Source organism: Candidatus Bathyarchaeota archaeon (assembly GCA_026014685.1).
GTDB lineage: Archaea > Thermoproteota > Bathyarchaeia > Bathyarchaeales > Bathycorpusculaceae > Bathycorpusculum.
Window position 1 is genome coordinate 115,344 of sequence record JAOZHW010000022.1, and the last position, 48,441, is coordinate 163,784.

45 protein-coding genes and 2 tRNA genes are annotated in these 48,441 nt (G+C 45.7%); 17 read left to right on the forward strand and 30 right to left on the reverse strand.

The window, feature by feature from the left end; all coding sequences use genetic code 11:
- The first annotated feature begins 81 nt into the window (after nucleotides 1-81).
- From NWE96_11750 to cca, 3 genes are all read left to right on the forward strand, one after another.
- Nucleotides 82-1,326: a tyrosine-type recombinase/integrase gene (locus NWE96_11750; protein MCW3984643.1), complete on the forward strand. Its 1,245-nt coding sequence runs from the start codon at nucleotides 82-84 to the stop codon at nucleotides 1,324-1,326.
- 1,739 nt (nucleotides 1,327-3,065) lie between these two features.
- Entirely contained in the window at nucleotides 3,066-3,629 is a 564-nt protein-coding gene (gene thpR / locus NWE96_11755) for an RNA 2',3'-cyclic phosphodiesterase (protein MCW3984644.1), read from the forward strand.
- Between the two features lie 12 nt (nucleotides 3,630-3,641).
- The gene (gene cca / locus NWE96_11760) at nucleotides 3,642-5,057 is read left to right on the forward strand and encodes a CCA tRNA nucleotidyltransferase (GenBank protein MCW3984645.1); all 1,416 of its coding nucleotides are present in this window, start codon (nucleotides 3,642-3,644) and stop codon (nucleotides 5,055-5,057) included.
- Here cca and NWE96_11765 read toward each other — a convergent pair.
- Both NWE96_11765 and NWE96_11770 read right to left on the reverse strand, forming a co-directional pair.
- The gene (locus tag NWE96_11765; GenBank protein ID MCW3984646.1) at nucleotides 5,046-5,837 is read right to left on the reverse strand and encodes an undecaprenyl-diphosphate phosphatase; all 792 of its coding nucleotides are present in this window, start codon (nucleotides 5,835-5,837) and stop codon (nucleotides 5,046-5,048) included. The two genes, cca and NWE96_11765, sit on opposite strands and share 12 nt — an antisense overlap.
- A 46-nt stretch (nucleotides 5,838-5,883) precedes the next feature.
- On the reverse strand, nucleotides 5,884-7,038 hold the full coding sequence (locus NWE96_11770; protein MCW3984647.1) for an SIS domain-containing protein: 1,155 nt from the start codon (nucleotides 7,036-7,038) through the stop codon (nucleotides 5,884-5,886).
- 199 nt (nucleotides 7,039-7,237) lie between these two features.
- Here NWE96_11770 and NWE96_11775 point away from each other — a divergent pair, with 199 nt between their 5' ends.
- Nucleotides 7,238-8,428: a glycosyltransferase family 4 protein gene (locus tag NWE96_11775; GenBank protein MCW3984648.1), complete on the forward strand. Its 1,191-nt coding sequence runs from the start codon at nucleotides 7,238-7,240 to the stop codon at nucleotides 8,426-8,428.
- Here the strand turns inward: NWE96_11775 and NWE96_11780 are convergent.
- The 10 genes from NWE96_11780 to NWE96_11825 form a co-directional block, all read right to left on the reverse strand.
- Complete coding sequence (locus NWE96_11780; protein ID MCW3984649.1) at nucleotides 8,425-8,943, reverse strand: hypothetical protein; 519 nt, start codon at nucleotides 8,941-8,943, stop codon at nucleotides 8,425-8,427. The genes NWE96_11775 and NWE96_11780 overlap by 4 nt on opposite strands.
- Before the next feature lie 11 nt (nucleotides 8,944-8,954).
- On the reverse strand, nucleotides 8,955-10,316 hold the full coding sequence (locus NWE96_11785) for a hypothetical protein (protein MCW3984650.1): 1,362 nt from the start codon (nucleotides 10,314-10,316) through the stop codon (nucleotides 8,955-8,957).
- A 3-nt stretch (nucleotides 10,317-10,319) separates the two neighbouring features.
- Nucleotides 10,320-11,186 carry a GNAT family N-acetyltransferase gene (locus tag NWE96_11790; protein MCW3984651.1) on the reverse strand — a complete coding sequence of 289 codons (867 nt, stop codon included), beginning with the start codon at nucleotides 11,184-11,186 and terminating at the stop codon, nucleotides 10,320-10,322.
- Between the two features lie 26 nt (nucleotides 11,187-11,212).
- A complete protein-coding gene (locus NWE96_11795; protein ID MCW3984652.1) occupies nucleotides 11,213-11,734 on the reverse strand; it encodes a hypothetical protein in 522 nt (173 codons plus the stop codon).
- A gap of 132 nt (nucleotides 11,735-11,866) precedes the next feature.
- Complete coding sequence (locus NWE96_11800) at nucleotides 11,867-13,351, reverse strand: methyl-accepting chemotaxis protein (GenBank protein MCW3984653.1); 1,485 nt, start codon at nucleotides 13,349-13,351, stop codon at nucleotides 11,867-11,869.
- A gap of 85 nt (nucleotides 13,352-13,436) precedes the next feature.
- Nucleotides 13,437-14,471 (reverse strand): chemotaxis response regulator protein-glutamate methylesterase, encoded by a 1,035-nt coding sequence (locus NWE96_11805; protein MCW3984654.1) that lies wholly within the window; start codon nucleotides 14,469-14,471, stop codon nucleotides 13,437-13,439.
- Between the two features lie 19 nt (nucleotides 14,472-14,490).
- Complete coding sequence (locus tag NWE96_11810; GenBank protein ID MCW3984655.1) at nucleotides 14,491-15,003, reverse strand: chemotaxis protein CheW; 513 nt, start codon at nucleotides 15,001-15,003, stop codon at nucleotides 14,491-14,493.
- Between the two features lie 106 nt (nucleotides 15,004-15,109).
- Nucleotides 15,110-15,454 (reverse strand): hypothetical protein, encoded by a 345-nt coding sequence (locus NWE96_11815; GenBank protein MCW3984656.1) that lies wholly within the window; start codon nucleotides 15,452-15,454, stop codon nucleotides 15,110-15,112.
- A gap of 123 nt (nucleotides 15,455-15,577) precedes the next feature.
- Nucleotides 15,578-17,638 (reverse strand): chemotaxis protein CheA, encoded by a 2,061-nt coding sequence (locus NWE96_11820; GenBank protein ID MCW3984657.1) that lies wholly within the window; start codon nucleotides 17,636-17,638, stop codon nucleotides 15,578-15,580.
- A gap of 114 nt (nucleotides 17,639-17,752) precedes the next feature.
- On the reverse strand, nucleotides 17,753-18,664 hold the full coding sequence (locus tag NWE96_11825) for a glutaminyl-peptide cyclotransferase (GenBank protein MCW3984658.1): 912 nt from the start codon (nucleotides 18,662-18,664) through the stop codon (nucleotides 17,753-17,755).
- A gap of 130 nt (nucleotides 18,665-18,794) precedes the next feature.
- Here NWE96_11825 and NWE96_11830 point away from each other — a divergent pair, with 130 nt between their 5' ends.
- On the forward strand, nucleotides 18,795-19,343 hold the full coding sequence (locus tag NWE96_11830; protein MCW3984659.1) for an OB-fold nucleic acid binding domain-containing protein: 549 nt from the start codon (nucleotides 18,795-18,797) through the stop codon (nucleotides 19,341-19,343).
- Nucleotides 19,344-19,581: 238 nt separating this feature from the next.
- Nucleotides 19,582-20,877 (forward strand): NADP-dependent malic enzyme, encoded by a 1,296-nt coding sequence (locus tag NWE96_11835; protein ID MCW3984660.1) that lies wholly within the window; start codon nucleotides 19,582-19,584, stop codon nucleotides 20,875-20,877.
- Nucleotides 20,878-20,904: 27 nt separating this feature from the next.
- Here NWE96_11835 and NWE96_11840 read toward each other — a convergent pair whose 3' ends face one another.
- From NWE96_11840 to NWE96_11860, 5 genes are all read right to left on the reverse strand, one after another.
- Nucleotides 20,905-21,174, reverse strand: a complete 270-nt coding sequence (locus NWE96_11840; protein ID MCW3984661.1) for a hypothetical protein — start codon at nucleotides 21,172-21,174, stop codon at nucleotides 20,905-20,907.
- A gap of 87 nt (nucleotides 21,175-21,261) precedes the next feature.
- Nucleotides 21,262-21,708, reverse strand: a complete 447-nt coding sequence (gene rimI, locus NWE96_11845; protein ID MCW3984662.1) for a ribosomal protein S18-alanine N-acetyltransferase — start codon at nucleotides 21,706-21,708, stop codon at nucleotides 21,262-21,264.
- Between the two features lie 36 nt (nucleotides 21,709-21,744).
- Nucleotides 21,745-22,806, reverse strand: a complete 1,062-nt coding sequence (locus NWE96_11850; protein MCW3984663.1) for a flippase-like domain-containing protein — start codon at nucleotides 22,804-22,806, stop codon at nucleotides 21,745-21,747.
- Nucleotides 22,807-22,928: 122 nt separating this feature from the next.
- Entirely contained in the window at nucleotides 22,929-23,585 is a 657-nt protein-coding gene (locus tag NWE96_11855; GenBank protein MCW3984664.1) for a cohesin domain-containing protein, read from the reverse strand.
- Nucleotides 23,585-24,508, reverse strand: coding sequence for a MarR family transcriptional regulator (locus NWE96_11860; protein ID MCW3984665.1), 924 nt, complete (start codon nucleotides 24,506-24,508; stop codon nucleotides 23,585-23,587). The genes NWE96_11855 and NWE96_11860 overlap by 1 nt, the downstream gene beginning before the upstream one ends.
- 283 nt (nucleotides 24,509-24,791) lie before the next feature.
- Between NWE96_11860 and NWE96_11865 the strand changes: the two genes are divergently transcribed.
- From NWE96_11865 to NWE96_11880, 4 genes are all read left to right on the forward strand, one after another.
- Entirely contained in the window at nucleotides 24,792-25,583 is a 792-nt protein-coding gene (locus tag NWE96_11865) for a hypothetical protein (protein MCW3984666.1), read from the forward strand.
- 78 nt (nucleotides 25,584-25,661) lie between these two features.
- On the forward strand, nucleotides 25,662-25,844 hold the full coding sequence (locus NWE96_11870) for a hypothetical protein (protein MCW3984667.1): 183 nt from the start codon (nucleotides 25,662-25,664) through the stop codon (nucleotides 25,842-25,844).
- 134 nt (nucleotides 25,845-25,978) lie between these two features.
- A complete protein-coding gene (gene glmM, locus NWE96_11875) occupies nucleotides 25,979-27,331 on the forward strand; it encodes a phosphoglucosamine mutase (protein MCW3984668.1) in 1,353 nt (450 codons plus the stop codon).
- Entirely contained in the window at nucleotides 27,328-28,605 is a 1,278-nt protein-coding gene (locus tag NWE96_11880) for a sugar phosphate nucleotidyltransferase (protein ID MCW3984669.1), read from the forward strand. Before glmM ends, NWE96_11880 begins: the two co-directional genes overlap by 4 nt.
- 103 nt (nucleotides 28,606-28,708) lie before the next feature.
- Here the strand turns inward: NWE96_11880 and NWE96_11885 are convergent, their stop codons facing one another.
- From NWE96_11885 to NWE96_11895, 3 genes are all read right to left on the reverse strand, one after another.
- A complete protein-coding gene (locus tag NWE96_11885; protein ID MCW3984670.1) occupies nucleotides 28,709-29,482 on the reverse strand; it encodes a hypothetical protein in 774 nt (257 codons plus the stop codon).
- 174 nt (nucleotides 29,483-29,656) lie between these two features.
- Entirely contained in the window at nucleotides 29,657-31,948 is a 2,292-nt protein-coding gene (locus NWE96_11890) for a hypothetical protein (protein MCW3984671.1), read from the reverse strand.
- Nucleotides 31,914-32,201 carry a type IV pilin gene (locus tag NWE96_11895; protein MCW3984672.1) on the reverse strand — a complete coding sequence of 96 codons (288 nt, stop codon included), beginning with the start codon at nucleotides 32,199-32,201 and terminating at the stop codon, nucleotides 31,914-31,916. The genes NWE96_11890 and NWE96_11895 overlap by 35 nt, the downstream gene beginning before the upstream one ends.
- A 274-nt stretch (nucleotides 32,202-32,475) precedes the next feature.
- Here NWE96_11895 and NWE96_11900 point away from each other — a divergent pair, with 274 nt between their 5' ends.
- A complete protein-coding gene (locus NWE96_11900) occupies nucleotides 32,476-32,844 on the forward strand; it encodes a winged helix-turn-helix domain-containing protein (GenBank protein MCW3984673.1) in 369 nt (122 codons plus the stop codon).
- Nucleotides 32,845-32,958: 114 nt separating this feature from the next.
- On the opposite strand, the gene NWE96_11905 is transcribed toward NWE96_11900, so the two are convergent.
- The 4 genes from NWE96_11905 to NWE96_11920 are packed head-to-tail and all read right to left on the reverse strand — an operon-like array spanning nucleotide 32,959 to nucleotide 36,024.
- A complete protein-coding gene (locus NWE96_11905; protein ID MCW3984674.1) occupies nucleotides 32,959-33,930 on the reverse strand; it encodes a thiamine pyrophosphate-dependent enzyme in 972 nt (323 codons plus the stop codon).
- A gap of 13 nt (nucleotides 33,931-33,943) precedes the next feature.
- On the reverse strand, nucleotides 33,944-35,149 hold the full coding sequence (gene porA, locus NWE96_11910; protein MCW3984675.1) for a pyruvate ferredoxin oxidoreductase: 1,206 nt from the start codon (nucleotides 35,147-35,149) through the stop codon (nucleotides 33,944-33,946).
- Nucleotides 35,150-35,179: 30 nt separating this feature from the next.
- The gene (locus NWE96_11915) at nucleotides 35,180-35,473 is read right to left on the reverse strand and encodes a 4Fe-4S binding protein (protein ID MCW3984676.1); all 294 of its coding nucleotides are present in this window, start codon (nucleotides 35,471-35,473) and stop codon (nucleotides 35,180-35,182) included.
- Complete coding sequence (locus NWE96_11920; GenBank protein ID MCW3984677.1) at nucleotides 35,470-36,024, reverse strand: 2-oxoacid:acceptor oxidoreductase family protein; 555 nt, start codon at nucleotides 36,022-36,024, stop codon at nucleotides 35,470-35,472. Before NWE96_11920 ends, NWE96_11915 begins: the two co-directional genes overlap by 4 nt.
- A 304-nt stretch (nucleotides 36,025-36,328) precedes the next feature.
- Here NWE96_11920 and NWE96_11925 point away from each other — a divergent pair, with 304 nt between their 5' ends.
- Nucleotides 36,329-37,807 carry a B12-binding domain-containing radical SAM protein gene (locus tag NWE96_11925; protein ID MCW3984678.1) on the forward strand — a complete coding sequence of 493 codons (1,479 nt, stop codon included), beginning with the start codon at nucleotides 36,329-36,331 and terminating at the stop codon, nucleotides 37,805-37,807.
- 66 nt (nucleotides 37,808-37,873) lie between these two features.
- A tRNA-Asn gene (locus tag NWE96_11930) sits at nucleotides 37,874-37,950 on the forward strand.
- 1,056 nt (nucleotides 37,951-39,006) lie between these two features.
- Here the strand turns inward: NWE96_11930 and NWE96_11935 are convergent.
- From NWE96_11935 to NWE96_11945, 3 genes are all read right to left on the reverse strand, one after another.
- Nucleotides 39,007-39,420 carry a CBS domain-containing protein gene (locus tag NWE96_11935; protein MCW3984679.1) on the reverse strand — a complete coding sequence of 138 codons (414 nt, stop codon included), beginning with the start codon at nucleotides 39,418-39,420 and terminating at the stop codon, nucleotides 39,007-39,009.
- 103 nt (nucleotides 39,421-39,523) lie between these two features.
- Nucleotides 39,524-40,633, reverse strand: a complete 1,110-nt coding sequence (locus NWE96_11940) for a tryptophan--tRNA ligase (protein MCW3984680.1) — start codon at nucleotides 40,631-40,633, stop codon at nucleotides 39,524-39,526.
- A gap of 391 nt (nucleotides 40,634-41,024) precedes the next feature.
- Nucleotides 41,025-42,362, reverse strand: coding sequence for an OFA family MFS transporter (locus NWE96_11945; GenBank protein MCW3984681.1), 1,338 nt, complete (start codon nucleotides 42,360-42,362; stop codon nucleotides 41,025-41,027).
- A 225-nt stretch (nucleotides 42,363-42,587) separates the two neighbouring features.
- Here NWE96_11945 and NWE96_11950 point away from each other — a divergent pair, with 225 nt between their 5' ends.
- Nucleotides 42,588-43,163 (forward strand): acetate uptake transporter, encoded by a 576-nt coding sequence (locus tag NWE96_11950; GenBank protein ID MCW3984682.1) that lies wholly within the window; start codon nucleotides 42,588-42,590, stop codon nucleotides 43,161-43,163.
- A 340-nt stretch (nucleotides 43,164-43,503) separates the two neighbouring features.
- A complete protein-coding gene (acs, locus tag NWE96_11955; GenBank protein ID MCW3984683.1) occupies nucleotides 43,504-45,468 on the forward strand; it encodes an acetate--CoA ligase in 1,965 nt (654 codons plus the stop codon).
- A gap of 111 nt (nucleotides 45,469-45,579) precedes the next feature.
- Here acs and NWE96_11960 read toward each other — a convergent pair.
- Nucleotides 45,580-45,734: transfer RNA gene (locus NWE96_11960), tRNA-Tyr, on the reverse strand.
- 125 nt (nucleotides 45,735-45,859) lie between these two features.
- On the opposite strand from NWE96_11960, the gene NWE96_11965 reads away from it, so the two are divergent.
- Entirely contained in the window at nucleotides 45,860-46,825 is a 966-nt protein-coding gene (locus NWE96_11965; GenBank protein MCW3984684.1) for a 6-phosphofructokinase, read from the forward strand.
- A 48-nt stretch (nucleotides 46,826-46,873) separates the two neighbouring features.
- Nucleotides 46,874-47,155, forward strand: a complete 282-nt coding sequence (locus NWE96_11970) for a hypothetical protein (GenBank protein MCW3984685.1) — start codon at nucleotides 46,874-46,876, stop codon at nucleotides 47,153-47,155.
- Nucleotides 47,156-47,247: 92 nt separating this feature from the next.
- Here NWE96_11970 and NWE96_11975 read toward each other — a convergent pair whose 3' ends face one another.
- Both NWE96_11975 and NWE96_11980 read right to left on the reverse strand, forming a co-directional pair.
- Nucleotides 47,248-47,688: a chemotaxis protein CheW gene (locus NWE96_11975; protein MCW3984686.1), complete on the reverse strand. Its 441-nt coding sequence runs from the start codon at nucleotides 47,686-47,688 to the stop codon at nucleotides 47,248-47,250.
- 9 nt (nucleotides 47,689-47,697) lie between these two features.
- On the reverse strand, nucleotides 47,698-48,441 hold a 744-nt coding region (locus NWE96_11980; GenBank protein ID MCW3984687.1), incomplete at its 5' end, for a methyl-accepting chemotaxis protein.

Here is a 48,441-nt window from a genome sequence, read left to right on the forward strand (position 1 = left end):
AGCGTTATCTCTTTGCGGAGCGGGTTGGCGTTTTAAACGTAAGGCTTTTAGGGGAAAACACAAACCAAAGGATGGAACAATATGAGTAAAGAATCAAAACCCTATACTCAAGACCCCTATTTTAAGCGATGGATGTCAGGTCTTAGTGAGCGCACTAAGCTGAACTATACTGAGAGAATCCAGAACTGGATAACCTTTACAGGCATGGATTTAACCATGCAGGTAAGTAAACGCATGAGGGATTTAACCTCTCAAGACCTCTCAGAGAGACAGTTTTTTGAAGACAAATTCAGAGCCTACAAAGAGTACTTGGAGAAGCGAGGTGACCTAAAGCCTCTTAGTGTGAGGACTGAGTTAACGGCTGTGGCTTCTTTCTTTTCAAGAATCGGCCTACCCTTAGCACTAAAGCGCGGTGACTGGGAAAGTACACAGCAACAAGCAGTAATTCAACGTTTAAAGATAACACGCGATGACGTTAAAGCGATGTATGCACACGCTAACCTAAGAGACAGAGCTTTGTTGCTTGTTTTAGCGCAAAGCGGTTTTTCTGAGGTTGATGTGAGCAATCTTCGGATTGAGGAGCTAAAGGGGCTTTATGAGAATGCTGAGACGGAGCATTATTTTATCGAGAAGCCACGTGAGAAAACAAACGAGGTTCAGGCTACTTGTTTTAGTTATGAGGCTGTGCATGACCTAAAAGCTATGCTCCAAGAGCGAGGCAACCCAACAGAGGGGTTTTTGTTTGTTAGCCAAACCAAAGGCAAAGGAGAACAACTAGAGGTTAGAAGTATTAATGAGGCTATGAAGTCGTTAGCGCAAAAAACGTTTAGCGAAGACAAAGCCAAAGACTTCAAAACAAAAGCGCTTAGGAGCTTTTACAATTCTGCGCTTTTGAGGGCTGGTGTGTCGCCGCAGGAGCTTAAGGATTTGATGTTTGGGCATGGCAGAAAAGGCGCCAGAGGACACTACGACTACGACGAACAAACCATTAAAGAAGCCTATGGTAGGGTGTTTGAGCATGTCTCAATCAACGGTCTGCAAGTCAGAAACGATTTGAAGAAAGTTATGGATGGACTAAACAGTTTGAGCAGTATGAATGAGGTTTTTAGGCGTCAGCTTGAAGCCAAAGACCGTGAACTCCAAGAACTTAGAGGTGAGCTTAAGGCTTTGAGCAGCATGATTAGGCAGGTAGCATGTTCTGAGCAGGTAAAGATAGCAGACGAAGTTCTTGCGCAAGTAGCTGATAGATTACTTGCAGACTCAGAGTTTATGGCTAAATTCAAAGAAAACGCTCAAAAAATAAACCCCAACACCCTCAAAAGATAGGCACCAACCTATCTTTCCTATCCTATCTCATCGCCAGAAATTCTTAGCTTTTTCAGCTTAGTTCTCAGTTGCTGTTCTTTCATTTTTGTCTTGAGCAGTCAGGCTTAGAAGTTATTTGAATCTATTTTATTTTTTCTTAATCTCAAGTTTCGTATCTAACTACGTTAACAAGATAAGGCGCGCCCTTCGGGCGCGCACGACACCGCCCAAACCCTACCGCCAAACGACCTGGCGTCTTCGGCGTGCAACCCCTCCGCAAGCCCTATCGGGTGAGCCGTTTTGCCCCTCAAGGGGGCGCCTGCCCCGCTTTCGTGTCCTCGTCCCCGCTCCATGAGCAGGGACCGCTTCAGGCTAAAACGGCTCACAGAGGGGGCACGCCTAAAATACACGATAAAGAACGGTGGGGGGTGTGTGATTTGGGTTGGTTTGAATTATAGAAAAACCTGAGCAACCACAAGGGTTGCCGCCGACTGTAAAAATTATTTTTCTTTTATTGACAATTCACAGCCATCTCAGAGGAATAATTATAGAATACTGAAACACCTTTTGGTCGTCTAAAGCTTTTTTTAAGAAATCATAGGCGGTACCAAAGTATCGTTGTTTTCACCTAAATCACCACCGTACATGAACCTGCTCTGTCCGCCCCAGTTAGATTCAATCAGTCGCAAAAAAAGCTGGTTCGATTGCGACTCAATCAAGATGTCAAATCTCGGAGGACTACCTATCGAAAAGTATAGGTCAGTGGACCTGCTCTCTTTACTATGCAGAGTGTATGATAATTTGACTGTATGGGCATCCACAAACTCCGTTGGGTAAAAGTCATCCCGTGAAAAGGTTGCGTTTCCCTCTAATTTAACAACGATGCTAAAGGTTGCATCAAATAGACCAGTATTCTGACATTGAACCGTAGTGAATGTTCTGTTAACAAGTTGGCTATTTTTGGGGTAATCAATTACTGTGTACCAATGACCATCGATTTTTTGGTATATACGGGGCTGAAGAAAATAATTAACCGATGACCCAAAAAAATAAAAAACAACTATTAACGCAAATACAAAAACGCCAATCAAAGCTAATGTCAAGCGAATTTTTCTTTTCATAGCCAACACAATCTTATTTGCTTGTTGCTATTATTAATTTTTGTAATATTTTAGGTCAAATGATAAGCTTTTTAGCACTCACATCAGAGTTCTGATGATTAGAGAATTCTTGCAAAAGCTTATAACTAGCCAGTAATAATAGAAATCAGCGACAAACGTCCCTAAAATTTACTTTTCCCTAAGGCAGGTCTTTCCTACAAACTAAGTGCTGATAAAATAGTGATTACGATCTCTAAAGACGCATTAATAGTAAATTGTCAATCAAGTTAGAAGAGGACCAAGCTTTTATAAATAAGTTTAATTATTGTTTAGCTATCCCTAAAGAAATGCATTTAGAACGTAAAAACCTCTTAACCCTCAGGAATGGCTGTTTAGAACTGCTTTTCCATATAAAGAACAAACGCCAGCATTCTTGACGATTGTGAACTGGTTTTGTAAACTGAAAACAAAATGCCGCCTTTAACCAATTTTTATGGATATTGGAATTCGCTTCAAGTGAGGACAACTACCTTTTTTGATTGAAAAAGCCGCCCCGTCAGTAACCGAAAGCTGTGCAGCCAAATCAGCCCTAAAACCTATAGTTGTGCTTCTAAAAGCATTTATGTAGGGTGATGTTTTTTAGAGTACTGAAGATGAAGTATGTCTGAGAAAATTAGGAGTTTCATAGCTTTCGATTTGGAAAACGACAGTGTTGTGAACAGAATCGCTGCAGCGCAGAAGATGATTATGCAGACTAACGCTGACGTTAAACTTGTAGAACCAAAAAACATTCACATCACCGTGCGTTTTCTAGGCGACATCTCGCCAGACATGGTTGAGAAAGTCTATGCGGCAATGAAAAATATCAAATTTACACCGTTTAACATTCAATTAACAGGTTTAGGGGTTTTCCCAACGATCAATTATCCACGGGTTGTTTGGGCGGGTATAACTGACGGCGCACAGCAACTCACCAGCATCTTTGAGCAGTTGGAACCTCAAATCCACGATTTAGGTTTCGCACCTGACCCCAACGGATTCACTCCACACTTAACCATCGCCCGTGTCCGAAGTGGCGCAAACAAGCAGCGATTGGTTGATTTGGTGCAGCGACAAGAGCACTATGACTTTGGTAACATTCGCGCAAGCTGTCTGCGCCTCAAAAGAAGTCAGCTATCACCTAAAGGGCCAGCTTACTCTACACTTAAAGAGTACTGCCCCTAAAAGGCCACAACAATGAGCCATGATGAATTAACCGCACGTATTCTTGAAAAAATTACACCTAAGCCCAAGGAACGCGCAAAGGTTGAGGCGGTAAGCAAAGAATTAGAGAAAAAGATAGCTGCAGCCTGTAAAGAGGAAGGTATAACCGCTACCGTGCGCGTCGAGGGTTCAGTCGCTAAAGACACGTGGCTCTCAGAAAACCCCGACATAGACATATTCATCAGATTACCCACATCCATAGACCGCCAATTTCTAGACGAGATCGGGCTGCGGATAGCAAAAAAAGCAGCGGGTAGCGCTGAACAGCTGGAACGTTACGCGGAGCACCCATACCTTGAAGTTTTCGTCGAGGGATACCGCGTAGACATCGTGCCCTGCTACGACTCCAAACCCGGCGAGTGGCAAAGCGCGACCGACCGCACACCCTACCATACCGACTATATCAAGGGGCATTTGGACAGGAAACTGCTCGGCGAAGTGCGTCTGCTCAAACGGTTCATGCAGGGCATCGGTGTGTACGGTGCAGAAATCAAAGTGGGTGGATTCAGCGGTTACCTCTGTGAACTGCTGATTTTGAAGTACGGTTCATTCGCCGAGACCGTGGCGGCATTTACAGGTTACAGTAAGCGAATCGTTGTTGACATCGAGGGTTTCTATGGCGACCGCGAAAGAGACCTCTGCCTGCTTTTCCCTGAGCCGCTTGTGATTGTTGATCCTGTGGATAAAGGCAGAAATGTTGCTGCGCCTGTGCAGCTCCAGAAGCTCTACGAATTTATCGCCGCTGCAAGAGCCTACCAAAAAGCGCCCAGTGAAGAATTTTTCTATCCTCCACCAATTCATGCCGAACCACCCAACATTATCGAAAGTCACATCAAAAACAAGGGCACCGCACATCTTTACCTAACAATCGGCGAGTTAACTGCAGTTCCAGACGTGTTATGGGGACAACTATACCGCACGAAACGTTCGTTGCGCAAACTTCTTGAAACTTACAGTTTTTGTGTCCTGCGGGATACGGTTTGGAGCAACGAAAAGTCTCTCAGTGTCTTTGTTTTCGAGTTAGAACAGTTAGTTTTGCCGAATGTTAAGCGGCATCTTGGTCCGCAGCTTGAGCGTGCAAGTGACTGCGAAAAATTCCTTTCAAAATACGTTGAAAGTAAAGAGGTAATTTCTGGACCCTACATTGAGGATGCCCGCTGGGTTGTAGAGGTTCCCCGTAAATACACCGACGCCTCAACCCTCTTTAGGGAAAAACTAGCTGACGGCGGCAAAAGCGCTGGAGTCGCGGAAATAGTGCAAAAAGCTATTCAGACGGAATATAGCGTTCTAGTCGATGAGCAAGTGCTTAAGCTCTACATGGAGAACTCGGATTTTGCTGTGTTTTTAACTGAATTTCTCTCAGGAAAACCTTTGTGGCTAAAAGCCTAATGCAGCTAAAACGAACATAACTGCCCCCGCGATGAAGCAGTATATTGAGAACAGGTAGAATTTTTTGGCTGCCAAAGATTTTTCAAGCAGTTTAAGCGCCAAGAAACTAATCGCCACAGTTACAGCAAGGGCCACTGCAAGTTCGAGGTTTCCGATTCCGGCAACTGTAAGCGCGTCGTGTTCTTGGTATAGTGTTAGGCCTAAGGCGCCGATTACTGCAGGGATGGAGAGGAGGAAGGAGAATTTGAAGGCGATTTCTTTTCGTACGCCCAGTAGAAGCAGAGTTGCGATGGTGAAGCCGCTTCGGGAGACGCTTGGGATGATGGATAAACCCTGCATGACGCCAACTAAAAGCGCCATGGGTAAGGTTATTGTGTCTTTGCGTTCCGTGGAGAATTTGGATGCGAACAGGACGCTGCCTGTTATGATGAACCAAACCCCCAGCCAAAGCAAGGTGCTAAAGTAGGAGTCTAGTTGTTCTCCGATTGTAGCGGCCATTAATGCGGTTGGAACTGAACCGACGATTATAGGTAAGATTAATTTGCCGTCTTCAGAGTGGAAGTCTCTGTGCCAAAGCGAAATTAGGACATTTTTGATGGCGACGCGGAAGTAAATCAAAGTAACTAAAAGTGTGCCGAAGTGCAATAGTACATCGAAAAGTAAGGGGACAGTTAAACCGAAAAAGTATTCAGCGATTCTTAGGTGTCCTGTGCTGCTTATGGGGAGCCACTCGGTTGTGCCCTGAATCAGGCCTAAAGTTATGGATTGCAGTATGTCCATGCTACTTCGCTGTTAAGTGGTTGCTTCGGCGGCATTTAAGCTATACTTACTGGGTGACGCTGTGATACCAGCTGATTATGTATTCAGGCAAGTTTAAGCCGCGTTCGCCGAGGCGCTCAGCTAATTTTACAGGTAACGGACTAAGCACGTATGCGGCTCGGGTGTAGAAGCGTCTGGGGAAAGTGGGTTTTGCCTCTTCGGGGAGTATGATTTTTAGGTCAGCTTTTTTGGCAAGCGAGGAATCTTTGTCGCTGGTGATCGCGAAGACTGTGCCTGCAAATTTCTTAAGCACATCCGCCCAAAGGAGGACTGGGCGTGTTTCACCTGAGTAAGAAAGCAGTATTTCTAGGTCACCAGCGCGTGGATGGGGCGTGTTTACGCCGCGGGTGATGTAGACGTTGTCACCTAGGAAGCTTTTGATGTGGAAAAGTCGCACGCCAGTCATTTTGGCTATTTCGTTAGCGGTTCCTCTGCCCCCCAAGAACAGGTTAGTGCGTTGTTCAAGCAGATCAACGAGTTTAACGTAGGTTTCTGAATTGACGTTTGAGTCAATCATATCTCCTAATTTTTCGAACTCTTCAACGCATAACGGTAGAATTTCGTCTGCATCGAAGTTGCGGTAGATGGCTTCGATCATGCTGTTGAGTAATTCAAGGGTACCTAACTCGAAGATGTCGCCCATCATGCCTGTTTCGGAGTATTCAAAGCTTGGTTTGAGTTTGCCGCGTCCTTTTAGTTGAACGACCTGGCCGTATTTTCTGGTTATTTCCGCTAGAGGTGACTCCATGGATGAAGTGAGTAGGCCCATTGAGAAGTTTTTGGATTTCTTTTCCTCTATGTATTTAGCGAGGTCTTGGGCCATGACAAGGGGGTCTTCGCTGTAGCCGCTACCTGAGTTCATGAGCAGAAGTGTTTTTTTGTAGCGACGTGCGAGGTCAGGTGCCGCGTCGTACATGCTTTTACCTGGAAAACCTGGATCGTCGGGTGTTAGGACGACTTTGTTGCGCCAACCTGCTGTCGCCAGTGCAATCTGGCTCATGGCTGCGTTGAGTGAGTAGAGTGAGCGTCCGGAGCCTCCGCAGATCACGCAGTCAGCGGATTTGAGTTCTTCGTAGAGGGGAGCGAGTTCTTTCTTTTTTATGGCAAGGATGTTTTCTTGTATTCTGTTTACGTATCCGAGGCTGCTTACTTTGCTTTTCATAGGGACACGCTTCCAGTTCAAAATCAGTTAGGGATGGCTATATTATCCTTATGCTCGCTAAACTGCCGTTACCTCAAATACACCACAATAATAATTGATTCTAAAAGAACATAAACCAATTACATAATACAATAGCAAGGTACACCTTATATTTTAACTGCACTTAACATACAGCGGCAACCTGTCAAGTGTATCGGTTATGACGAAATTGCGGTTAGCGGTCTTTAACACTCAACCCCCCCACCTCTACTATGGCGGAGTAGAACGACGCATAATAGAAACTGCTAACCGACTGCAAAACACGGCAGATATTACCGTTTATTCAGGGACCAAAGCAGGCTTCAAAAACAAAACCCGCCTAAACGGGGCAGATTTGGTTCCTTGCCACTCAACGGACATAGTTTTTCCCATAGACAACTGGACTTTTAACAGAAGTCTAGTTAAGAAAGCAAATGCCATTGACGCAGACGTCTTTGAAGCGCATGCAGTCAGCGGTTATGGTTTTCCCAAAAAACTAAAACAACTAGGCATCGCCAAACCTTTCATCCACACCATTCATGGGGTTCTCGCAGACGAATATGAACAAGCCCGAATGGAGGGGCATCGATCTTTGAGGGGAAAAATCGCTAACCGCTTTATGCGTTACCTTGCAGGTTTGGAAAAAGAAACCGCAAAAGATGCCGCTTTGATTGTTACCATTAGCAAGTATTCGCTGGAGAAACTGCAGAAATACTACGGTGTTGACGCCTCAAAGGTAAGAATTATCCCAAACGGCGTAGACACAGACAAATACAAACCCATAGCTGACACTCTTAATGTGAGGCGGCGGTTCGGTTTAGGCGATGGTCCCTGTGTACTTTTTGTAGGCAGCTTAATTCCCAGAAAGGGATTACATTTTCTAGTTGAAGCAGCCAAAAATGTTTCTCGCATACATCCGAAGTTAAAATTTGTGATTGTTGGGGACGGCCCGTTAAAAACACAGTTACAACAAAAGGTTCAGAGCTCGAACTTGTTGGGGAACTTTGTTTTCCTAAGCCGAGTGGAAGAAGAAGTGCTGCCTGAGCTTTATAACTGCGGAGAGGTATTTGTTTTGCCATCCATTCAGGAGGGACAGGGTATTGTTTTGCTTGAAGCGCAATCTTGCGGCAAGCCAGTAGTTGCTTTTGACATTGGAGGAGTCAACGAGGCAGTAATTAACGGAGAAACAGGTTTGCTTGTTGACCGAGGGGGTAGTGATGCCCTCGCGGAGGCTTTGCTGAAACTTTTAGGGGATCAAGCTTTGCGTGGACGAATGGGGCTGTCTGCCCGCAGGTTTATCGCAGAAAACTACACCTGGAACCTCTGTGCACAACGAATGCTTAATGTCTATAGGGAAACATTAGAAGCCTAAACGTCAACATGTTTTGCTAACCGTTCGAAGTCCTCTTGGCTCATCCATTCGGTTCGCAGGTAGTGGCGGATTCTTTCTTCACTGAGCCCCAAGCGCTTGGCCTCCTGTACAGTATAGCGGTATGCTTCAATCTCTGTGGGTCTATCGACGTATTCGTAGCGGGGATCGAAGAGTTCTTTGCCGGCCATAAACTGCTTCACATGACACAATTCATGGATTAAATCAAGGTAGATGTCGGTTTTGTTGCCCCTGTTTAGGTAACTTTTGCTTATCACAAGATGTCCATCTGCGCCATCAACATACATGTAGCCGCTAAACCAGCTAAATTCAACGGTAAGATTGTTGAGGACTTCGGTTGTTTTTTCTCCAAAAATCCCTCTGACAGCAGGAACTTTGTCAAAGTCTTTGAAGTACTCTGCAAAAATCGTCTTAGAGTTACCGATACTTAGGGGGTTGATTGGGAAATTTCCGAGTTTGCGAAGGATTCTGAAGATGAAGTACTCAATTCCAGGCAAATGTTTTTCTCCTATCCGAACTTTGCAAGGTGTTCCAGTTTCATGCCTCGATGCGCCAAATCAGCCAAGTCCGCCACGCTGCCTATGCTGGCGTCGATGTTGCGATGGATGGGGTGACTCCATAAACCTTCGGGTGAGAGGTTAAACTGTAATGGCACTCTCAAGTTAAGGTGGTATTTTTGGTTTAAATCTTTAAGCAGTCTGCCTTCTCTGCACGCGACACGAGCGTTTGCGTAGCTTTGCAGAAGCTGAGAAGAACCAAACGCTCCCACGCCATGCCACATTGTTGCATCCTCAGGCGACCCCATCGAGTAGAGGAAAAACTGCGGCGAAGACGGCGTTTCAATGTAGCTGTAGTCTGAGAATTTTTCTCCCGACACAGTAAACTTGTCGTCGCAAACTGCCACAGCGACGTCTTGTGGGTCAATGGCGTTTGGGTAGAGCGCAGTTGTCTTGTATGTTACCGTAGCGTCGTGGAATCTTTCGTTTTCAAAATGCAATTTTCCTCTGGCGGCACGTTTGGAGCCAAACCCCTTCTTTGAATGCGGCACCGTCAAAAGCGTGGTGCGTTTGTTCATGCTTCGCCCCATACATGCATAAGCTGCCTCAACCGAGGTGTAGTCGCGATTGCTCTCGCTTATTATGTAGTGAAGCAAGCCGTCTTTGTTTTCCGCTGCCAAGGTGGAAAGGGGCATACGTAGAGTATAAAGAGAGAGGTCCATTCCAAAGAAGGCTGATAACTCAACTATCTGAGCATATTTGACAGTATCTACAAAATCAATGTAGGAACCATTGCAGCAATCTAATTTCTCAGCAACGAGTTCCGTTTCCTTTTTAGAAATCAGTGCACCATCATACTTTTTCACGTAGTCCTCATCGATTTTTAGTTGTTCCGTTCTGACATTAATCGCGGGAAACGCACTTTGCCCGCTTTCCACTATAGACTTCTTAAGCGGATTCATAGAATAGCGGTCAGCTTCCACGTCGTCAGTGTTAAGCAGAAATGGCACTATGTAGCCGCGGGGTGGCTTTTTTAACGCTTCAGAAAGCGCAGAGATGTCATCGATGTTTGGCTCATGCAACCCCCGCTCCAGAAAGTAGTTTGCACACGTCTCAAGCAGTCGAGTTCCAATTATACCTTGCACTTCTTCGACGGTTAACTGTGGATTTGTATATTCCACGGAGCTTCGGAAGTAGAAGTGTTCGTCTTCAAAGGGTACAGAAACCTTTTTGCCGTTGACATACTGGAAGAGGGTGACTTTTCGATTTGGGGTTTTACCCTTAGCGGCGGCTGCGCCTTCAACTAGTACTTTTACAGTTGAAAAAGAAGACTTCAAGAAGTCCTCAAGCAGAAATCTACAGTAATCTTCCATCAATTATCCTCGCTCTAATGATTCAGCCATGTATATACAATTTTTTGCAGGTGCTTTGCCTAAAAACATTCTTGAAACAGAAAATGCTTCCCTAAATCCAAACCCCCGAAAAGCCTCAAGCAACTCTACTTCGGTTTTGGGGAGTACGGCAAAGACGTCTCGCCCAGTCATTTCTGATAACGCTGCTTTAATCAGCGGTAATGCGATGTCGTATCTGGATGGGGCACAAATTAAGGGCCCAAGCCACGCCATTGACTCATAAATCGTTGCTGCAACATATCCTACAACGCCGTGGTTTTTGGATATGTAGAAGCTTGCGTTGCTTTCTGTGCAAATTATTGATTCGAGGAGTTTGTGTCTGTTTCCGCCGAAGTATTCACTATCAAAACTTATGATTTCGAGAAGTTGTTGTGCTCCAATTTTTGGCAACATATCTGCCTTGATGGCTTGGAGAGCTTTTGCTTCTAAAACTGCGAAGTCTTTGTCTACTTTAAACCCTAACTTCTCGTAGAAACCCGCTAAGTGCCTGTAAGCATACAATCCAACTGTTTCCACACCTTTTGCATACAACTGTTTGATTGCGTGAGTTACCAGCGCGGTACCTGCGCCTCTGTTGCGGTAGGATTCTTCTACGATAAGGTTGCCAAACCAGCCTATTTTGCCGTAACTGATGCAGGTTGCAATGCCTGCTTGTTTTGTGTCGTCAAGCAAAAGGAGGCAGCTGTCTGGTTCCAGTGAAGCCATAAATTCGAAGTCCTCGATTGCCATGTTCCAATTCATGGTGTTAGCTAAGTCTACTGCAAAAGGGTAGTCTGCTTCGGGCAGCGTTTTTACGGCAAACATCAAAGTAAAGTGTAGGCAGGGTATCAATTAAGGATGCTGACTGGGGGGAAAACTCATTTGTTGCTGGCTGAGAGCGCAGCGGAGAGAGCCTCGGAGCTTTTTTGGACCTCTTTGGTGATGCTGGAGAGTAGTTTGATTCGGTTTTCCAGCTTCTTTTTCTGTTGAGCAGTCAAGTTCTTGAATTTGGGCACTATATCCCCTACTACCGCCATCATGAGTTCTCGGCAGTTTTCTTGGCTTAAATCTTTAAGTTCCACATGGCCATCGGGATACTGCAAAACCAGATGCCCAGTTGGGTCAAGATGTGCCTGTGTTACGTCGCTAAATTGTGGTGGAAGTGCTAACTGGCTAACCGCGATGGAGGGTGTTAGAGGCTGCATTAATTTTAACAGGGAGGAAAAAAATTGGCTGACTAAAATTTTTTCTTCTGAACTTAACTCGCTTATTTGACCAATATCATCTGCAGTGCCTTTCAATGAGTCGACGAGTTCTTGGAGTGAGGGCTGCTTTTTCTTTTCAGTGGTTGTTGCAGTTACTGCTACTGGTTCTTGCTTAGCCGCGACTTCTTGAGTCAATATTGATCAAACCATTGATAGTTTAGCCGCAAAGAAAAGGCTTGTACGTCACTTTAATTACACACAGTGGTCGTTAAAATGCGGGTGTAAAGGTTTTTTTTAAAAAATTAGTTGAATAAAAAGGGTAACTGGCTAGTTGCCAGTGCTTGCCAGAAATTCAGCAAGTTTCTTCTTTCTGTACTCGATGACTTCGTTGAGTTCATTTTTCAGTTTTTCAGAAACTTCTGCCATGGCTGTGACTTCGCTGACCACTGTGGTTATGTTGCTGCCAACGGTTTCTGTTTGGTTGAGAATTTCGTTTGCTGATTCCTCAATTTTTGCTGCGACCTGCTCTACGCCTTCAGCAAGGGTTGCCATCTCTTTTGCTTCAACAACTACGTTTTTAGTTACTTCTTCGACTTGCTCTGCGGTAGTTGAAACGTCTCTGGCGATGCTTGCCATTTGTTGTGCTGCTGCGGTTTGCTCTTCTACAGCAGAGGATGCCTCTTCAGATGCAGAGGAACTTTCCTCAGCGATACTTGCAACTTCCTCAATGGTCTTAACTACTGTGTTTAATGCATCTAGGCCGCGTTCGACACCGTTGGTTAGGTTGCTGACTTTATTTGTCATTTCACCCATAATTTTGGAGATACCCTCTGATTCTTTGATAGCGCCTAAGACGACGTTTGCACCTTCTGCAGCACCGACCTGTGATTGCTGAGTGATGTTACTTGTTTGGGCACCTGCTTCTTTGATGCCTTTGACTAGGTTGATTGCTGAGCCTGCGGCTTCTTTGGATTGGCCAGCTAAGCCTTTAACTGCGTCGGCTACGACGGCGAATCCGCGGCCAGCTTCACCAGCACGAGCAGCCTCAATAGCCGCGTTAAGCGCCAACATGTTGGTTTGACCCGCAATATCAGAAACCGAATTAGCCATCTGACCCACCTGCTCAACAGAACTAACCATAGAAGTAACAGCTTCGGAAACGCGAGCGATGTTACTCTTAATGTTTTCAATTGCAACGAGGCCTTTTTGTCCCTTTTCGTTGGCTTCCTTGGCCTTTTTGAGGGCTTCTTCAGTGACTGCTGTTGCGTCTCTTGCAATCATGCCTGCTTCGTCCATGACTTTCTTTAGGGATTCGCTGCTTCTAGCTGCGTCTTGCGAGAGTTCGGCAAGTTTTTGGGCGCCTGTAGAGACCTGCTGTGATGCAGTGCTAACCTGCTGCATGCCGATGGCCATCTGATTAGAAACATTAGCTGCTTCTTTGCCCATCTGTACAACTTTGGCGGTGGATTTAGATGCGCCTTCTGCGCTGCTTGCAACTTTTCCTGCAACTTGGCAGACTTTTTTGGCGCTCTCAGTTGCTTTGCCCACTACTTCTGTTGCTCCGGTTGCTAATTGTGCTACTTTGGTTGCTGCTTGCATAGTTTGATATGCTAAATCGGCGGCTTTTGCGGAGTTGCAGATGGTTTCGTCTGCGGTTGCGCTAATTTTTTCTGCGCTTGCTATGGCATCTTGTAATAATTCAATTATTTGTTTTTGGTATTCTTTGTTTTTTTCGATTAACCTTTGGTTTTCTTTCATTAACTTCTCTATTTGGTCAGAAGAACTTCGTTTTTCTTTTTGCTCGTCAGTCACGAATTACCATCCACCTAATGTTATTGTAAGCAAGTTAGTGTTTTACTTATAAGTAAATTATGAAAATTGCATACATATTAAAAATCTATGCGGGAACCTGCATTAAAGAATTGCAAGCTTTAAGAATTTGACGCGGAATCTTATCCAAAGGAGCAACCACATCTACGCAGCCAGTCTGGTAGGCTACGTTTGGCATGCCGTAGACAACGCTAGTTTTTTGGTCTTGGGCGATCGTGATTCCTCCATGTTCCTTGATTGCCTTTATCCCACGCGCGCCATCCGAACCCATACCTGTTAATACGACACCGACGTTTTTTGCACCGTAAACTTCTGCCATCGACTGCATCAAAACATCAGCTGCAGGACGGACATAATTCACAGGTGGGTCAGTAGTAAGATGAATCCTATGTTCTTTAGTTACAACCATGTGGAATCCACCGGGCGCAATTAACGCAAGTCTTGCCTGTACCCGGTCCCCTTCTTGGGCTTCTTTTACTGTAAATTTGCAGCGTTCGTTTAAGCCTTCAGCGAATAATTTTGTTACCCCTTTTGGCATGTGTTGAACTATAAGAATTGGCGGGCTATCGGCAGGTAGAGAAGTTAAAACCTTAGTAACAGCTGGTGGTCCACCAGTGGATGCCGCTATCGAAATTATGTGGTCACCTATGGAGGTGGGTGCATGTAAGTCTTCTTGAACCGTTGTTTTAGTGGATGAAAGGTTAGCGCAGGCAGCGGTTTTAACTTTAGAAAGCAATTCTTCCCGCACAGATTCCATGTTAAGCGAAATCTGGCCAGAAGGTTTAGGTACGTAATCTACTGCTCCGAACTCCAACGCCTTAAGCGTCAACAACGCTTCCCGCTGGGTCAATGCACTAATCATGACAACAGGGGTGGGGTTTGATTCCATAATTCTGCGAACAGCGGTTAACCCGTTCATTTTGGGCATTTCAATGTCCATTGTGACAACGTCAGGTTTTAGGTTGGCAACTTTTATCAGCGCCTCTTCGCCATCACGGGCTGTTCCGACCACAACGATCTGTTTGTCTGACTGTAAAAGGTCACAGAGCACCCTCTGCATTAGAAGCGAATCATCAACGACGACGACTTTAATTTGCCCCATCAGAGTTCACAGACACGATTTAGGCGGTTTGTTGTTTTTCAGTTTTTATCTGGAAACCTTTTTGGTCTTCACCCATCGATAAGCCATCTTTTGTTGCTACACGAATTAGGTCAAGCAGTATGATGAGGTCTTTGTCATGTTTTGCAACACCGAGCACGGCCTCAGATTTATCAACGATTAAGCTGTCAGTGTTGGAGTCTATGTCAGTTTTTGGTAGAGTTAAAACCTCCATTACTGAGTCAACCATTATGCCAACGGGGTGTTTGTCTTGTACGATGATCATTATGTTTGTGTTATCGTTTTTGGAATCTGTCATGCCGAAGCGTTTTCGCAAATCTATTACAGGGATTACTTCTCCGCGAAGGTTGGTTACTCCTCTGACGTATGGTGGTGCATATGGAACTGGAGTTACGCCTTCAAAGTTTTTGACTTCACGCACTTGGCTTACGTTGACGCCGTATAGGACGTTGTCAAGAGAGAAGGTTAACATTTGGATTTCGTCACGTGCATTGTTTCTACTGTTAAACGCCAAATCACTCACCTAAACAGGTATGCCTATCGCTTAAGTGGTTATAAGCCCTTATGAAAACAAAGTATAGATTGAGAATATATGTAAAAAAAATGGTAAAAATTAAAACTTAGACGATGTAGCCTTTACTGGTGCAGGCAGGTAACTGGTTTTTGAGCCATTCCTCGCTCATCAGGCAATATTTTGCTGATGTACCTTCGATCTGTAAAACCATGATTAAATCCAGTTTGTCAAGCCTAGCATACTCCATCAATATATCGTACGTGTTTTGGTTTATCTCTATGTCCAAGTCTTCTTGAGCGTTATCACTTGCCCTTTTAGCGTGAAAAATAGCTTTAAGTTTATCTGCGCCCTCTTTCATGGCTACGTTAACGCTGTTTACATAGTAGATTTTGTCGTTGTAGCTTAAGATGACGTTTCGGGCGTTTTCTGATTTGACTTCGTTATGCTCCATTTCTCCCATCTCCCTGGATACTACTTTGTAGAAAGCAAGCAATAAAGGTAATCTTCCGATACTGGAATATGTCCAAAAACGAGCAGAAGCAAACAAAAACCAAAAAATCAGAAAAGAAAGGGATTAAGCGTTTCTGTTACGCTTAACGAATTGGCTAACATCCAACACGAGGACCACTTGCCCATCGCCTAAGATTGTTGCGCCACTGATGCCCTTGATACCTGACAAAGCATCGCTTAGCGATTTCACCAGTATATCCTGTTGACGAAGCACTGAATCCACTGCAAGCGCCATTTTGCTGTTTTCGTCACCCAAATATATGATTAACACCTCAAGTTCTTCTTCGTCAGATTCAGGCAGGTTGAGCAGTCTGTGAAGATGCACCATCGGAATTACACGATCACGCACGACTATGGCTTCCGTTTTGCCTAGTTTCTGTACTTCAGATTTTTTAACCCGAACGATTTCTGAAACTTGGCTTGTGGGTATAGCGAAGGTTTCTTTAGTATCTGTCACCAAAATCGCTTGAATGATTGCCAGCGTAATGGGCAGTTTAATTGTGGTTCGTGTTCCTTTCCCAACTTGGCTGTCCACATGTACGGTGCCGCCTAAGGCTTGGATTTTTGTTTTTACCACATCCATGCCTACGCCTCTGCCGCTTGTTTCAGTTATCTCTTTGGCAGTTGAGAACCCAGGCAAGAAAATCAGGTTTATGAGTTGCTCCCTGCTCATCTTGTCTAGTTCCGCTTGTGTTGCGACGCCTTTTTTGGCGGCTGAAATCTTGATCTTTTCGGGGTCGATGCCTGCGCCGTCGTCGTAGACTTCTATGATGACTTGGTTGCCGTTTCGCAGTGCAGAAAGCACGATTTGACCTGTTTCGTTTTTGTTGTTTGCTTGTCTTTCCTCTGGCAACTCAATGCCGTGGTCAACACTGTTCCTAAGCAAGTGAATGAGTGGTTCGCCGATTTCGTCGAGGACTGAGCGGTCAACCTCAATCTCTCGGCCTTCCATGATCAAATCTATTTTCTTTTTCTCCTTAAGAGAGAGGTCACGTACTAATCGGGGGAACCTGTCGAAGACTTGGCTTACTGGGACCATGCGAACTTGCATAACGAGGTCTTGGAGGTCAGCGGTTAAGCGGTCGATGTTTTCGGTGATTCGCTTTAATCCGTCGCTGTGGTGGTTGTCTGCGGTTACCTGAAGAAGAGCAATTTTGTTAATAACTAATTCGCCAACCAGGTTCATCAGTTTGTCGAGTTGATCGAATTTTACCCGGACCGTTTGAGCTGTTTGGGTGTCAACGGCTACCTTAGTAACAGCCTTGTTTTCGACGGTAACGTTGTAGTTATTTTCAGGCTTCAAAGTGGCCTGCACCTGCGCCTGAGTGGACATTGCATTAAGGGTTGCAGCTTTATCGGGGCAGAATGCAACAGAGACTTCTTCGACTTCAAGCACCTGTTTTGCACAGTTCTCTATGGTTTTTTCGTCAAATTTACTTGTAACCATCAGCTTAAAGCCATCACTTAACTTCTGCTCGTCTAGGTCATTTTTTTCTGGAACAGATTTAACGACTTTGGCGACTTCGTTGATTTTGTCAAGAACCATACCGGCGCGTATGGTTTTGAATCCGCAGTCAGAGGTAAACTTGAGGTTAACTGTATAGCATTTTTCTTCCTGATTAGGTGCAGGTTGAGCGGGTTCTTGTTTGATTTCTGCTTTTTCTTGCTGTTTGTTTTCTGTCTGAGGGGTGGGTTGTGGTGTTTGGGGTTTTTGAGGTGGGGGTTGATTTGAAATGCCGCTTAATTCAGACTTCATTGAATGTAGTTTGGCTTTGTAATCTTCATAGTTTATTTCGCCTTCGACGTGGTTTTGGATGTTGTCAAGACGTTGTGTGAGTGCATCGACGCATTCTAAGAGCAAACTGATTAGGTTGGAGGAGGGTTTGCTTCCTTTTCTCATGTCGTCGAATATGTCTTCCATGGCGTGGGTGAGTTCTTGAAAATCCTTAAAGCCCATCATGCCCGAGGAGCCCTTGAGTGTGTGGGCTGAGCGGAAGAGCATGTTAACGACCTCTTGATTTTCAGGTTCCTTTTCTAGAATTAGCATTGACTTTGTGATTGTGTCTATGTGCTCTTTGGCTTCTTCAATGAATAGTTCTCTGTATTGGTCGTTATCGAAAGACATCATTTCACCTTAAATGAACAGTGACCCTAGTAGTTTAGAGTAAAATAGCCGTGGAATTGGTAATTTGTTAGAGTGCGTCTCTGCTGCGACACCCACAATGGCAGTACAGTAAATTTATTTTTGAACGATTTTTATTTGGTAGAGGTTAGGCCAGTTTTTGCCCGTTATGTAGAGGCGGTCGTTTTGTTGGTCGTATGCTATTCCGTTTAAAACAGAATTTAAGTCGCTGGATTGGTGTATTCCTGATAGGTCTATCCAGCTTTTTACTTGCCCAGTTTGGGGATTGAATATGGCGATTTTTTGTTCCAGAAAAATGTTGGCGTATACGTCGCCGTTTACGTATTCAAGTTCGTTTAGGTAGTTTACTGGTTTGTTGCCGTCTTTAACGGTGATTTGTCCTGTTATGGCGTAAGTGGTGGGGTCCATGAAATAGAGGGTGGATGACCCGTCGCTCATGATTAGTTTTGTGCCGTCGTAGGTTAATCCCCATCCCTCTGTGTTATAGCTAAAGTTCCCGACTAAACTGAACGTTTCTTTATCATAGACAAACCCAGTGTGCTCAAGCCAAGTCAACTGAATCAACGAATTATTTACTAACGCTAAGCCTTCACCGAAGAACGCGTTGGACAGTTTAAACTCTTGCAAGACGTTGCCACTTGAAATATCAACACGACGCAAGTAAGAATTTCCGTAGCCGCCAGTGCTTTCATACAAGACACCCTGATGGAAAACTAATCCTTGTGTAAAGGCGTTGGTATCATGCGGGTAAGTGTTGATAATTTGGTATGTGTATGTTGGGGCCACTCCGGTGGGTGTTGTTGTGGGCGTCGCTGAGGGGTTTGGAGAAGTTGAAGTAGAGGGAAAAGGGGTAGCAGTTTGAATTGGCGACGGCGTTGGAGTGGATGTGGCATGGGGTGTGGGGGTTGGTTCGGTTTGCGATAGATGACTACCAAGAAAAATGCCTGATGCACCTACCACAACCACAGTTAAAACTACAATTATGGCGGTAATTTGCAGTTTTTTCATCTTAAACCTAACAATACCACTGCGTGTTTATATCTTCGATGTTGAAGTCGAAAAACCTTCTGAGCGAAACACTTAAGTGTTCAGAGAATCTAACATGTGTCTCAGACTACAAAATAGGTGTTGAAATCAATTGGCTGTAGAAGGTTTTTTCGAAAACAAAAAGGAACCAGTAGAAGCCAAAGTCGGCGACTTAACCCCACAATCTAAGGCTGTTAACGTCACGGCAAAGGTAGTATCCAAAACTGAAATACGTGAAATCCCAATGGGCAGAGACGGCTCACCCCACAAAGTCAGCGATGCACTCATCGGCGACGAAACAGGTGTAGTCTACCTAACATTATGGGATGACAACATCGAGAAGGTAAACGACGGAGACACCGTACGTGTTGAAAACGGATATGTAACCCTCTTCAAAGGCAACATACGCCTAAACATCGGCAAATACGGAAAACTTGAACCCGCACAAGCCCCGCTTGCAGCAGAAGTAAATACAGAAAACAACGTTTCAAGCAAAACCTACGAGCAAGAACGCAGACCATTCAGAGGCGGAAGAGGCGGCGGACGCGGATTCGGCGGTGGCGGCTACGGCGGTAGAGACCGACGTGGTGGCGGCGGCTTCGGTGGCGGTCGCGATAGAGGCGATCGTCGCGGTGGCGGCGGTTACAGGCCAAGATACTAAACTTTCAATGGTTTAGAAAAAGAATTTTTTCTTTTTTTGTTTATTTTTACACATTTGTGTTTTAGGCTATTTTGCGTATAGATATCCATAAATGATGCTGCTTCTCGGAAACGCTTAAAACCCTCCGCGGAGTAGCCGTCAATAGGAGAATACTACTTTGGTTTCCAACGAAAAAAACAAGCCCACAGTGGACGAATTGCTCGCGAAAGCCAAAAAACCCGCCCAGCTCTCGCCCCCAATGCACCGATTTTACGAGGGAAAAATGCAGGTTATCCCAAAATGTGCCATCCGAAGCGTGGATGACTTCGCAATATGGTACACCCCAGGGGTTGCAGCTGCATGCAGACAAATTCAAGCTGACCCCGACAAATCTTTTGAATTAACTAACCGATGGAACTATGTGGCAGTTGTCACAGACGGCACCCGCGTTTTAGGTTTAGGCGACATAGGCCCTGAGGGCGCCATGCCCGTCATGGAGGGCAAAGCGTTGCTGTTCAAGTACCTCGGAGGCGTCGATGCTTTCCCAATCTGCCTGCGAACCAAAGACCCTGAAGAAATTGTGAAAATCTGTAAGGCCCTTGAGCCTACCTTTGGTGGCATAAATTTAGAGGACATCGAAAAACCCAAATGCTTCCATGTGCTCGAAAAAGCGCGTGCCGAGATGAACATTCCTGTTTGGCATGACGACCAACAGGGCACCGCAACCGTCATCTTAGCAGGCTTAATGAACGCCTTCAAACTTGTCGGCAAGAAACCCAAAGAAAGCCTCATTACTCTTGTGGGTTCAGGAGCCGCCAACATACGCACTGCATACGTGCTCATGAAGTGGGGCGTAAAACCAGGCAACATAATACTCGCTGACACAAAAGGCGTCATCTACAAAGGCAGACCAGACATTACAGAACAAGAAGACCCTTGGAAATACGATGTAACCCAAAAAACCAACGCAGAAGGCAGAACAGGCGACATCGCAGCAGCTTTCAAAGGTGTTGACGCGGTTGTTGCGGCTTCAAAACCTGGTCCAGGCACGATAAAGAAGGAATGGGTGAAAAGCATGGCTTCTGATGCGATTGTGTTTGCGTGTGCTAACCCGATTCCTGAGATTTGGCCTTGGGAAGCTGAAGAAGCAGGCGCAAAAGTCGTAGCTACGGGTCGCAGCGACTTTCCAAACCAAGTTAACAACAGCATGGGGTTCCCAGCGATTTTCCGTGGAGTACTAGATGTAAAAGCAAAAACTGTCACTGATGACATGTGCGTTGCCGCGGCTACGGAGCTTGCTAATTACGCCGAAGAGCGCGGTATGACTGAGAGAGACATCTTGCCGCATATGGATGAGTGGGAAGTTTTCCCCAGAGAAGCAGTCGCCTGCGCACTCAAATCCATTGAGCAAGGTGTTGCACGAATCAAACCGAGCCGACAGGAACTCTACGAGCGTGCTTCAGCCATCATCAAGAACGTTAGAGCATCCACCGAGTTATTGATGAAGCATGGCTTGATTAAGCAGCCACCAAGCGAAGAGGAGCTTCTAAAATAAACTTGCTTTTTCAAAAAATAAAGGAAATTAAAGTGGAGTTATCTTCACAATATTCCTTTTTTCCAGTCTACGCAACGCGTCGAGGCATTCGTCTTTCTTTGCACCGCTAAGGTTCAGGTTGAGCATAATTTCTTTTATAGAGACGCCTGGTTTGCCGAGGTTTTCGTGCTTCTTATGCAGGTGCTTAACAATGGATTTTTCGAGTTTCCCGCAACGCCAAGTAGTGTTACGTATCAAAACAACGATGGTTCGAACAAGAGTCTGCTCGTTTGATTTCCTTCCACGGGATTCTCCCATTTCTCCCCACTACCAAATTTTACGGCTTCAATTCATTTAAACGTTTGTTCGCCAGCTAAAAAACGGGGCTTGATTTGAGGCGCTTTCTCAGAGCGCTTTTTTAAGGTATAATCCATGTTTTTTGCCGTAGTAGCGTTCAAGTTTAGAAATGGTTTGATAGCCCATTTTATGGTAGAGTTTGATGGCGGCATGGTTGTCCTCTCGCACTTCAAGCCTGCATTCAGGTATTCCTCGTTGCTTAAAGAGGGCTTCCAGTTCTTTTAGCAGCCTGACTGCGATGCCTTTGTGGCGATGGTTCGGTGCAATGTTTAGGGTGATTATGTGGCCGTATTCTGTTTGGTCGGTTTCTATTTGGGCGATTATGAAACCTGCAACATCAGAGCTTACTTTGGCAGCTAATGCTATGGTGTTGTAGTCAGTTAGCAAGTAGGCTATCTGGCGTTTAGAAAACGCTTCCTCCTCAAAGCACTGTGTCTCTATTTTGTAGAGTGTGTCGAGGAGTTTGTTTGTCGCGGTTTCGATTTTAACTTCCATAATTAGTCTTTAACTACTATTAGGTTGAGTTTGTTTTTAGTTTTTTCCGTCTAAGCACTCATGAGCAATCACAGGCTTTAATTCGATGTATTGTTGAACTGAGAAACCGACAAAAAATCGCAGCCAAAGCGTAATTAGCCTCGTCAAAATCGTCGCGGTGGCTGCAAGTTCGGCGGGTATGCCCATAGAAAAGTAAAGTGTAGTCATGGTTGCTTCTGGGAGCCCCACCTCAAAGGGTATACCCACGGGGATTGATTTTACGGCTAAAACTATGGCGGCAGTCACCAAAATCACGCTCCAAGAAACAGGATAACCAAGTGACCAAAACACAAGGTAGGGAACACATAAACTGAAAAACCAGGTTACGCCAAGATAAAGCAGGGATTCTAAGAGGGGCTTTTTGTTTTGGCGAAATTCAACCATAGCATCATGGAAGTTATCGCTGATTTCAGTCGCTTGAGTTTTTAGTTTAAGCAGTGTCCATTTGCCCATAGAAATTTTCGTGGCAATTTTTGAAACCCAATTAACGATTTTTAAGGTTAGGTTTTTGCTCGACGACAGGGCGGCCAAGATAATTGTCAAGGAGGCAATTGCTACTGCAACTGCGATTATGACGTTTAAAACTGCTGTGGAAACCTGTGCTTCAATGGACAACAAAACAACACCTAAAACAAGTATGAGCACGTTCATAGCCATCCCCAAGAGACGATGGGTAAACAGTGAAGCTACGACTTTTCCAAACGAGCCACATTTGTCGCGGGTAAGAAGGTATGTACGGATCACTTCACCGCTTATTGATTCCGCAGGTACCAATATGTCAACGTATATGCTGTACCAGAGGTAGAGGTAGGCTTTTTTTATGGTCATTTTAATGTTCAGATGTCTAGTTAGAGAGTGCCACGAGATTGCAAAGAAGAAAATTTCCAGAAAACCGCATCCGATGGCTACGGCGAAAATCAGCAAGTTCGTGGTTTTAGCGGTTTCTATGATTGATAAGATGTCCACTTCGAAGAGGTAGATGTAGAGAAAGAACGCGACTAAACCAATTAGCGGAAACAGCAGTGTCTTCCAAGTTAACTTCGGTTTGGTCGAATCCATTACAACCAGCGTGAACATGGAGGTATAAAACAGCGATTATATACTTTATCCAACTCTAACCTGAATCTGTACTAAATTCACAGATTCAACACTTATTCGCCCCACAGTTTGGAGGAGACTGGTTAGAAGCGGACAGGGGTTGAATTTATGTTTCTGCGTAGTTTACTCGCGGCTAATACGGTTCCTGCAGCAGCTATTGCCAGAAACGCCACCAAAGCTACAGCGGGAAATTCAGGCACAACAACGGTTACTGAGTCTACTGATGTTGAGGGCGTAACCAAACTGACCTGCCCGCCTGAGGGACGTTTTGCAAGTTCCGCCGCTAAGGATAACCCGGTGTCGCCGATGCTTGTCACGTTAAATTGGATTGTTGCTATGATTCCGCTTCCGCTAAACGAGGGAGTGGAGGAACCTGTAGAAGTTGCCAGTAAATGGTACTGCCCACTGGTCAGGGTGTTATCTTCGACTTCTATGGGGTAGGTGGACGATTCATGGAGGACCCCCTGAGGATGCGATTCTACGCCGAGCATTGGTGTAACGTTTATGGCTTTTAGCACTGAGGGGTTCCAGTCAAGGGTAACGTCAAGACCGTAAATGTCTTGGGCGTTAGAGAGCTTTAGGGTAACCGTTAGAATGTCACCTACTTTTGGTTGGCTAGCTGAGGCCTCGGCTTTTACCGCTACACCCTGCGCTGACTCAACCTGCAAAACGTTAACAGAAACTATGCTTATTAACAAAGTCATCAAAACGATTACTGAAACCTGCTTGATCGGTATCATTACTTTTTCTCCACTACAGGGTCCTTAAGAACCACTATCTTATCTCGCCCCTTCTTATACCTTGCCAGACTCCCTCTGCTTTCCAAAGCCGACAACAACTGGCTTGTTTTTGCCTTCGAAAAACCCAGACGCTCAGTAACCTCAGATTGACGCATGGTACCTCCAGAATTTCTAAGCAGCCTGAGAACTTTTTCATCTTCTGACTCGATTGATGGCTTTTCTGGATGGATTCTTTCGGGTTTGCTGTTGCCTTTTCGCCGTTTAAACAGGTAAACACCTGCTACCGAGACGCTGGCCGAGACTAAGACAAAGACCGCAATCAAACTCCACCCAAAAGTAAAGCCCCCAAAAGAAACGTTACCGTTGCCCAAGGTTAAAACTACATTTACTTCGCCTGCTAAGTCGTGGGTTCTTGGCCACCTTATCACCTGACCTGCACCTTGGCCCTCAAGCGGAGGCGGGTACACAGATTTAACGGTATACTCTTCTGGGTAGCTTACCTGCATTGAAGCATCGCCGAAAAGTTTACCAAAAAAGTTGTTAACTCCAAAAACGTCACCAAAAATCAAGTCGCTGCCTTGTACTACACAGAAACCTTCCCAGATAAATGAGTACACGGTAATTTTGGAATTAAACGAGAGCGTGCTGTCTATCTGTAAAGACGTCTCATCAACGCTCATGGTTCGAAGGGTGAGGTTTTGCGCTGACTCGACAAGGTCAAAAACCTTGTTTTGAAAGCCCTCCCACGTTTCCACGGGGTCATCGCTGTTTGAGAACTGCCTTATAGTCCACAAAGCTGAACCGTCTTCACGTATGTGCACGGTGTATTCGAAGTAGTTTTGGCAATGAACAGTTTGCAGGGCAAGCAGTGTGAAAAGCAGGGTGATGGTTACGGTACATGCTGCGAGGCGGTGGTTTCTCATGTATTTTCCGTCGTCATTATTGGCGGGTAATTCTTTAAGCCTTTCTCATCGCCGCAATCTTTTTTGAGCCGTTCTACAGGTTCATTGTTCTTAAGATAGCTGAACAGGTTTTAGGTAAGTTAGCAGTAAATAACTTAACTGGAAAGTTTCATTTATTTTTTTAGACTTGAATGAACCTTTTTAAACTAAAATAAACTATTTTTGGGTTTATTATCTGAAAATATGGTCAGAAACGCTTTTATCATCACGTTTTAATAGGTTTTTGAAGAAAAAAGGTGAAAACATGAACAAAAAAAACGCACTAATCTTCGCAATAATAGGCCTCCTACTATCAAGCAGCGTAGCCTTCGCAGTTGACGTAGCCGCCGCAAAACCTGGACTGACAGATAACGCATCCAACAGGTTAACCCAAGCAAGCTGGATACGAATAAACGGCAACATAGAACAATGGGGAACAACCGATGTCCGTGGTCAACTTCAAGTAGTCAGCCGAACCGCAATACACCAAAACACTTCTAACTCTAAAGAAGCAATATCAGCTAGCGCCATCTGGACAGAAAACACAAGCCGCGCAATCCACTCCGCCCGCGCAAAAGAGAACTTTACCTACGTATTCTACGTTGCAAGACTACCAAACGCTTCAGTAACAACCTTCACCTCATCAGATGGAAACTACTTCATGAGCGGAACATGGAACTACGCTAAAGTAACAGCCACAACAACAGTCACCACCGACGAAAACGGCACAGTAACCCGCGTCCATAGAGAACAAGATTCAGAACCCATGCAAGCATACGGAGAATTAACAATCACAGGCAACAAATTTACACTCAAAATCGACGGCGTAGATCAACTCTCAGGATCAGTATACCGCTCCATAACTCGCTCGTGGTTTAACCCCTTCAAGATGGGCGACGACGCATCAACAAACGCTGTAGTCCGCTCAGACGTAAAAGCCATCGGCAAATGCTACGGCAGCATGCCGGGTTGGGGCAACTTTGACATGAGCATGGACTTCAACAACAACTACCGCGTAGACATCTCAGACATATCTTCAGTAGCAGCCAACATGTAAAACAACACTTTCTTTTTTAATTTTTTTAAACAAACAAGTTTAATACTCTCCTCAAACCACAAGAAATGGGCATACTACTTGGTTGAAGCAAAAAAGAGCACACAAACTTCTGAGTCGTCAAGAGAGGTCAAGTTGCCCTGCGGCTGCATCTACCAAGAAACCAGCTGGATGCTAACCCGCATCAACGAATGTAGCTACCACCACCGCAAAAGAACCACCAAACGCCCATACAGACCCAAAGCTGAATGTGTCAGGCCCTGATGATAGTTTCAAATGCCCCCTAAATGATAGGTTAAATGCATCACCGAACCCGCAAGGTTCTGGAGAGTCTGCCGAATTCTTTTATAGCCTTCAAGCACTAACCATCCATATAAAACCAAGAAAGGTGGATTTAATTGGCAAAGCTGTTCGGAAGTTCAGGCGTCAGAGGCTTAGCAAACATTGATTTAACACCCCTTTTAGCGTGTAAAGTTGCCGCTGCATCAGCGATGCATGCAAAAGCCAAACGAGCGGTAGTCGCCAAAGACACACGCGTTTCTGGGGACATGATTGAAGCCGCTTTAGTCGCTGGCTTAATGTCTTGCGGCACAGAAGTCCTGCTTTTAGGTCGGGTTCCAACCCCTGTTTGTGCCTACGCCACCAAAATTTTGGGGGCAGATGTTGGTTTCATGTTGACGGCTTCACATAACCCCCCGCAGTACAATGGCATAAAAGTCTTCAACAACAACGCATTGTCATACACAGACGCAGACCAAGAGGCAGTGGAAAAAATTATCTCACAAAACCAGTTTGCGTTTGCTGATTGGCGCGCTTTAGGCAACACAGTGACGATTGATGCCACCCAACCCTACATGGATATGGTGCACAAAGCAGTTTCACTCAAAAAACAGTGGCGCGTCATAGTTGACCCAGGATGTGGCGCCGCCTTCAGCTTGGCACCAACTATGCTTAAATCCTTAGGCTGCAAAGTCACTGCATTAAATGCCCAGCCAGACGGGCACTTTCCTGCAAGAAAATCTGAACCCAACGCGGAAACACTCCAAGACCTCTCCAAAACCGTTAAAGCGCTGGGAGCAGACATCGGTATCGCGTTTGACGGTGACGCAGACCGGGTGGCTTTCATAGATGAAAATGGCGTCTTTGTGAACTTTGACCGCTCGTTAGCCGCCTATGGCGCTTTTGCATTGAAGCGGAATGGAGGCGGAACCGTAGTGACTAACGTAGAGGCTTCGATGTGTGTAGAAACTATGGCTGAGAAATACGGCGGCAAAGTTACTCGCACACGTGTCGGTGACATTTACGTTTCCGAAGCCATCGAACGCGACGGTGCGGTTTTCGGCGGCGAACCCTGTGGCGCATGGGTGCATCCCAAGCAGCATCTTTGCCCCGACGGTCCACTTTCGGCGGCGCTGTTTCTTTCAGCGCTTGAAGAGGTGGACAAAACAGTGTCCGAATTCGTCGAGGAAGCACCCGAATACATCACTATGCGCGAGAATTTTGTTTGTAAAAACGAAGCAAAATACAGTATCGTTGAAAAACTTGGCAACATCCTAAAAGAAGCATTCCCAGGCTACACAGATTTCTCCACTGTAGACGGGGTGCGACTAGCGCTCAAAGATGGTTGGCTACTCGTCCGCGCTTCAGGAACCGAACCCCTTATCCGTCTAACAGTCGAGGGCGCAACCCACAAGGCGGCAAAAGATATAACCCAAAAAGCATCAGCACTAATAGAGGCACAGACACGATGAAAGCGGTACTGCTAGCGGCAGGTGCAGGCGAAAGGCTCCAACCCCTGACTTCAACCCGCCCCAAACATCTTCTAAAGGTAGGTGGCAAACCGATTCTGCAATTCTGCCTAGAAGCAGTCAAAAAAGCAGGCATCACCGAAGCCATCGTAGTGACTCACTATATGGGTGAAGCAATACAGAGTTACTTCGGCGACGGCGCAGAACTAGGTCTAAAAATTACTTACGTTAAGCAACCCAAGATTTTGGGAACAGGAAACGCGGCGTCCGTAGCGGAGCCCTATTTGGATGGTGATTTTGTTTTGGTCTATGGGGATTTGCTCTTTGGACAAGACGCCGTGAAAGATGTGCTCTCAAAGTTTAAGAAGGGAAAAACCGCCGCAGTCATGGGCGTTGTAGCCGTTGATAGACCAGAAAATTACGGAATCATCGAGCAAACCCCGCAAAAACACGTGAAACGCATCATAGAGAAACCCGCAGCTGAAAAAGCGCCCTCAAACCTGGCAAACGCAGGAGTCTACGCGTTCTCCAAAGAAGTATTCGACAAAATCCGCCAAACCAAAGCTTCAATCCGCGGCGAATGGGAACTAACCGACGCCATAACCATGCTAGCAGAAGAAGGGAAAACAGTAGTAGCGGCCGAACTTTCAAGGCAAGACTGGTTTGATGTGGGTCGGCCCTGGGATTTACTGGACGCAAACCTCTGGGCACTTAAACGCATGGAACACAAGGTGCTGGGCAAAGTGGAGGAAGGCGCGCACCTCATCGGTCCTGTATCGGTGGCGGAGTCTGCGCGGATACGTTCAGGTGCATACATAGAAGGCCCAGCGTTTATCGATGAAGAAGCCGATGTTGGACCGAACTGCTACATCCGAAGCGGCACCAGTTTGGGCAAAAAAACCCGTGTGGGCAACGGTTGCGAAGTGAAAAACAGTATCCTAATGGACGGCACACACGTCGGGCACCTCAGCTACGTAGGCGATAGCATTTTAGGCGAGAAATGTAACCTCGGTGCAGGCACCATCATGGCAAACCTACGTTTCGACGATGCCCCCGTTAAAATGTTAGTTAAGGGTAAAGTGGTGGATACGGGCAGACGCAAACTCGGCGCCATCCTAGGCGACAATGTAAAGACAGGCATCAAAGCGCTCTTTATGCCCGGGGTAAAGGTTGGCGCAAACACGTGGGTTGGCGCGAACTTTATGGTGGAACGCGACCTGCCAGCGGACAGCGTTGTGTTGCTAAAGCAGAGCGGCGTAGTTAAGCCAAGAAAATAGTAGAGCCACGTTTTTTTGAAATCATTTTTCTGCTTTTGTTTATATAAGGGAGGGGAGGTAGCGGCAGAGCAGCAAGCGCGGCTGCCAGCATTTACAAAAAAAGTTAAGGTTTTTTTGGTTTAAGGTACTCTGCGAATTCCTCGTCCACCCGCGACTTCCGCCTACGACCTCGCCCCTTAACCAGTAAGAGGACGGCTACCGCAACGATCACAATTACAACAGCCAACACCACAATCGGAATCAAGTTGTCGATCTGCGGGGTTGAGATCGGTGTTGCCTTTACCGTTGGAAATGCAGATTGAGTAGGCGTAGCTGTACGTTGGCTCGTTGGGCCAGGAGTCGGCGGGGGAGGCGCCGCAATCCAAACAGCAGAATTAGTATTAACCATTCGTTCAGTTGAATTGACAACGTGCCCATTGGATGAACTGTAAATAGTATATGTATAGTCAACAGCTATACCTTTGATTTTGTCAAAGTATATGGTGGTTTTTGTGGTTGTATCTTCGCCGCCAATCAGGTTCGTGTCTCTTTCTCCAGTTGGATAAGAGCGTTTAATTGTGTCAGCTATGATTTGGTGTCCTCCATTCGGGTAGACTTGTTGGTTTTTTGCCAAGTTAGAGCCGATTATCAGAAAGCCATATGGTAGAGTGATTTGTCCGGTTTCTATGTTTATTGTTCCTGATTGAGTCGTTTGAGTACCATTCTGGAATTTTCTTACAAAATCTACCGACAGAACTGAGCCGGATACATCAGTTATTTTGAACTGTATCAGTTGTGTGCGGTTATATTCTACTAGCTCTGTAGGTGGGGTTGCTGAGGGATCGGTTGTAGTCCAGATTAAGATATATGAATAATCGAACGTTTCACCTTTTGACACGCCAGGTAACACTGTTTGAGCTGAGACCATATTTGCTGATGCCAAGATTATTGATGAAAACAAAATTACGAAGATGAATAAACGGTTAATTCTCATATGGATTCAACTGGTTATTATTGTTTAAATTTAGTATATAAAAGTTAAAAAAGAAAAAAGGTTGAGATGTTTTGTATTCTAAGACAACGATATGATAACGTTGTCTACAGATACTGCTTCAACTAGGCCGCTGCCTTGATGAGTATCAAGGTTGCTTTCGAATCGGAACCAGAAGGTCGACGTGAATAGCGATGGATTTGCTGCTCTGGTGAATGTCACTGAATACGTATGCCATTGGCCGTCGTTTTGAGTTGTTCCCAATGTAGCGAAGTATGTGAATGTTCTGTGGCTGAAGTATGTGTCGTAGAGGTTTGGATTTGAAACGTTTGCATAGGCGAGCACGAAGTCAGATATTGCATCGGTATTCTCTAGTTTGTACTGGAAGGTAATGGTTATTGTGTTTGCGGATGTAGCGTTAAGTGAGTTGCATGTGAATGGTCCGTCGTTTGTGCCGTTACGTATATCTCCGTTATCGTTGTAGTAGTTGTTTGAGTCTGATTTTGCGCAGTCTGTGCCGTCAACTCCAACGCCAACGCCGCGGTACCACGGTGGTTGAGATCCAACTGACCAACCGTAAGTCCAAGTTACTGAGCCATAGGTTTCAAAGCCTGTGCAACGTGTGTTTACGTTGAAGTATGTTGATGCTGTTGCATAGTTTTGTGCTGAAGCAGTCAAGATTGGTGTTCCAGTGCCAGTGTCTTTGTAGTAGAAGGTTGCTGTGCTTGCGCCGGCATTGATTGTTACTGTTGTGATTTCAGTTGTGCCATCTGAGTTGGAGTAGAATTTTCCTCCTGTAGAAGTTGAAACTAGCTGTATGGTAGTTGTGCCTGAGGTTATTGCAGCACCTGATTGTGTTTGACGTTGGACTGTGATGACGTTGGATACTTGGTTTAGTTGTAAGTACTGTTTAGTTCCAGTTGTGAACACTAGTTTGTCTGTTGATTGTGCTTTAAAGTTGGCGGTTATGGTGCCGTCGCCTTGTATGGTGGCTGTTGTTTGCTGGGAAGTTTCATCTGTGATGATTATATTACCGCTACGAGTCCAATCTACAAATTGGTACCCAGTTTTTGGTGTTGCCGTGATTGTGACTTGTTGTCCGTAAGCATAGTTTGAGATTGTTCCAGACGGACTGACAGTTCCATAGTCAACGTTGTTAACTGTGTATGTGACTGTGTATGTGGTGGGTGCTTGAGTTGACAGCGTAAATGTTGTAGTAGCACTTTGGTAGTTTGTGGCTGATGCGGTAAGGGTCTGTTGCCCTGAAGTGGGACACTTGTAGTAGAAGTCAGTTGTGCTGGCGCCTGAGCTAATTGTAACTGGGTTAGTAATCGCGTTTGTGCATTCTGCGTTGGAGTAGAATGTTCCTGCTGTAGCGGTAAGTGTGACAGATGTGGTGCCAGTTGTGATTGGGGTGCCTGCTGAATCTTGTCTTTGAACCGTTATTTTTTCGGATGGAGTGTTAATCTGTACGTTTTGTGGTGCGCCTGCTACGAAGGTGAGTTTGTTTGTTGCTTGGTTTGGAGTTGGGTTGGGGCTTGTGGAGGTGGATGGGTCGGGGCTGGTTGAGGTTGTTGGATTGGGGCCTGTGGATGTTGTTGGAGTTGGTGCAGTTTTGCTCTTGATGGTGAACTGTGTTTGGTCGGGGGTGTATCCTGGAGATGAGACTGTTATTGTGTTGGTTCCTGGGACGGAGTCTTTGAAGTAGAAGGTTGCGGTTCCACCTGCATTAGCAATGTTAACTGTTGATATTGGGTTTCCTTGAGCATCTTGGAAGGTGCCTGTGCTTATGCTTGCAGTCAAAGTAACAGTGATCGGGCCAGTTGTGCTGTCTTGCTGGCGTTTAATGGTTATTGGGTTGGATAGTTCGTTTACTGTTACTTCCTGAGAAGCACCAGAGGTGAATTCAAGGTATGGCTGGTTTGATTTTGCAAAGTGTGCTGTGATTGTGCCGGCTCCGTTGACTTTAACCAGTGTTGAAGTTGCTTGGTCACTGTAAATTTGTAGTGACGAAGTTGAGCTGGTCCAGCTGGTTAGAATTTCGTCTGAGGCTAATTGTGCAGATACACTGATGACTGAACCCACGTAGTATGATTGCGAAGATGAGGGATTTATGGTTGAGGTTGCAGTAGTTGGGTCTTTTGCAAAGGATACGCTAACCTGCTGTGTTGCTGTTTGGCCAGATTTCCCTGAGCTTTCCATAAACGTGCCTTCGATAGTCACGATTCTTATGCGTAAGTCTTCGTTGGGTTTCGGTTGATAATCTATGGTTAGTTTAACTGTTTGACCTAACGCTATGGGGATTGGGTCAAGCTGACCAGAATGGGCATCTTTGTCGTCAACTAGAAGTATCGTCTTTAAAACATCGTACATAGACACTGCTGTCATGCTTTAGGTGTACTGTTCCTTGCCCATTATTCTGGACATAAACAATTAAGTTTCCATCAGAGGTAAAACTCTGAATTAGCACGCTGTTGCCAGCTTTTTCGCTTTGGAAACCGATGTAGCCTGTTACCCATGCGTACGCCACTATGGCGGCTACGACGGCTATGGCTATCAAAAGTAGTACTGAGATTACTGGTGAAATCGCTTTGATTGAACGCTTAAATTTTGTTATTTTTCGCACGTGTTTTTTCTCCCTTTCTCTGTATTAAGATACCTTAGTCTTTGGTAGCCAATTTGAGGTCTTAGCTATTTAAAGCTACATAGAATAAAGTTCTAATTCCCCCAAAAGCCATGGTGAAAGTAACCTAAATACGCAATACGAAGCTTTTGGATGCGTTTTTGGGGGATATTACGGTTTTCGATATAGTGGGTTGTGTGAAACACCCTTTATAACTGCTGTAGTAATATTTGCGTATAGACGAATACTCTAGAAGAGAGTGGCAGTTGGGAAATATATGACGTTAGAAATAATCGACTACAAAGCTAAACGGCGAGACAAACTCATCATAATGATGGAAATCATCTCAATAGCTAAAAGCGGCACCAGCAAAACCCACATCATGTTCAAAGCCAACCTCAGCTTCAGCCAACTCAACGAATACATAAACTTCTTAACCAAACACGGTCTGCTTCAGAAAACCCAGCTTGACGGCAAAGCAGTCTACGTGCCCACAAGTAAGGGGTTGGAGTTTGTCGAGAAACAGCAAAGCATCATCGGCATGTTCAGCGACGACTGCTACAAGAGTCCACTCAAAGTTTCTCTCTTCAACGGCGACAACCAAAAAAATCGAAGCTTTAACGCGCCTCTCACTGCACAATGCTAGCTGTAGTTAAGAAAAACAGACACAAGACGCCCCAAAACCCGATTATCAACGAGCAAGAAAAACCATTAGATACCGAAATTAGCTTTATAAACGGACTAAAAGAAAGGGGAAGGGTTAGGTTGCGCCTGAAGCGCATTTCTGGAGTAGTTTTTCCCAGCGTTCATCCGTAGTGCGTTGAATCTCTGAAAGTATGTGGGAATTCTGGGGTGTGAAGAGGTGGCGGAATCTGCCTTGCCCTTCAAGGTAAGCTTTGACGGGTTTCTTCTTCTGGGGGGCCAGCGAGATGACTTTACTGGGTGTGGATAGCTGCCGTTTGCCGTTTACTGCCTCCCAAATGGGGAACACACAGGTTTCGACTGAGAGTTTTGAGTACTCCATGGATTTCGCTGGGTCGCTTCTCCAGCCTCTGGGGCAGGGTGCGAAGACGTGGAGGAATGCTGGTCCTTCAACTTCTAAGCCTTTTCGGACTTTGGTGATGAGGTCTTTCCAGTAGTAGGGCGTGGCGGTGGCGACGTATTCAATTTCGTGGGCTAACATGATTTCTGTGATTGGCTTCTTTTTCTCCAGTTTGCCAGGGATGACTGTGCCAGCGGGGCTGGTGGTAGTTGAGGCACCAATCGGGGTTGAACTGCTCCGCTGTATGCCGGTGTTCATGTATCCTTCGTTGTCGTAGAGGACAAAGAGTAAGTCATGACCGCGTTCCATAGCACCTGAAAGCGCTTGCAAACCGATGTCGACTGTTCCTCCGTCACCCGCCAATGCAATGACATCTATATGTTCGTCTTTGATTTTGCCTTTTTTACGCATGATTTTTATGGCTGCCTCGATGCCTGAAGCGTTTGCAGCGGCGTTTTCAAATGCAGTGTGAAGCCAGGGTACTGCCCATGAAGTGTAGGGGTAGATGGAACCGACGATTTCCATGCAGCCTGTTGCTTGGGTTACGATTGTGGGTCCGCGTGTGGCTTTCATGATTAATCTTAGCACGGTTACGGGTGCGCATCCTGCACAGGCTCGATGTCCGGACATGAATAGGTCAGGTTTTGTTGCGATGTCTCTGGCGGTGAATTTCCATTCTTGAGTTGTCATTTTCTTTTCCTCCTTACTCCCTTAATCCTAAATAGTTCACTGTCTTCTCAACTTGCCCTGTTCTGGCTATTTTTATGATGTCTTCGAAGACTTTGCGCAGGTCACGTGGACTTGAGTCGCGGCCGCCTAACCCAAAAATGTAGTTAACAACGATGGGTCTTGTGCTTTGGTCATATAATGCGTTTCTTACTTCACTAAAGACTGCTGCACCTAAACCGCCGGGGCTCATACATTTATCCATAACTGCAACAACTTTTACGTTCTTAAGGGCGTTTTTGATATCGTCGACTGGGAAGGGGCGGAATGCGCGGATTCTTAGAATTCCTGCTTTGATGCCTTCTTGGCGGAGTTGATCCACGATTACTTTGAGGGTGCCCGCAGTTGAGCCGAGAACAACAATAGCGATTTCTGCATCGTCGAGCTTGTAGGGGTCGATGAGACCGTTGCCGTAGCTTCTGCCGCTGAGTTTTGCGTATTCGCAGTTGACGTCTTGGATTTTTTTGTAGGCGTTTTTCATGCCTTCTTCTTGTTGACGTTTAAATTCAAAGTAGTAGTTTTGCAGCGCGTTTGGCCCCATGGTCATGGGGTTGGCGGGGTCAAGTTTGAACGGTACGGTTTTGCCCTCATGAGTCACCACGAGGGGGTATTGGCGTTGCCCGACAAATTGTCTTAAAACTTCATCGGGTAATGTGTCTACTCTTTCAAGGGTGTGGCTTAGGGTGAAGCCATCTATACCAACGATGACAGGCAACGACACGTTTATGTCTTCGCCGATCTTGAAGGCTTGAATGATAGAGTCGTATGCTTCCTGCGCGTTTTCAGCGTAAAGCTGAATCCAGCCGCTGTCACGTTCAGCCATGCTGTCTGAGTGGTCACCGTGTATGTTAAGCGGTGCTGAGAGGGCACGGTTTGCAATTGCCATCACCACAGGCACACGTGACCCAGAGGTTACATAGAGCATTTCATGCATCAAAGCCAAGCCAGCTGAAGCGCTTGCGGTGAACGTTCTAGCTCCAGTTGCGCCCGCTGCTAGGCATGCGGTCATGGCGCTGTGCTCGGATTCAGTGCAGACGTATTGGGTTTGGACTTCACCGTTTGCGACGTATTCACTGAATTTTTCAACTATGATTGTTTGGGGTGTGATTGGGTAAGCTGCCACAACGTCGACGTCGCATTGTTTAACTGCGTAAGCGACTGCTTCGTCACCGTTCATAGCCATAGTTTCTTGCTTAATCTGTTGTGTCAATGTTTACTCCTCCTCTTCCTCAGGCATCTTCATGGTTATGGCTTTGGTTGGGCACTCGTTTGCACATATTCCACAGCCTTTACAGAAGCCTAAGTCGATTTTGATTTTGTTTTTCTCTGGAAGAAAAGCTATAGCGCCCTCAGGACAGAGCATCACACATGTTAGGCAGAGGGTGCATTTTTCTAAATCACGTACAGGCATGTAGGTTTTCCAGTCGCCTGTCAAAAATCCGATGCTGGATTTGGATGGAACACCTGCGATGGAGATTTCTTTCCATGTTTTTTCTTTACTACTCATATGACTTTTGCCTCTTTGTATGCTTCTTGAACAACTGCAAAGTTTTTCTCTGCCAAGTCAGCGCGGAAGCGCCCTTTGAGGGTTTTCTGTATACCGTCTAAAGTAACGATGTTAGTTGCTTTGGCTACGACACCTAGCAGGGCAGTGTTTGTAATTGGAGCACCCAAGATTTTGAGGGCGATTTCTGTTGCAGGAACCGTCCAAACTTTCCCCTTAACAACTTTCAAGGTTTCTTTTAACGCGGCTGGTTCCTGGTTTGAGTTTATGATTATGCAGTCTTCTTCACGGTTTAATCCAGCTGTAACTGGCACCGTTTTTAGTAAAGTGTTATCTAAAACTATCACGACATCTGGGTCATAAACTGCGCAGTGCAGCCTGATTGGTTCGGTGCTGATTCGTGTGAAAGCAGTTACTGGCGCGCCCATCCGTTCAGGCCCAAACTCTGGGAATGATTGGATGTATTTGCCTTCATCGAGGGCTGTTCTAGCCAAAAGTTCGCTGGCTGTCCAAGCTCCTTGACCGCCTCTACCGTGCCATCTAAACTCTACCATAGTTTTCAAAGCAATCCCCTTCACTAAAGTTAGTTCTCTGTAAGTTCTACGTCAACCTTGATATACATTTTTCTAGTAAACAGGCAAAACTTGAATATTCAATGTACAAATTCTTGGTTGTAGGGTTTACATAGAAACTGTTTCTGTGAGGCTCGGTTGGCATATTTACTTAAAATCTTGAAAGAAGGCAAGTGTTTAAAGCACAAATCGCGAGCAAGCAGCCAACCGTAAACTATGACAAAAGTTATATCTTTCTAAGGGCTTCCACAATTTTACCCAAAAAGCTAGCAGAGAAGGCGGGCTTATGGAGGAAAAACAAAAGGCGGACATCCTTTTAACAGCTGACCGAACCTTAATGAGTAACTACCATCATAACGAGTTTCTCGGGTTCGGGACATGCGCACCGCCAAATTTTGTTCCAGAGTGGCTTTTTAGCTACCTTTTCTTTCCACCTATCGAGACCAACAGCCACCAGCCCTGGACAGCGCCGTACGGACTAAGAAAAACCGAAGCGCAACTAATTAAGGAAGGGTTTAATGTTGACACGGTAAGCCCACAGTATTTAGGTAAATACCTAAAAGATGCAAAAGTTCTGGGGGTACACGCCATGGACCCCTTTGGGCTGGGACCTGCTTCAACAACACTAGCGGCACTTTTCAAAAAAGAACCGTACTTAGCCAAGTATTTTCAGGCTCTGCTGACTAGCCCGCAGGTGAGAGAAGCAAAAAAGAGGGGCTTAAAAATTATCGTCGGTGGACCTGGAGCTTGGCAGTTCAAGTATAGGGCAAAAGCAGCAAAATACCTTGGGATTGATTGCGTTTTGGAGGGGGAAGGGGAAAATGTCGTGGGTAAACTGTTTAAAGCGGCCTTGGAAGGGCAAGAGTTGCCTGGTCACTATGAAGTGGGCGTGGGTGAGGTACCAAGTTTAGAGGAAATTCCAGACATCCAGAAGCCCTCGATCAACGGTTTACTAGAAATTGGAAGAGGTTGCTGTCGGGGATGCCAATTTTGCAACGTAACCCTGCGTCCGCTCAGATGGTACCCGCTTGAAAAAGTTGAACGTGAATTGAACGTGAACTTGAACTCAGGAAAGGTTCATGGCGCTTGCCTTCACGCCGAAGACGTCATGCTCTACGGGTCAAAAAACACCACCCCTGATCCAGAAAAACTTTTGAAACTACACCAAAATGTAATGAAACGCTGTGAAAGCCTAAGTTGGAGCCACTGTTCACTTGCTGCCATTGCTTCATCGCCTAAAGTGTTTGGGCAAATCTCAGAGATCATCCAGCAAAAGCAGAACTGGTGGGGCGTAGAGATAGGGATAGAAACGGGCTCATCTGAGATCGCGAAAAAGATTATGCCCGCCAAAGCGCACCCCTTTAGCGCTGACAAATGGCATGATGTCGTAGTTGAAGGTATGGGGTTGGCACATGACAACAAGCTCGTTCCAGCCTGCACCTTAATCGTAGGGTTACCAGACGAAACCGAGGATGACATAACTAAAACCATGGACCTCGTCGATGACCTAAAAGGCATGCGCAGCCTAATCGTACCGCTCTTCTTTGTTCCACTGGGACACTTAACCAATAAAGACTGGTTCACCAAAACACAGCTAAGTCAACGCCACAAAGAACTGCTGATTCAATGCGCTGAACACGACTTTTACTGGGTGGATAACCTGCTAGATTGGTCGTTTACGGGTAAATGGTACAGTCGCGTAATGAAGGAGTTCTATAAGGGCTTCTCGGCGATAGCGAAGCATAAGGTTAGAGAGATAGAATAAAGCGTCAAGCAACGATTAGGCTTAAATACTTTTGTGGAACTGAATGTGACAGAAGCACCGTGGTTTGCCGCCGTTGCACAGCCCGGTAGTGCAACTGACTGTTAATCAGTAGGTCAAAGGTTCGAGTCCTTTCGGCGGCGCCAACACTTCACCTTTTAAATGATGTTTGTAGTTTGAGAGCCTAAAAAGGCTACTAACCTCAACACGTCAACAGCAGCTCTATCCAGCCCAAACCAGAAAATCCAAGTCTTACCTTTCAAGAGTAGTTAGGATACCAAAAGTCTTTGGTTATCACTGTTTGTCCATCCGTTGCATTAACATAAAAGGTTGTAGTGAAGTGTGTCTGCGAATCCTCCGGAATTATATGGTAAAAACTAATGTAGACGTTGTAGGTATGTCCATTCTTTAGGGTGACTGAATAGTAATCGGTACCACCCGAAGCTTGATGAAATTGAAAAGCAGTCGATGCTCCTGTTTGAGTATCCACAAATTCTATCTCTTGAATGATTGTTCCAGGAAGATAAGTAACATATGCATTCCCTGACACCGTCACGTTATCTTTTACGAGGTAAAGGCTGATTGCTGCTATGGCGCCCAGAACGATAAGGAGAATGACCAGGACTGCAACTACCCGTCTCATAGGCTCCAATTACACTCTAAGAACGCGTACCCTTATGAGGTTTTGCAAATAGGAGTTCTTTGAATTATTGCTGTTAGCTGAAATTCCCTATAGCGCGAGCTAAAAGCTATAACTAGCCAAAGATAGTAACAACAAAGGGATAAAAATGAATTAATGACCCCACTAAGAAATTAGATAGGCGTTTGATGTAGGTCCGTAAAGTGTGTTTTTTTGATTAGTTAAAAAAAAATTATCCATATTGTAAATCATATTAAAAATGATTTAATGTAAAAAAACCGTAAATAAGCAAAAGTGCACATAGATTTTGAAATACATTTTCTTTGTGTAGTTTCTAATCCAAAGCTGAATGCTTTAAAGGCTTGTCATCGCCCAGTCCCAAGCGAAGGGTAGAAAAAGAACAAGTAAGGAAATGCGAACATGGTGAAAAATTTGCGAATTATCTACCAAAAAGCAACCCCAAACAACTGGTGGAGTGCGCCATAAACTAAACCCACACACAAGAACGAAAAAAATTGATTAACTCTTACCACATATGAGGCAGTTTCACTTAAAAAGACCGTTAATGCTGAAGCGTTGTCGGCTGTTTTTCTGGTCGGCAGACTTCCTCCATTCTATTCAACATCGAGGGCAAAGCAAAAATGATGTCCATGTCCGAAACGATACCTACAAGTTTTTCTTTGCGAACAACTGGTAAATGCTTGACTTTTTTTCGGCGCATAAGTTCTGCGGCTTCTTCCACGCTTGCTTCAGCATCAATTGTAATCAGAGGGCGTGAGGCCACCATTCCCGCTTTTATGGCGCTAACAGGCAACCCGTGCTCAAAACCCCGCGTTAACGCGTCTTTTGTCGTTATTATCCCAATAGGACGCTCACCCTGCACAACAACAATCGAGTCTATGTCAAAGCTGCTAAACGTCGCGATCACTTCATGCAGATTTGTGTCTTCGCGAACCACCTTAACAGGTTTGCTCATAATATCTCTAACTAAAACCGTACCTGACATAAAAACACCAAAACTCAAAAAGAATGTGGGTTTTTGTGGTTAATCAAGGTTTTTAGGAGTAACCGCTCACAAGTTAGCAGCGTTTTATGTGATACTGCTCGATTGTATCCTTTGCTTTCTCCCGTCGTTTCTGATGCTCTTCTAGGAAGCGGTTGAGTTTTTCCGCTATGTCTTTTTTGCACTCCCCACAGAGCATTTCGCCGCCTCGGCATTTACGTTCCCGCTCAACCAACTTTGCAGAGTCTTCTTCGAACAGGTAGAAGTAGTATTGGTATATGCTGCAGATTGATGGGTCAGCGCCCGTTTTGCGCTGCTCTGCCGCGGTGCCTTTACCGCCTGTGAAAGCGTTCCAAACCTTCTTTTTCACCACGTCAGGCTGGTCCACTGTGAATATGCTGGTTTCAGGCATGGAAGCGCTCATTTTTCCTCCTGCACCCAGTCCGGGAAGGAAGCGGCAGTGAATTTGGGCGGGTTTATAGTAGCCTAGTTTTTGGGCTACGTCGCGGGTGACTCTCCAATATGGGTCTTGGTCGATGGCGGCTGGAATCAACGCAGGCACGTTTTCGCCCGTGAGCTTTTTGTGGATAAAGCATGGCGCTGCTTGGATTGCAGGCCAATACACCCAACCGATGTTGGTGCTGTCTTGGAAACCGAAGCTGCTGCGTGCGGTGCTGTAGGTGATGCGTTTGGCAACTTCGAGGGTTATGTCGTAGAGGAGGTCGATGTCTTTTGTGTCGTAGATTATGAAGGTGTCTTCGGGTTTGAAGCCGAGTGCGATGAGGTCGAGGGCGTTTTCGTAGCTCCACTTCTCAGTTTCTTTTAGGTCGCGATCGTCGCTGACGAGGTATTTTTCGTCGTCGGTGATTTGGAAGTAGAGGCGGGTTTTGAATTTCTGCTGCATGTGAAGCGTGAATATCCATGGAACCAGATGCCCGATGTGAACAGGGCCGCTTGGTCCTCTGCCTGTGTAGAGCACAAACTTGGTGCCTTTATCGTAGAGGTTGAGTACGGTGTCGAGGTCGCGGTGGCTGAAGAAAATTTTTCGTTCAAGCTGCAGGTGCAACTTGTCGGTGTGTTTTGCTATTCGGGCGAGGAGTTCAGGTGTAAGTGGTTGGGTTCCGAATTCTTTAATGAGTCGTTCATAATCGACTTTACCTTTAACTTCCCAAGGGGTTACAACCATTTCGTTGTTGTTTTCTTCAGCGTTGGGTTGAGCCGTAGTGATTCACCAGACCGATTGTCAACAGTGGATTGTGTCTTGTCATATATCTTTTTTCGCTCATCATTTCTGTTGGAATTCGTGTATGCATACTGAAAGGGAAATCTGACCCCGAATCCAAAAACCTAGCAATCCATCTTTCTTTATATAAGGGAGGGGAGGTAGCGGCAGAGACGTCGCGTGGTTTACGAGTTTCAGCAGGGGGATCGTATCCGCCTTTAAATAGTGACATATAGAAAAAACCGCAACAAACCCGAACCGCAAGCCACCCAACCAAAGTTGTCACAAGCAAACTGTAGGTACATTAAAATGAAACAAAAAAAAAGAAAAGTGAGTGTATTTACACTCGATCCATTCAGCATTTGTGTTCCTTATAAACTAACGCGAGCACCACTGCAACCACACACATCACAGCTGCAGGAATAAACGCGTAGAGGAAACTCATGCCTGCATCTTGCACTAAACCAGCCAAAATCGGTCCAACAATTCCGCCTATACCGTAAGACGTAAAGAGGAAACCATAGTTTATGGCGAGGTTTTCTGCTCCGAACGAGTCTGCACAGCTTGCGGGGAACAATGCAAAGTTGCCGCCGAAGTTAAATCCTATCAATGCCGCAACGACGTAGAATAGCAGTGGGTTTGATGTAGTGAAGAAGAACACAGTCATCATTGCTGCTTGGAACGCGAACATGCCCATGAGTGCTTTGCGTCGACCAATTCTGTCAGAGATTTGTCCCCAAGCAATTCGTCCTGCACCGTTGAAAATCGGCAAACAAACAGCTGCACCGATAACTGCAAAGTCCGTTGCTTCGGTTAAAGTGAATCCGCTTGCAGTGAATCCATCTGTTGGGCTTTTTGCAAAGTTTTGTACGTTACCGATAACCATTAAGCCAGCAAGTGCACCGATAAGGAACATCATCCATAACAGGTAGAAGTTTCTTGATCTGAGCATTTGTTTGGGTTTAAGTGAGGTTACGCAGGGTTTACCAGCGGTTGCTTGTGGTGGAGTCCAACCTTTTGGCTTCCAGCCTGCTGGGGGATTTTTCATGGTTAATGAGCCCATGAGTACAAGGACTAAGAAGACGATTCCGTAAACTAAGAACGCGAAGTCAACGTTTGCAACTGTGTATGCGTATGCACCTGATTGTTTGCTAATTAATCCGCTAAAGCCAAGAACACTAGGTGGATTGGCTAAAAGAATCCATATGAAAGCGCCGAAGCCAAAACCTGCAACGGCAAGACCACTGACCAAGCCTTTCTTGTCAGGGAACCACTTCACTGCCGTCGCAATCGGTACTACATAGGCAAGACCGATACCTGCACCAGCCAGAACACCGATGAAGATTAATTTGCCGATAAAACTCGCGCCCATAAAAGAGGCAAGGATGTAACCCAAACCCAGTAAGACTCCTCCGAGTAAAGCCACTTTCATCGGACCCTGCTTAATCTGCAGCCGACCACCGATTATAGTAAAGATGGCAAAGACCAGAAGACCTACACTGAAAATAGCTTGGGTTTCTGTTTTAGTAAAGCCAAACTCGCTGGGTGCAGCCGCTGAACCTTGCAAAGGACCCGTAAATGCAGACCATGCATAAATCGCGCCTAATGCAAGTTGTATCAGAATGCCGCCAACAACAACGACCCAACGATTCATAACTTTTTGTTCAAGACCTGAATTATTGGGGGTAACCATGTAATTCACTTAGCGCAAGACTCTTACTGTTCTTAATTAAATCTCTTTCGCTTTATGATTTCTGCACATTGATTAAAAATTTTTTAATCGTTCATCAATGTATTCAATTTTTCAGAATTAATGTTTTAGTGGATTGTTATGATTGCCAAATGTGGACTATCTTAAATTCTAGAGATAATTATTTATTCAAAAACTAAGCAAGACATTGCAAAATGAGGAAAAAACATGAGCATTAAGTCAGCTAACCCTGCACCACTTGGACTTTTAGGTTTTGGTCTAACCACAGTTCTTCTAAACCTGCACAATACAGGCCTATTCAAGCTTGACACAATGATTCTCGCAATGGGCTTAGCATACGGCGGATTGGCACAAGTCATAGTCGGCATAATGGAATTCAAAAAAGGCAACACCTTTGGCACGGTCGCTTTCAGCTCATACGGCTTGTTTTGGTGGTCACTTGTAGCGCTTATTGTTCTGCCTAAAATAACCGTCATAAGCGGACTTAATACACCTTCAGAAACTGCTATGGCGGCTTACTTCTTTATGTGGGGTTTATTCACGTTGGCAATGTTCTTTGGCACATTAAAGAAGAATCGTGCAATACAATTTGTGTTTGGAAGTTTGTTCGTGTTGTTCTTTATGTTGACTGCACGAGAGTTGATGGGGAACCCTGTGTGGTTTAATGTTGTCACTGGAATTGAAGGTGTGATATGTGGGGCTAGTGCGGTGTACCTTGCGTTTGCAGAAATCCTCAATGAGGAGCACCAAAAAACAGTTTTGCCTATATGCCCAGTTAAGTAAAAGAGAATTTTTCCCACTTTTTTCTCGATTATTGCATAATTATAACGTTTTTCACAAAACGCAATGGATGAAACTGCGGTAACTGTATTTTTTTCGCGGAAACAGTGAAATTTGTCTCAAAAAAATTAACAGTTAAAGCATTTTAATCACAAACTTATTTCCATCAGAAAAAACTTGCCCCACAAAATATTGAAACACCCATTTTTGCTCCATCCAAATGTAAAAACCCAATCTTCCTGCTAAATCAAAAAAACCCAAAATCTTTTTTCAATTTTACATCAACGCTTTAAAAAAACTTATATTCAGTCAGGCATATTGTGCAAGCCAATAGGATGAGAATATGTCCGACGCTAGTCTACCCTTTAATGAGAAATATTCTCCAAGTATCGCCAAATTTTCTTCAGGTGAAATCCGCAAACAAATGTGGGAAGAATCCATAAAGAACCCCCGTGAATTCTGGGCTGAAAAAGCCAAAGCAATCGACTGGTTTAAGGCACCAACACAAGTGCTGGATGACTCAAACCCGCCGTTCTACAAATGGTTCCCAGACGGAGAACTCAACATATCATACAACGCATTAGACCGACACGTCAAAGGCAGCCGCAAAAACAAACTTGCCTACATCTGGGAAGGCGAAATGGGAGAAGTAAAAACATACACCTACTACCAATTATACCGGGAAGTAAACAAACTCGCAAAAGCACTGCAAAACTATGGCGTCAAAAAAGGCGACCGCATAGCAATGTTCTTGCCAGTAATTCCCGAATTACCCATCGCGTTACTCGCAACCGTCCGCATCGGTGGAGTCCACGCAGTAGTCTTTTCTGGCTTTAGCGCTGAGGCACTCGCAGACCGAGTAAACGACTGCGGCGCAACAGTCCTAATCACTGCCGACGGATCATTCCGCAGAGGCAAGCCCGTCGCAATCAAAGACACCGCAGACCGAGCCCTGCCAAACATGCCTGGCATAAAGAAAGTCATCGTCGTCAAACGCACAGGTCAACCAATCCAAATGCAAGAAGGACGCGACGTATGGTACCATGATGCAATTGCAGCAGCAGGAGCAAACGCATACGTTGAACCTGAAGTCATGAAATCAACAGACCCACTATTCATCCTATACACTTCAGGAACCACAGGCAAGCCAAAAGGTGTCCAGCACGGCACAGGCGGCTATCTGACATGGGCATACTGGACTCTTAAGTGGGCTTTTGATCCCAAAGACGATGACATCTATTGGTGCGTTGCAGACATCGGTTGGATCACTGGACACACCTACAACGTTTATGCACCACTTAGCCACGGAGTAACCGCATTCCTCTTCGAAGGTACCCCAGACTACCCCGCACAAGACCGCTGGTGGAGCATGATTGAAAACCACGGCATCACAATCCTCTATGGTACCCCAACTGCCGTTCGCATGTTCATGAAATTCGGCGAAGAATGGGTCAACAAACATGACCTGTCTACACTACGCGAACTCGGCTCAGTAGGTGAAGCCATAAACCCTGAAGCTTGGAAATGGTATTACCGTGTAATCGGCAAAGAACGCTTACCAATCATCGACACTTGGTGGCAAACAGAAACCGGCGGCTTCATGATCAGCCCAGCATCAGGCATCGAGTTAACACCACTTAAACCAGGCTCAGCCACGTTACCTTTGCCAGGAGTTAATGCAGACATAGTCGACGAAAAAGGACAACCAGTACCACAAGGAACCAAAGGCTACCTAGTGATAAAGTCTCCTTGGCCTGGAATGCTTCAAACAGTCTGGAAAGACCCCGACCGTTTCAAGCAAACATACTTTGGTAAATGGCCAGGAATCTACTACGTAGGCGACTACGCAATCCGAGACCCAGACGGATACTTCTGGCTGCTTGGAAGAGCAGATGAAGTCCTAAAGGTTGCAGGACACAGAATCGGCACTGTCGAACTCGAAAGCGCACTCGTCAGCCACCCAGCAGTCAGTGAAGCAGCAGTCATGGGCAAAGAAGACGCAGTTAAAGGCGAAGTCCCAGTAGCATTCGTCGTGTTACGCAGTGGATTCACTCCTTCAGCAGAGCTACAAGCGGAACTGACAAAACACGTCAGAACCACAATCGGCCCCATCGCAACCCCAGACGCAGTCGTAATCGTGCCAAAACTACCCAAAACACGTAGCGGTAAAATCATGCGCAGACTCCTAAAAGCAGTCCTCACAGGCGCAGCACTCGGCGACACAAGCACAATCGAAGACGAAGGCTCAATCGAAGACATCAAAGCAACCTACAACGAGTTACGCAAGCAACTCGAAAAGAAACAGTAAACCCTTCTCTTCTTTTCTTTTTTATTTCTAAACCTACGATTCTAATTTAATGACCCTTTTTACTGCAGCAACCCAATAACCCATCACTAAAACAAAATGTTTAATGTCGTGTGGTCGGGAGAGCAGGATTTGAACCTGCGACAGCTCGGTATCTGTGGCCTAGACAGGCTAGAATGAAGCCCACCATAGGTAGACCTCTACAGCTTCTCCGTCCGCCGGCACGTGCCGATGGGCTCGAGAGCTCTGCCAGGCTGAGCTACCTCCCGATAGTGAACCCATAAAGACAAACAAAGAAGATTTATGTGTTTTGGATTTAACGCCGCAGTGAAATCATCCTAAACATTTTAATTCCAAAGCAAGAGTGAAATAGCACTCAAAGAGGCACAAATTTATGGTCAAAACAATCGGCATAGTCACATCAGGCGGCGACGCACCAGGCATGAATGCAGCAATCCGTGCAGTCACCCGTGTCGCAGCCTGCCGCGAAGTACAAGTTCTCGGTTTCGAGCGGGGCTGGGATGGGTTACTGAGTAACTGTTACCGCAAACTTACCCCCCGCACTGTAGGGGGAATCATTCAAACAGGCGGAACTATACTCCACACATTGCGGTGCCCCGAGTTTGAGCAGCCTCAAAGCCAAGAAGTAGCCGCACAGACGTTAAGCCAAAACAGCGTAGACGCATTGGTGGTGATCGGCGGCGATGGCTCTTTTAGAGGCGCCTTGGAACTTAGCAAGCGTAGCGGTGTGCCAATGATCGGGATACCTGCAACCATAGACAACGACGTGTATGGCACGGATGAAACCATTGGATTTGACACTGCTGTAAACACCGCGGTCGCGGCTATCGACAAAATCCGTGACACAGCCATAAGCCACGAACGCATTTTCATCGTCGAAGTCATGGGACGCAAGCGCGGTTTCCTCGCGCTGCAAGTTGGCATCTGTGTCGGCGCAGAAGTCATCCTCATCCCAGAAAAACCCCTCTCCACCTGCGAAGTCATAAAAATCATGGAGACAAACTCCAAGAAAGGCAAACGTGCAGGCATAATAGTCGCAGCCGAGGGGTTCGGCGACTCCAGCCAACTCACCCACCAACTACAGCAGCAAACCACCTCCGAAGTCCGCCTCTCCATAGTGGGCTACTCACAGCGGGGAGGGAGCCCAACCGCACGCAGTCGCCTCCTGGCAAGTTTGTTTGCAGAAAAAGCGGTAGATTTGATCTGTGAAGGTAAGGGCAACTTGGCAGTCGGCCTCCAAAACGGCGTAGTCGGTGCTGTGGATTTGGAGCAGTCGGCGCGGGGGGTTAAGCCGCTGGATTTGCGGTTACTCAAAGTCGCTGAGATGCTGTCTGTTTAGCCTTGTGGGTTGGCAACATTAAATAGGCTGAGGCGCAAATAGCCAAGTATGCCAAAAACTCTCAATTTGCCCCTGCGCGTCTACGAGGATGTTGTGAGGGTTTCAGAGGAACTTTCGCTCATCGCAAAAAAACCAGTTTCCACATCTATGGCTGTCGATTTACTCATCGAAATCTACCGTGCCCATCTAAGTAATCCCTGCGCGATGGATACGTTTAGCCAGCAAATGCGGAATTTGGAGTTGATGACTCCAGAGGAGTTCGACCGCTACTGGGATGAACCAGACACCGAAAAAGCGCCAAGAAAAAAAGCGAAATCAAAGAAAAAATAATCTTGGCGCGTAGTCTGAATCGAAGATTTCTGCCTACGATTCAGGCGCCCTTACGTCCACGTTCTGTGTAACCACAAAGAATCGTCGGATAATTAGTTGTCTTTTTTCTTCACGATCTTCTCTATGTCTAAAATCAGCGACAACTTGTCGTTTTGTTTACCAACTCCGATTATGAAGTCACCCAACGAAGAAGTTATCTCATTATTTTTCTGAATATCCGCCTCTTTGATGGTAGTAACCTCAGTTACAGCGTCAACGACCACGCCAACAGCTGATTTTTCTAAGTCAATGATCATGATTTTCTCACTACCATTGTGCACGTCCGCTAGCCCAAGTCGTTTGCGTAAATCGACAACAGTTATGATTTGCCCTCTGAGGTTTGTAACTCCATTTACATAGTCTGGTGCTCCCGGTACACGGGTTACTTGCTGCATGTCCCTGACTTCACGGACTTGCTCGACTGGGACACCGTAATTAACATCGTCTACAGTGAAGTTAACTATTTGTAAATCCCCGTTTGTTGTCTTCGCCATCTTTTTCACCTATTCTGCATGTATATTGTATTTTTTGCATATCGCGTTTAGGATGTTTTGACGTGACTGGATTAGTTTCGCCATCTGCTCGTTAGTTTTCTGCGCTGCTGCTACGACCGCTAAGGCACTTTCGCTGACTGTTCTTGTCTTTGAAACGGCACTCTTTGCGTGTTCTTCGATTGCCAGAGTCGTTTTTCCAACGGACTCGGCGTCGTTGTCAACTTCGCCAGCGATTTTTGCCACTTCTCCAGCGCTCTCCATAACCATCTTGGTTGAGTTTTCAACTTCCAAGGCCACGTTTGTGACGTCTTTTGCTATGTTAGCCATTTGTTGTGCTGAGGCAGTTTGCTCTTCTACAGCTGAGGATGCCTCTTCAGATGCAGATGAACTTTCCTCAGCGATACTTGCAACTTCCTCAATGGTCTTTGTAACTGAGACGATTTCTTGAAGACCTTTTTCTACGCCGTTAGTGAGACTGGTTACTTTTCTAGTCATATTTTCCATTATCGCAGCGATACCTTCAGATTCTTTAATTGCACCCAAAACTACGGATGCACCATCTTGGGCACCTGCTTGCGACTGACTGGAAATCCTACTAGTTTGGTCGCCTGCTTCTTTGATGTTTTTGACCAAGTTGATTGCTGAGCCTGCAGCTTGCTTGGACTGCCCCGCTAAGCCTTTAACGGCGTCGGCTACGACGGCGAATCCCCGGCCAGCTTCACCAGCACGAGCAGCCTCAATAGCCGCGTTTAA

Excerpts from the sequence above, each read along its gene's own strand:
- NWE96_11750 (MCW3984643.1), top strand. The coding sequence starts at position 82 with ATGAGTAAAGAATCAAAACCCTATACTCAAGACCCCTATTTTAAGCGA.
- thpR (MCW3984644.1), top strand. The coding sequence starts at position 3,066 with ATGTCTGAGAAAATTAGGAGTTTCATAGCTTTCGATTTGGAAAACGAC.
- cca (MCW3984645.1), top strand. The coding sequence starts at position 3,642 with ATGAGCCATGATGAATTAACCGCACGTATTCTTGAAAAAATTACACCT.
- NWE96_11765 (MCW3984646.1), bottom strand. The coding sequence starts at position 5,837 with ATGGACATACTGCAATCCATAACTTTAGGCCTGATTCAGGGCACAACC.
- NWE96_11770 (MCW3984647.1), bottom strand. The coding sequence starts at position 7,038 with ATGAAAAGCAAAGTAAGCAGCCTCGGATACGTAAACAGAATACAAGAA.
- NWE96_11775 (MCW3984648.1), top strand. The coding sequence starts at position 7,238 with ATGACGAAATTGCGGTTAGCGGTCTTTAACACTCAACCCCCCCACCTC.
- NWE96_11785 (MCW3984650.1), bottom strand. The coding sequence starts at position 10,316 with ATGGAAGATTACTGTAGATTTCTGCTTGAGGACTTCTTGAAGTCTTCT.
- NWE96_11805 (MCW3984654.1), bottom strand. The coding sequence starts at position 14,471 with ATGGGGCAAATTAAAGTCGTCGTCGTTGATGATTCGCTTCTAATGCAG.
- NWE96_11815 (MCW3984656.1), bottom strand. The coding sequence starts at position 15,454 with ATGGAGCATAACGAAGTCAAATCAGAAAACGCCCGAAACGTCATCTTA.
- NWE96_11820 (MCW3984657.1), bottom strand. The coding sequence starts at position 17,638 with ATGTCTTTCGATAACGACCAATACAGAGAACTATTCATTGAAGAAGCC.
- NWE96_11825 (MCW3984658.1), bottom strand. The coding sequence starts at position 18,664 with ATGAAAAAACTGCAAATTACCGCCATAATTGTAGTTTTAACTGTGGTT.
- NWE96_11835 (MCW3984660.1), top strand. The coding sequence starts at position 19,582 with ATGCACCGATTTTACGAGGGAAAAATGCAGGTTATCCCAAAATGTGCC.
- NWE96_11840 (MCW3984661.1), bottom strand. The coding sequence starts at position 21,174 with ATGGGAGAATCCCGTGGAAGGAAATCAAACGAGCAGACTCTTGTTCGA.
- rimI (MCW3984662.1), bottom strand. The coding sequence starts at position 21,708 with ATGGAAGTTAAAATCGAAACCGCGACAAACAAACTCCTCGACACACTC.
- NWE96_11850 (MCW3984663.1), bottom strand. The coding sequence starts at position 22,806 with ATGGATTCGACCAAACCGAAGTTAACTTGGAAGACACTGCTGTTTCCG.
- NWE96_11855 (MCW3984664.1), bottom strand. The coding sequence starts at position 23,585 with ATGATACCGATCAAGCAGGTTTCAGTAATCGTTTTGATGACTTTGTTA.
- NWE96_11860 (MCW3984665.1), bottom strand. The coding sequence starts at position 24,508 with ATGAGAAACCACCGCCTCGCAGCATGTACCGTAACCATCACCCTGCTT.
- NWE96_11865 (MCW3984666.1), top strand. The coding sequence starts at position 24,792 with ATGAACAAAAAAAACGCACTAATCTTCGCAATAATAGGCCTCCTACTA.
- NWE96_11880 (MCW3984669.1), top strand. The coding sequence starts at position 27,328 with ATGAAAGCGGTACTGCTAGCGGCAGGTGCAGGCGAAAGGCTCCAACCC.
- NWE96_11890 (MCW3984671.1), bottom strand. The coding sequence starts at position 31,948 with ATGTACGATGTTTTAAAGACGATACTTCTAGTTGACGACAAAGATGCC.
- NWE96_11900 (MCW3984673.1), top strand. The coding sequence starts at position 32,476 with ATGACGTTAGAAATAATCGACTACAAAGCTAAACGGCGAGACAAACTC.
- NWE96_11905 (MCW3984674.1), bottom strand. The coding sequence starts at position 33,930 with ATGACAACTCAAGAATGGAAATTCACCGCCAGAGACATCGCAACAAAA.
- porA (MCW3984675.1), bottom strand. The coding sequence starts at position 35,149 with ATGGCTATGAACGGTGACGAAGCAGTCGCTTACGCAGTTAAACAATGC.
- NWE96_11915 (MCW3984676.1), bottom strand. The coding sequence starts at position 35,473 with ATGAGTAGTAAAGAAAAAACATGGAAAGAAATCTCCATCGCAGGTGTT.
- NWE96_11920 (MCW3984677.1), bottom strand. The coding sequence starts at position 36,024 with ATGGTAGAGTTTAGATGGCACGGTAGAGGCGGTCAAGGAGCTTGGACA.
- NWE96_11925 (MCW3984678.1), top strand. The coding sequence starts at position 36,329 with ATGGAGGAAAAACAAAAGGCGGACATCCTTTTAACAGCTGACCGAACC.
- NWE96_11935 (MCW3984679.1), bottom strand. The coding sequence starts at position 39,420 with ATGAGCAAACCTGTTAAGGTGGTTCGCGAAGACACAAATCTGCATGAA.
- NWE96_11940 (MCW3984680.1), bottom strand. The coding sequence starts at position 40,633 with ATGGTTGTAACCCCTTGGGAAGTTAAAGGTAAAGTCGATTATGAACGA.
- NWE96_11945 (MCW3984681.1), bottom strand. The coding sequence starts at position 42,362 with ATGGTTACCCCCAATAATTCAGGTCTTGAACAAAAAGTTATGAATCGT.
- NWE96_11950 (MCW3984682.1), top strand. The coding sequence starts at position 42,588 with ATGAGCATTAAGTCAGCTAACCCTGCACCACTTGGACTTTTAGGTTTT.
- acs (MCW3984683.1), top strand. The coding sequence starts at position 43,504 with ATGTCCGACGCTAGTCTACCCTTTAATGAGAAATATTCTCCAAGTATC.
- NWE96_11965 (MCW3984684.1), top strand. The coding sequence starts at position 45,860 with ATGGTCAAAACAATCGGCATAGTCACATCAGGCGGCGACGCACCAGGC.
- NWE96_11970 (MCW3984685.1), top strand. The coding sequence starts at position 46,874 with ATGCCAAAAACTCTCAATTTGCCCCTGCGCGTCTACGAGGATGTTGTG.
- NWE96_11975 (MCW3984686.1), bottom strand. The coding sequence starts at position 47,688 with ATGGCGAAGACAACAAACGGGGATTTACAAATAGTTAACTTCACTGTA.